Annotated in this window: 51 protein-coding genes, 1 tRNA gene and 1 pseudogene (1 of these 53 running past the window's edge); 25 read left to right on the forward strand and 28 right to left on the reverse strand. The window is 65.0% G+C overall.

Translation table 11 applies throughout. The features are described from left to right. The 4 genes from AB0L70_RS06795 to AB0L70_RS06810 form a co-directional block, all read right to left on the reverse strand. Positions 1-301: the 5' portion of a Rieske (2Fe-2S) protein gene (locus AB0L70_RS06795; protein WP_363680808.1), read on the reverse strand. 98 nt of this gene lie to the left of the window's left edge; 301 of the gene's 399 nt are visible here — the first part of the coding sequence; the start codon lies at positions 299-301; the stop codon falls past the left edge of the window. Between the two features lie 11 nt (positions 302-312). Next, positions 313-852, reverse strand: coding sequence for a DUF6529 family protein (locus AB0L70_RS06800; protein WP_363680810.1), 540 nt, complete (start codon positions 850-852; stop codon positions 313-315). Between the two features lie 10 nt (positions 853-862). Continuing rightward, the gene (locus AB0L70_RS06805; protein WP_363680812.1) at positions 863-1,525 is read right to left on the reverse strand and encodes a hypothetical protein; all 663 of its coding nucleotides are present in this window, start codon (positions 1,523-1,525) and stop codon (positions 863-865) included. A gap of 180 nt (positions 1,526-1,705) precedes the next feature. Then, entirely contained in the window at positions 1,706-2,194 is a 489-nt protein-coding gene (locus AB0L70_RS06810; protein WP_363680814.1) for a VOC family protein, read from the reverse strand. A gap of 138 nt (positions 2,195-2,332) precedes the next feature. Between AB0L70_RS06810 and AB0L70_RS06815 the strand changes: the two genes are divergently transcribed. Then, positions 2,333-2,418: transfer RNA gene (locus AB0L70_RS06815), tRNA-Leu, on the forward strand. Here the strand turns inward: AB0L70_RS06815 and AB0L70_RS06820 are convergent. After that, positions 2,400-2,735: a hypothetical protein gene (locus AB0L70_RS06820; protein ID WP_363680816.1), complete on the reverse strand. Its 336-nt coding sequence runs from the start codon at positions 2,733-2,735 to the stop codon at positions 2,400-2,402. The genes AB0L70_RS06815 and AB0L70_RS06820 overlap by 19 nt on opposite strands. 208 nt (positions 2,736-2,943) lie before the next feature. Here AB0L70_RS06820 and AB0L70_RS06825 point away from each other — a divergent pair, with 208 nt between their 5' ends. Next, positions 2,944-3,132 (forward strand): hypothetical protein, encoded by a 189-nt coding sequence (locus tag AB0L70_RS06825; protein ID WP_363680818.1) that lies wholly within the window; start codon positions 2,944-2,946, stop codon positions 3,130-3,132. 94 nt (positions 3,133-3,226) lie between these two features. Here the strand turns inward: AB0L70_RS06825 and AB0L70_RS06830 are convergent, their stop codons facing one another. The 8 genes from AB0L70_RS06830 to AB0L70_RS06865 form a co-directional block, all read right to left on the reverse strand. Next, on the reverse strand, positions 3,227-3,667 hold the full coding sequence (locus AB0L70_RS06830) for a hypothetical protein (RefSeq protein WP_363680820.1): 441 nt from the start codon (positions 3,665-3,667) through the stop codon (positions 3,227-3,229). A 22-nt stretch (positions 3,668-3,689) separates the two neighbouring features. After that, a complete protein-coding gene (locus AB0L70_RS06835; RefSeq protein ID WP_363680822.1) occupies positions 3,690-4,163 on the reverse strand; it encodes an ImmA/IrrE family metallo-endopeptidase in 474 nt (157 codons plus the stop codon). Beyond that, positions 4,064-4,627, reverse strand: coding sequence for a hypothetical protein (locus AB0L70_RS06840; RefSeq protein ID WP_363680920.1), 564 nt, complete (start codon positions 4,625-4,627; stop codon positions 4,064-4,066). The genes AB0L70_RS06835 and AB0L70_RS06840 overlap by 100 nt, the downstream gene beginning before the upstream one ends. 47 nt (positions 4,628-4,674) lie before the next feature. Then, entirely contained in the window at positions 4,675-6,015 is a 1,341-nt protein-coding gene (locus tag AB0L70_RS06845; protein WP_363680824.1) for a hypothetical protein, read from the reverse strand. Next, on the reverse strand, positions 5,999-6,337 hold the full coding sequence (locus AB0L70_RS06850) for a hypothetical protein (protein ID WP_363680826.1): 339 nt from the start codon (positions 6,335-6,337) through the stop codon (positions 5,999-6,001). The genes AB0L70_RS06845 and AB0L70_RS06850 overlap by 17 nt, the downstream gene beginning before the upstream one ends. 743 nt (positions 6,338-7,080) lie before the next feature. Then, positions 7,081-11,049: an SIR2 family protein gene (locus AB0L70_RS06855; protein ID WP_363680828.1), complete on the reverse strand. Its 3,969-nt coding sequence runs from the start codon at positions 11,047-11,049 to the stop codon at positions 7,081-7,083. 938 nt (positions 11,050-11,987) lie between these two features. Beyond that, a complete protein-coding gene (locus AB0L70_RS06860; RefSeq protein WP_363680830.1) occupies positions 11,988-12,281 on the reverse strand; it encodes a hypothetical protein in 294 nt (97 codons plus the stop codon). A 338-nt stretch (positions 12,282-12,619) separates the two neighbouring features. After that, positions 12,620-14,719, reverse strand: coding sequence for a hypothetical protein (locus AB0L70_RS06865; protein WP_363680832.1), 2,100 nt, complete (start codon positions 14,717-14,719; stop codon positions 12,620-12,622). 158 nt (positions 14,720-14,877) lie between these two features. On the opposite strand from AB0L70_RS06865, the gene AB0L70_RS06870 reads away from it, so the two are divergent. After that, positions 14,878-15,189, forward strand: coding sequence for a trypco2 family protein (locus tag AB0L70_RS06870; RefSeq protein WP_363680834.1), 312 nt, complete (start codon positions 14,878-14,880; stop codon positions 15,187-15,189). Further along, a complete protein-coding gene (locus AB0L70_RS06875; RefSeq protein ID WP_363680836.1) occupies positions 15,164-19,492 on the forward strand; it encodes a trypsin-like peptidase domain-containing protein in 4,329 nt (1,442 codons plus the stop codon). Before AB0L70_RS06870 ends, AB0L70_RS06875 begins: the two co-directional genes overlap by 26 nt. Before the next feature lie 446 nt (positions 19,493-19,938). On the opposite strand, the gene AB0L70_RS06880 is transcribed toward AB0L70_RS06875, so the two are convergent. After that, positions 19,939-20,145, reverse strand: coding sequence for a hypothetical protein (locus AB0L70_RS06880; protein ID WP_363680838.1), 207 nt, complete (start codon positions 20,143-20,145; stop codon positions 19,939-19,941). A 65-nt stretch (positions 20,146-20,210) separates the two neighbouring features. Between AB0L70_RS06880 and AB0L70_RS06885 the strand changes: the two genes are divergently transcribed. Continuing rightward, positions 20,211-20,642, forward strand: coding sequence for a PhzF family phenazine biosynthesis protein (locus AB0L70_RS06885; RefSeq protein ID WP_363680918.1), 432 nt, complete (start codon positions 20,211-20,213; stop codon positions 20,640-20,642). Here AB0L70_RS06885 and AB0L70_RS06890 read toward each other — a convergent pair. After that, positions 20,603-22,927, reverse strand: coding sequence for a CHAT domain-containing protein (locus AB0L70_RS06890; protein ID WP_363680840.1), 2,325 nt, complete (start codon positions 22,925-22,927; stop codon positions 20,603-20,605). The two genes, AB0L70_RS06885 and AB0L70_RS06890, sit on opposite strands and share 40 nt — an antisense overlap. Positions 22,928-22,948: 21 nt before the next feature. Then, on the reverse strand, positions 22,949-23,608 hold the full coding sequence (locus AB0L70_RS06895) for a hypothetical protein (RefSeq protein ID WP_363680842.1): 660 nt from the start codon (positions 23,606-23,608) through the stop codon (positions 22,949-22,951). 277 nt (positions 23,609-23,885) lie between these two features. Here AB0L70_RS06895 and AB0L70_RS06900 point away from each other — a divergent pair, with 277 nt between their 5' ends. Then, the gene (locus tag AB0L70_RS06900; RefSeq protein ID WP_363680844.1) at positions 23,886-27,209 is read left to right on the forward strand and encodes a hypothetical protein; all 3,324 of its coding nucleotides are present in this window, start codon (positions 23,886-23,888) and stop codon (positions 27,207-27,209) included. Between the two features lie 254 nt (positions 27,210-27,463). Here the strand turns inward: AB0L70_RS06900 and AB0L70_RS06905 are convergent, their stop codons facing one another. Continuing rightward, positions 27,464-27,898 (reverse strand): recombinase zinc beta ribbon domain-containing protein, encoded by a 435-nt coding sequence (locus AB0L70_RS06905; protein WP_363680846.1) that lies wholly within the window; start codon positions 27,896-27,898, stop codon positions 27,464-27,466. Between AB0L70_RS06905 and AB0L70_RS06910 the strand changes: the two genes are divergently transcribed. The 5 genes from AB0L70_RS06910 (at position 27,804) to AB0L70_RS06930 (ending at position 31,468) form a co-directional block, all read left to right on the forward strand. Beyond that, positions 27,804-28,343, forward strand: a complete 540-nt coding sequence (locus AB0L70_RS06910; RefSeq protein WP_363680848.1) for a methyltransferase domain-containing protein — start codon at positions 27,804-27,806, stop codon at positions 28,341-28,343. The two genes, AB0L70_RS06905 and AB0L70_RS06910, sit on opposite strands and share 95 nt — an antisense overlap. A 575-nt stretch (positions 28,344-28,918) precedes the next feature. After that, positions 28,919-29,875, forward strand: coding sequence for an HNH endonuclease signature motif containing protein (locus tag AB0L70_RS06915; RefSeq protein ID WP_363680850.1), 957 nt, complete (start codon positions 28,919-28,921; stop codon positions 29,873-29,875). After that, entirely contained in the window at positions 29,872-30,153 is a 282-nt protein-coding gene (locus AB0L70_RS06920; protein ID WP_363680852.1) for an Lrp/AsnC ligand binding domain-containing protein, read from the forward strand. Before AB0L70_RS06915 ends, AB0L70_RS06920 begins: the two co-directional genes overlap by 4 nt. A gap of 48 nt (positions 30,154-30,201) precedes the next feature. Continuing rightward, positions 30,202-30,576, forward strand: a complete 375-nt coding sequence (locus tag AB0L70_RS06925; protein ID WP_363680854.1) for a hypothetical protein — start codon at positions 30,202-30,204, stop codon at positions 30,574-30,576. Between the two features lie 580 nt (positions 30,577-31,156). Then, on the forward strand, positions 31,157-31,468 hold the full coding sequence (locus AB0L70_RS06930) for a hypothetical protein (RefSeq protein WP_363680856.1): 312 nt from the start codon (positions 31,157-31,159) through the stop codon (positions 31,466-31,468). 439 nt (positions 31,469-31,907) lie between these two features. Here AB0L70_RS06930 and AB0L70_RS06935 read toward each other — a convergent pair whose 3' ends face one another. The 5 genes from AB0L70_RS06935 to AB0L70_RS06955 all read right to left on the reverse strand — a co-directional run bounded on the left by AB0L70_RS06935 (position 31,908) and on the right by AB0L70_RS06955 (position 37,383). After that, positions 31,908-34,247, reverse strand: coding sequence for a CHAT domain-containing protein (locus tag AB0L70_RS06935; protein ID WP_363680858.1), 2,340 nt, complete (start codon positions 34,245-34,247; stop codon positions 31,908-31,910). Next, positions 34,244-34,621: a hypothetical protein gene (locus AB0L70_RS06940; RefSeq protein ID WP_363680860.1), complete on the reverse strand. Its 378-nt coding sequence runs from the start codon at positions 34,619-34,621 to the stop codon at positions 34,244-34,246. Before AB0L70_RS06940 ends, AB0L70_RS06935 begins: the two co-directional genes overlap by 4 nt. Positions 34,622-35,001: 380 nt before the next feature. Further along, positions 35,002-35,598, reverse strand: a complete 597-nt coding sequence (locus AB0L70_RS06945; protein WP_363680862.1) for a hypothetical protein — start codon at positions 35,596-35,598, stop codon at positions 35,002-35,004. 8 nt (positions 35,599-35,606) lie between these two features. Continuing rightward, positions 35,607-36,095, reverse strand: coding sequence for a hypothetical protein (locus tag AB0L70_RS06950; protein WP_363680864.1), 489 nt, complete (start codon positions 36,093-36,095; stop codon positions 35,607-35,609). 556 nt (positions 36,096-36,651) lie between these two features. After that, positions 36,652-37,383, reverse strand: a complete 732-nt coding sequence (locus tag AB0L70_RS06955; RefSeq protein ID WP_363680866.1) for a hypothetical protein — start codon at positions 37,381-37,383, stop codon at positions 36,652-36,654. A 263-nt stretch (positions 37,384-37,646) separates the two neighbouring features. Here AB0L70_RS06955 and AB0L70_RS06960 point away from each other — a divergent pair, with 263 nt between their 5' ends. Both AB0L70_RS06960 and AB0L70_RS06965 read left to right on the forward strand, forming a co-directional pair. After that, positions 37,647-38,486 carry a hypothetical protein gene (locus AB0L70_RS06960; RefSeq protein ID WP_363680868.1) on the forward strand — a complete coding sequence of 280 codons (840 nt, stop codon included), beginning with the start codon at positions 37,647-37,649 and terminating at the stop codon, positions 38,484-38,486. 548 nt (positions 38,487-39,034) lie between these two features. Beyond that, the gene (locus AB0L70_RS06965; RefSeq protein ID WP_363680870.1) at positions 39,035-40,096 is read left to right on the forward strand and encodes a hypothetical protein; all 1,062 of its coding nucleotides are present in this window, start codon (positions 39,035-39,037) and stop codon (positions 40,094-40,096) included. A 173-nt stretch (positions 40,097-40,269) separates the two neighbouring features. On the opposite strand, the gene AB0L70_RS06970 is transcribed toward AB0L70_RS06965, so the two are convergent. From AB0L70_RS06970 to AB0L70_RS06985, 4 genes are all read right to left on the reverse strand, one after another. Beyond that, positions 40,270-40,443 (reverse strand): hypothetical protein, encoded by a 174-nt coding sequence (locus AB0L70_RS06970; RefSeq protein ID WP_363680872.1) that lies wholly within the window; start codon positions 40,441-40,443, stop codon positions 40,270-40,272. 126 nt (positions 40,444-40,569) lie between these two features. Next, on the reverse strand, positions 40,570-40,749 hold the full coding sequence (locus AB0L70_RS06975) for a hypothetical protein (RefSeq protein WP_363680874.1): 180 nt from the start codon (positions 40,747-40,749) through the stop codon (positions 40,570-40,572). Between the two features lie 232 nt (positions 40,750-40,981). Continuing rightward, a complete protein-coding gene (locus tag AB0L70_RS06980) occupies positions 40,982-41,638 on the reverse strand; it encodes a M12 family metallo-peptidase (protein WP_363680876.1) in 657 nt (218 codons plus the stop codon). 490 nt (positions 41,639-42,128) lie between these two features. Beyond that, positions 42,129-42,278 carry a hypothetical protein gene (locus AB0L70_RS06985; RefSeq protein WP_363680878.1) on the reverse strand — a complete coding sequence of 50 codons (150 nt, stop codon included), beginning with the start codon at positions 42,276-42,278 and terminating at the stop codon, positions 42,129-42,131. A gap of 130 nt (positions 42,279-42,408) precedes the next feature. Between AB0L70_RS06985 and AB0L70_RS06990 the strand changes: the two genes are divergently transcribed. The 5 genes from AB0L70_RS06990 to AB0L70_RS07010 all read left to right on the forward strand — a co-directional run bounded on the left by AB0L70_RS06990 (position 42,409) and on the right by AB0L70_RS07010 (position 48,405). Beyond that, positions 42,409-42,738: a nuclear transport factor 2 family protein gene (locus tag AB0L70_RS06990; protein ID WP_363680880.1), complete on the forward strand. Its 330-nt coding sequence runs from the start codon at positions 42,409-42,411 to the stop codon at positions 42,736-42,738. Positions 42,739-43,007: 269 nt separating this feature from the next. After that, complete coding sequence (locus AB0L70_RS06995) at positions 43,008-44,246, forward strand: NAD(P)/FAD-dependent oxidoreductase (protein WP_363680882.1); 1,239 nt, start codon at positions 43,008-43,010, stop codon at positions 44,244-44,246. Positions 44,247-44,336: 90 nt separating this feature from the next. After that, on the forward strand, positions 44,337-46,103 hold the full coding sequence (locus AB0L70_RS07000) for a hypothetical protein (RefSeq protein ID WP_363680884.1): 1,767 nt from the start codon (positions 44,337-44,339) through the stop codon (positions 46,101-46,103). A gap of 106 nt (positions 46,104-46,209) precedes the next feature. Next, complete coding sequence (locus AB0L70_RS07005) at positions 46,210-46,875, forward strand: NAD(P)-binding domain-containing protein (RefSeq protein WP_363680886.1); 666 nt, start codon at positions 46,210-46,212, stop codon at positions 46,873-46,875. A gap of 171 nt (positions 46,876-47,046) precedes the next feature. Then, on the forward strand, positions 47,047-48,405 hold the full coding sequence (locus AB0L70_RS07010) for an amidohydrolase family protein (protein WP_363680888.1): 1,359 nt from the start codon (positions 47,047-47,049) through the stop codon (positions 48,403-48,405). Between the two features lie 139 nt (positions 48,406-48,544). Here AB0L70_RS07010 and AB0L70_RS07015 read toward each other — a convergent pair whose 3' ends face one another. Further along, positions 48,545-49,039: a hypothetical protein gene (locus AB0L70_RS07015; RefSeq protein ID WP_363680890.1), complete on the reverse strand. Its 495-nt coding sequence runs from the start codon at positions 49,037-49,039 to the stop codon at positions 48,545-48,547. A gap of 189 nt (positions 49,040-49,228) precedes the next feature. Here AB0L70_RS07015 and AB0L70_RS07020 point away from each other — a divergent pair, with 189 nt between their 5' ends. The 5 genes from AB0L70_RS07020 (at position 49,229) to AB0L70_RS07040 (ending at position 52,468) form a co-directional block, all read left to right on the forward strand. Further along, positions 49,229-50,113 (forward strand): SDR family oxidoreductase, encoded by an 885-nt coding sequence (locus AB0L70_RS07020; protein WP_363680892.1) that lies wholly within the window; start codon positions 49,229-49,231, stop codon positions 50,111-50,113. Between the two features lie 91 nt (positions 50,114-50,204). After that, entirely contained in the window at positions 50,205-50,828 is a 624-nt protein-coding gene (locus AB0L70_RS07025) for a sigma-70 family RNA polymerase sigma factor (RefSeq protein WP_363680894.1), read from the forward strand. Positions 50,829-50,936: 108 nt separating this feature from the next. After that, on the forward strand, positions 50,937-51,380 hold the full coding sequence (locus AB0L70_RS07030; RefSeq protein WP_363680896.1) for an Hsp20/alpha crystallin family protein: 444 nt from the start codon (positions 50,937-50,939) through the stop codon (positions 51,378-51,380). 42 nt (positions 51,381-51,422) lie between these two features. Continuing rightward, complete coding sequence (locus tag AB0L70_RS07035; protein ID WP_363680898.1) at positions 51,423-52,085, forward strand: hypothetical protein; 663 nt, start codon at positions 51,423-51,425, stop codon at positions 52,083-52,085. Next, positions 52,082-52,468: a hypothetical protein gene (locus AB0L70_RS07040; RefSeq protein WP_363680900.1), complete on the forward strand. Its 387-nt coding sequence runs from the start codon at positions 52,082-52,084 to the stop codon at positions 52,466-52,468. Before AB0L70_RS07035 ends, AB0L70_RS07040 begins: the two co-directional genes overlap by 4 nt. Positions 52,469-52,502: 34 nt before the next feature. Here the strand turns inward: AB0L70_RS07040 and AB0L70_RS07045 are convergent, their stop codons facing one another. Continuing rightward, a complete protein-coding gene (locus AB0L70_RS07045) occupies positions 52,503-53,069 on the reverse strand; it encodes a hemerythrin domain-containing protein (protein ID WP_363680902.1) in 567 nt (188 codons plus the stop codon). Positions 53,070-53,175: 106 nt separating this feature from the next. Here AB0L70_RS07045 and AB0L70_RS07050 point away from each other — a divergent pair, with 106 nt between their 5' ends. Continuing rightward, on the forward strand, positions 53,176-54,201 hold the full coding sequence (locus AB0L70_RS07050; protein WP_363680904.1) for a hypothetical protein: 1,026 nt from the start codon (positions 53,176-53,178) through the stop codon (positions 54,199-54,201). An 83-nt stretch (positions 54,202-54,284) separates the two neighbouring features. Further along, a pseudogene (locus AB0L70_RS07055) lies at positions 54,285-54,618 on the forward strand (hypothetical protein); the annotation flags it as partial.

Consider the following 54,618-nt stretch of genomic DNA (forward strand, 5'->3'; position numbering starts at 1 on the left):
ACTTGCTGCCGTGGCAGTCGCAGTTGATGGTGCCGTCGGCAACAGACGCGACCGGACACTGCTGATGCGTGCAGATCGAGGTGAACGCCTTGAAGGTGCCTTGGGTCGGCTGCGTGACCACGACCTGTTGCGGCGCGAAGATCTTCCCCCCGCCGACCGGGATGTCTCCGGTCTTGCCCAGTACGACGTTTGCGGGCGCCGACTGCGGTGGATCGGCCTCGGGTTCGCCGTACTGCGAGCAGCCGGTGACGGTGGCACCGAGTGCGGCGGCACCGGCGGCCAGGACGGTACGGCGGTCCATTGCGGGCCCTTTCACCGAATGACTCCGAACGTGCTGAAGAACCAGAGCGACGAGGTCAGCCACAGCCCGACCAGGCCGGTGAACAACGCTCCGCCGACCACAGGTAGCAGCCAGGACGGGGCGTCTCTCCTCGTCAGTGTGAGCATCTTCGCGACGAAGGCGCCGTAGAAGAAGCAGCCGAGGAGTGAATGGATCAGTACGCGCGGTTCGCCGTACTGGAAGCCCAAGGCGTACAGGCAATGCGCGACGACCGGCAGCGTGACGGCGACGGCCGCGCGGCCCGCCCAGCGATGAACGGGTGCCACCCAAGGCCCGGATTTGATGTGGCCGAACAGGGCCAGTGCGGAAAGGACTTGGAGGATGCCGAGCACCACGGCCAGGGTGGTCAGCCAGGCCTTGACCGCTTGGAAGCTGGAGAACCCCGCGAGGTTCAGCGCAACTCCCGTCGGATCGTGCAGGCGCGCGTACACACCGAGTACGACGGCAACCGCAGCGCCGGCCGCCAACGGGATGGTAATCCTGGTCGCTCGCTGGACCGGTGCGGTGGTCATATCCGCTCCTCTAGAACGTCTCGTCGCCGGTGATCGACTGGGCTGTCACGGACGCGCCGCCGACGGTGGCCTGACGGCTGGTCGGGTCGAGCCGGGGCGCCGCGGCGGGTGAGCCGTCGTTGTCGATGCCCACCTGACTGCCGTCGGGGAGGACGATCCAGCCGATCGTGCTCTTACTGTTCTTCGCGCGGTAGAGGCCGGCGGGCGGGCCCGCTTGCGCGATCGTGAAGCGGAGCGTCTTGCCGCTGAGCGTGAGGGTGCCGGTGACGGCGTTCTTGCTGAGGGTCGCCGTGATTCGTTCGCCGGTCTTGGAGCGGAGGTTGAGTTGACCGGCTGTGTAGGTGCCGGTCAGCCAGGCTTCGAGGCTTTGGCCGTCGCAGATGTATGCCGCGGCCTTCGCGCCCTTGACCGCTACGGCGACGGTGGCCTCGCGGTTGGCGGTTCTGCCTGCGTAGACCGCGTTCAGCTGTGCTGTTGCGGTGGGTTTGGGTGGCTCGGTGGGCTCCGGAGCTGTGGTCTCTGGTGCTGTGGGTTCCGGAGTCGGCACCGGTACGGTCTCGGGCGGGGTCTTTGACGTTTCGGCCGGTTGGGTTGCCGATGGGGCCGCGCCGGCGGTCGGGGCCGTTGGGCCGGTCTGGGTGCTGTTGACGACGAGCAGCGCTACGAGACCCACGGCCGTGACCGCGAGCGATACCAACGGACTGCGATGCCCCATCTCGTCCCCCCGGAGCGCGTTGACAAGAGGATCCCGTCAACCACTCACCCGGTCAACGTCTCAGCACCGCAACCGGTTCAAGTGCCTGGGTTGTCCGAGCCGGAGTTCGAGTCAGCTGACTCCGAGTCGAGCTCTAGGTCAGAGCACCTTGAGGCCGTACATCTCCCCCAACGGGTCGGCAATCAGCTCGATCCGGGCGCCGTCCGGGTCCGGGAAGTAGAGCGACGTACCGCTCTCCTCCAGGTACTCGACCCCGGCCGCGTCCAGGTTCGCCTTCAACCGCGCCCACCTCTCCGGCTCCACCGAGATCGCCAGGTGATGCAGTCCGCCCAGGACTTCGGCGTACGGACCGAGGTCGAGGCCCGGGAAGTCGAAGAACGCGAGCAGGTTCCCGTTCCCGATGTCGAAGAAGAAGTGGTTCGACCCCTCGTAGTCGCGATTCCCGACGATCTCCGTGAGCGGGAACTCGAGCACCCCTTGGTAGAACTTCACCGTCCGCTCGACGTCCGCACACAGCAACGCCACGTGATGCAACCCGCGCGCCGAACTGGCCGAACCTTCCTTCAGGTACGTCGTCCGAATGCGCTCCCGCTCACCCTCGATCGCGACCAGATCGATGTCCGTCATCCGCCCCACCCCTCTCGTTGAACCTGAAACTACCCCTCCCAGAACACGCCGTCACGCCTCCACCCTCCCGATGTGAACTCCACCCCTACTCTTTGCTACTGTTCTCCGGTCAGCACCGCACAGGCGGTCAGACCACTCGTCCGGGTGGCGGAATAGGCAGACGCGCTAGCTTGAGGTGCTAGTGCCCTTTACGGGGCGTGGGGGTTCAAGTCCCCCCTCGGACACAAGCCTTATCCACACGGTCACCCATCGGGTCGACCTCTACGTCGACTGTCTGGTTGGCGTGGTGATACCTCAACGACAGCCGCAGGGCTCCATAAAGCCGGTTCAGCTCCTCCGGATTGGCTGAGTTCAAAGCCGCGCCGAGGTCACCCAGTTCATCGATCCACAGCTCCAGTTGCGCCTTGGTCAGCGTCACCTGAGTCGGCAACGAAGCGAGCGCCTGCTCTGCTACCTGCTTCTCCGCGGCGGCCGCGTTGTACTGCTCTCGCAGTTCGACGGGATCCCAGCCGGCATCGAGCGCTTTCCGGACCCGGGCCATGGTGATCTTTGCCGCATGGACACGCCCGCGAAGGTCCTCGACATGTTCGATCCGAAGATCCTCAGCATCATCCTCGACCTGTGACCGACACAGCCCAGCAGGATCGCCTCCTGCACGGCTACTACCGTGAACACCTCTTCATGGGTGCGCGAGAGAAGGCGGACATCCGCGCAAGACTTCAGAGCGCCGCGGATACAGCCTCGGCAAGGTGTTCGAGGAGAAGGTCGAGACGGCGCCCGCAGCGCTGGGCGCCCTGCTCGAGGCTGCATTGGCCGATGGTGCCGGCGTCGTCCTAGCGGGGATTGAACACCTCGCCATCCACGGCAATCCTGTCGAGCTGCGTCAGTACCTCGCCGACGCGATCGCGCGCGAGGTGTTCATCGCCGAGAACTACTGATCGTCGGAGTGCTCCATCTCCACGATCCATTCAAGTACGACACTACGCCGGTAACGCATGTACCTGCCGATACGAATGCCCTGCGGGCCGTAGCTCAGAGTCCGCCATCGATAGAGCGTGCGCTTGGGGTGTTGAGGTACGCCGCGAGCTGGTCGATATCCCACAGCGGGTCAGGATCAGGCGCCACCGACATCAACACTCCAGCATGACCCCGGTCAAGAACGTCCTCGCGAGATGTGGCTTGTCGTTCGCCGTCCTCCTTGACGATGCGGCGCAGTTCGCGGACGGGCATACCAAGGATCTCGGCCGCAGCTTCCGCCGACCTGCACACCCGCACGAGTTCGGCGATCTCCGCGGCCGATGCTGCTTCGGCATTCGCTACCCGCTGCTCGTACCGCTCGATCGCGACGGCCTTGGCTTCGATGGCTCGGTCCAGAGATGCTTGTGCCCTGATCGTGCGGCCGGTGGCGGCTTCGATCCTCGCCTGTCGTTCACGTGCTCGTCGTAGTGCGGCGACCCTCTCGCTGGCTCCCATCGCTGCGTCAGCTCCTCAATAGTCACAGCGCCGGGCCGTCGAGCTCAGGCGCAAGGAAGAGCGAATCGATTGACCTCGCAGGTACAGCGGGCAACTGCGTCCGGTTCGCCTTCAGGTAGGTGTCCGTCGATCCGATGAGCGGCCTCGCCGCATTGACGACTCGAGAGCCAGTCGCCTTGATCACGCTGCCCGGGTCCTCCGGATCAACCAAGGCCGCCCATCCTGCGACGTAGTCGAAGGAAGAGGTCTCGATGCTGAGGCCGTGATGTGCCAGCACGATGTACGCGACAGATTCGGCTTCCACCTCGCGGGTCCCGCGACACATCTCGCTGCCGGCGCCGATCCCGTCCGGCGCCGAATGCAGACGCATGTGCCCGACCTCGTGAGCCAGACGCGCTATGGCGGTGAAATCGTCAAGGTGATCGGCGACAACGATGATCTTGGCGTCGTAGTCCGTGAATCCCTCGGATCCATCTCCGGTCGACCGAACGTCCACGGTGAAACCATCGCCGACGGCCTCTCGCGCCAACGCGTCCCACAAACGTTCGGGACGGTGCGACCAGGCTGCGACGGCCGCGGGAGATGGATGGGCGGGCCGACGGTGGCCGTGACGTCATAGACAGAGGCCACCTTGAAGCCGACCACATGCTGACCGAGTTGACCGTTTGCTGCGAGTGTCCGGCTGGCCGCCTGCAGTGCCGCTCCCATCGACGTCTGCGAGAAGATCGGCTGCAAGATGCGGATCGCGTTCTGCTTCCGCACTCGCCGTCCGAGCTTCTCCCACGCCTGCTCGCGAGCGACCCAGTTGGCCTGCGGCATCTGCAGATTGATGAGGACGACATTCCCAAAGCCGTAGCTTGGCAACAAGGCGGCCACATCCAGCCACCTGGCCCAGTCGGCGCCATTGCTCATACTGCGAATCTCCGCCTCAAGGGCCTGGTGCAGGTCCTCCGCACTCACACGCTCATTGCCCACAGCAACCTCCCGACGATCTCGGTGACAGCTGCTCAACGCGCGAGCTCCCCGGCATCCTGTCCTGGATCAGCAATCCAGGCACCGGCCGTGTCCACCCAACGACGGCTGCGATCGCCGCCCGACCACGACGCCGGCGTCCTCACTCGCTCGTCGAGGCTTGCTCGCGGCTGCTGTGAAGAGCCAGCCAGTCGGCGAGCAGCCTCAGAGGCCACGATCAAGTGGTCGACGCTCCAGGCCAATGCCTGAGCCAATTCGTCGAAGCAGGCGGGGATGTTGGTGCGGACCCACAGTGCTTGCAGCGGTCTTGCCCCACCGGTGGGGCGGCTCCAATAGAGCGGCTCGACCCTCGCCGCCTGATGGCGTGGCACGAACAGCCGTCCGGTACTCACAAGCGCGGCGACTGCTCGCTGCTGACTTCTGGCCACTTGATCGGCCGACGACACCAACTCATCCACCGCGTCCACAAGGCCGGCAGCAGTGCGACGGTTGGGTGCGAGTTCCGTTGGTGCCAGTAGTCGTCCATCACGTCGTACGACGCTGTCCAGCGAGCCTCGGAGTTGATCGAACGCGATCTCGCCCGGTGAGTTGCCATGCCCCGACAGATCGGACACCCTGCGCCGCCAGGACTCTGTCACTCGCATCGCGCCGTCATCTGCAGAACGCAATCCCGCGTTGACGACCTTGAGGCCGAGGTGCTGGCCGGCATCTAGGTCGGCCGCAGGAGCGGCCAGGAGATGATCGATGATGTGCGACGCGTAGCCGCCGACGGTGCGAAGCTGTGCCGTCCTCGAACGAAGGTCCCTGGTCAGTAAGGACAGCGGCGGCACAGCTTCGTGTTCCCGCACCCATCTCGCTGCGGCCTGTGCGATCAGGGAGACCTCGTCGACCGGAGCCGACGGTCCTGCCGCTCTCACCGCACCAAGAGCTCCCAAGCCAGTTCGCCGTACGTCGGACTGGACCAACAACTCCAGCTCGGCCGTGACGGCCAGCACGTCTCCGTGCTCGCGACTACCCGGGCGGATGCTGCGCAGTACCAGCCGCGCAGCTATCAGGACGATCGCCGCGATCTCCGCTCTCGCGGCGGCCAGATCCTCGCGATCGTCAAGAGCAGCCGCGGTACCTGGAGCCTGCGTAGCAAGAAGATCGGCTGCAGCTCCAAGAGCTCGCGCCAGCCGCCCCAGCGAATTGTCCGACGCGCCAGCAGACCGCGCCGGTTGACCGACCGAGGAGAGGCGACAACGCAGCCAGAGCAGATGGCTCGCCGTTGCTCCAACCACAGCTTGCCAATCGGCTAGGTCGGCATACGTCCCGCGGTCGGCGTTGACCGCCATGCGTCGAGCGACGCGGAGAAGATCCTCATACGTCGCGCGCATCTTGGACCATCCGAATATCCGCAGCAGCCGTCCGCAGAGCATCCCCAAGAGCGAGCCGCCAGCTCAGCTCCTCGATCGGCACATCGAGCACATCCACCAGGCCAACCGCCTCCTCAAGCAGCGCCACCGGGTCAGCGGCCAGATCCGTCTCAAGCGGTCCGTACGGCGTAATGTCCAGCAACTCGCACAACCGATACCTACTGAACGCCGTCATCGCCCACCGACCATCAACCGCCGCCACCTCCAACGCCTCAACGATCCCCTCAGCCCGAGTGACCAGACCAACAATCCGCCGACGCACCTCACCACTGCCGCTGTTCACGCTGTCTCCTTCCGTCGCAGTCCTGGACGCTGTGGCCCAGGACGTACGCCGTAGTTGCCAAAGGCACCAATGTCATCTGCACCACTGCCACTCAACGGATGCCAAAGACACCTTTTCAGCTTGCTTGGCGAAGCCTTGGCCGGCTCGCGATCGATCCGTCGTCGCCTACTTCGCGGTCGTCCGCGGCCTCAGTAGGCAATTGCGGTGTGGGAACCTTGATACTGGCCGGACAGTCACTCTTCCGCTCAGATCGTCCTCTGCACGACTGACAAACCTGAAGCTCCTCAGACGGCACAGCGGCTGGCGCCAGATCCCCTTGCTATGGTTGCTCAGGCCGGACGCACGTCGCAGATGGTGTAGATATCTTCCAGCCTCGCGGCGCCTCGGCACAGATCTCTGAAATATGGCGTCTGATCTGCTGATTTGCCTCATCGATGATCGACGGTGATTGCAGGTTCTCAGAGTCTCCTAGAGCTGAGACGGAGCAAGACATTGCCTACAGCAACATCCTGATCGCTGTAGGCCGCACCTTCCGCGCGTGCCTCGCGGGCGACAGGGCTGGGGATCGGTGACCTCTACAACGTCCCCCTGATGAATCTGGGTTCCCTAAACAGACCCGCTCCGACTGGATTTTCGACAGCTTCGAAGGTCTGCGTCGTCTGTTCCACGTTGCGATGCAAGCATTGTTTGCTTGTCCCATGGGAGGTGGGCCCAAGGGACAATCAATCGGATGCGACAGCTCCCTAATTGCCGACAAGAGCAACTACGAGGTCGGTCAGGGCCGGATCACCTATCCGCATGCGGCCCGCGCGCCCATCAATGAGCTGGGTGATGGCAGTGCGGCGCTGATAGAAGAGGAAGCTTGCGGAGGGGATACTCGCGTCGCCGGCGAGCTCTTCCCAGATTCTTGGCGCGTCGTTGCGCGCGCACCTGTTGAGAGCTTGTTGCAGTGGCTCCAGGTCTGAGTTCTCTAATCCTGCTGCCCAGGCGGTCCGGAGCAACGACACCAACGATTCGGTCGACTCGGCACAGCGGATGAACGAGATCCACTCCTCGTCCTGTCTCGAGGGGTAGCGCGTGATGCGGCCGGGATTCTCGCGCAGCGCGGTGATCATCCTCTCTTCGGCTGCACAATCTCCGAATCGAACCAGGAGCGGGTCAATCCAGTGTGCTTGCGATGCTGTCGACCAAGTGCGGACGAACTGCTCGCCCAGACGGTTCGCAACGAGATTCGCTCTCCTCAGCTGCAGTCCGAATGGATCGGCGGCGCTGTTCGCGGCGTCGAGGACCCGTCCACCGAAGTTAGGCGTCCAAGGCGGCGGTAGAAATTCTGCGACTCGCAGTACCTGCTGGTCCTCCGCAGTCGCCAGACGAATCCCGATGGAGTCGGCCACGCCCTCGGACCAGTGCACCAGGAGCCATTCGTGGAGGACGGAATCGGCGTAGTTCAGGAACAGCTCGAACAGCTGCTGGCAGTCATCGGCAGACAACGAGAAGTTGTGGTCAGCACCACGGCGAAGCCATCGGATAGTGTCAATTGAGACCGCTCCCGTACTGGACTCGAACGCATTTGCGACAGACCGCTCCTCGAACAGGCGCCGTATCTGGCGATACAGTTCCTCGGAACTAGCCGACTCCTCGTTCGCTGCCGCCGCCGACGACGGAGCCGTTGAAGGTAGGGACGGAACGGAGATGTCCATTGGTCGGCTCATATGCTCGGTCCGCTGCCTCACCAAGGTCAGTGCGTACTCGGCTGTCTCTAGGTCCAGCGTGTAGCCGTCCGCAACCAGCGCCGCGTCGGAATTCGCACGCTCAAGGAACTCCGCGACAGCAGTCATCTGCTGATCGTCAAGGCCGGCCACGATCCTGCTGAGTTCGATCTGTACGTCGACTGTGGAGGGGTGACACGTCCAGGCTAGGATCGCTTCTGCTGGATGCTGTAGCAGAATCAGCTGAGCATCCGACTGTGCGACGGTCTCTTCAACATGGTCAGCGATGAGGTGAACGAGCGTCACGACTTCCGATGCGGACCACGCTTGCCGTTCGGTGAAACTTCGGGCTTCGACGAGCTCGTAAAACAGGTCGGTATGAAATAGCTGCTCCGCGCGCAGCAGCTCCAGCAGTGCACTGCGATCCAGTCGGCGGACGAGGTCGGCTACGGTTCGGCGTCGCGCTCTGGGTGGCGCCTGCAAGGCGATCTGTGCCGCCACATCATCCGGAGCCAGGTCAATCGCGACGCTGAGAAGCGTCTCGACTGCGGTCTCGTCCGGATCGACCTTCGCTTGGTTGACGAGTGCCTGTACGAAAGCCTCCACGAGGGCCGTTTCCGTGGATAGATCCGTCGTGGCCTCGATCGTCCAGCCGCCTGCTGCGGCACGGCGTCGCACCACGGGGTCCTCATCCGTGACGGCGTTGGTCAGCACCAGCAGTATTTTCGCGAGAGGAAGGCGCAGATAAGGCACTAGCTCGATGGCGTTGCCGCGCGCCGTCCGTTCGCTAGCATGCAGAGCAGCCCCGACAACCTCTGCGAAGCCGTCGGGAACACCAGCCTGAAGCAGCCTGACGAGCGCGTCGGCATCGCCACTTCCGTTGCCGTTACCGATCCCTCGTTCGAGCCAGATGCGGCGCTCGAGATAGGTCTGCCACAGGGTGTCCACAGCCCATTTCCGATGAGCTTCGTCAGCGTGGCCGTCGGTCGATCGAGCCACTAACGTCACGTCGAACTCGGCCACCGCAGAACGCCAATGCTCAGGGGCCGACGGAAGAAGGAGCTCGACCACGTTGACCCACGAAGGATCGACCGACCTCACCAGGCTGCCACTCGAATCGGTCGAGTCCAACTCCACCAGAACGTAGTTGCGGAGCAGCGCCAGCCCTTCGTCGCCGCTCAGCAGCAGGGCTCGGGCCGCGCGCGCCTCCTTGATGAGGTTGGCCGGGAACTTGATCCTACCCGTGATGTCCGTCAACAGGGCACGTGCGGCCAACTCCGCGATGAACTGCTCTGTGGGATCAATGCCTTCGAGTCCCGCGTGGAGGCCACTGGCCACCAACTCCCACGCCCTAAGCTCGCTCGCGCCTGCCAACTGCAAGGCGACCGCCAGCCGGTCGAGCCACACACGCAGCGTGCCTGCATCGCTCTCGATCCGCGGATCGACTGTCCGCGCGTCGGCTAGTCCGCACACCAACTCAAGCGCCGTCCGCTCCAACTGCCGGCCAGCGTGGATGCGGTCGATGACCGCGGCCGCAAAGATTGGAACGGTGATCAGATCGGCGACGTCACTGTTTTCGGGCAGCGCGGCGTTAAGGGCGCCCACGTCGACGGAGCGATTCGCAGCGTACCGTGTCAGCCACCCTGTGCCCGGCACTGGCGTCCAACGACGGAATACTCGCTGCGCCAGTAACTCCGGTAGCGGACGGGAGCCAAGGACGTAGCGATGCTGCGGATAGCTGGTCACCACTTGCTCAAGCAGATCCAGCAGCCTCGGCCGGTTCGTCTCGGAGACCTCGTCGAGACCGTCCAGTAGAAACGTGTACGACTCGTCGCGTAGCCTCTCGCGGGTCAGGCGCAGAACACCATGTCGAGCGGCCCGTGCGGAAGCCATGCCGGCGACGAACCTTGCCCCGGCGTCGTGCCAAGGAGCTGTCACCTTGAAGCTCGTCAAGCTCTGCACCAGAGCCGGATGCTTTGACCGACGGGCGATCTGCCGAAGTTCCTCGCTCTTGCCCGCCCCTCCGCCGGCTTCGATCACCAACCGATCCTCGGTGTCATCGAGCGCAGTTGCGACAAGTTCACCTTCCTGCCACACATGCCACTGGTAGACCCCCACGCCACCCGCCGTACTGATCTGCTCCGCGTCTGCCACCGGAAGCGCCAAATAGTGCTGATCGAACTCCTCGGCACTGAGGACCTTGGCGTCATCCTCAGTCGCCACCGACGACGGCCCTGCGATCGCATAAGCGGCTCGAACAGCAGCCTGGAAGGTACTGTCCGGATCGGCAAACATGACGACCCGCACACCTGCCGCTGTCTCCAGATCGTTCTTAAGCTTCAGCGATCCGGGATCTGTCACCACCGTGCGATTGGTGACGAACAAGTGACGGTGGCCGGCTACGGACACGGCGGTGTCGAACACCCAACGCAGGTCGCGACGCAGGTGCACCTCTTCCTCGCCGAGACTGTGCCCCAGGAAGACGAACCGCCGCCGGACTCCGAGACTGCGCAGGACAAGTTGCGCTCTCTCGTCATGCAGTATCCGCTCGTACGACGCATCGGTCAGAACGATCGTCTCCGGTCGCCCGGCCATGCCATGCAGATGAAGCACCACCAGCTCTGCACCATCGGCGACGAGTGACAGGTCGAACTCGTCTAGCGTCAATGCCCGAACGGGCCGGTCGATGGCCGCGGCAGCTCTCTCGATCGCCAGATCGTAGTTCGTGGTGATGATGACACCGGATGAGACCTTCGCCAGTGCGCGCAGGGTCGGCGTGATCGTCGGCTCGCCGGTAAGGAACAGGGACGAGGCCTGTTCCTGGACCCACGGCTCACCGAACTCTCGGGCGAGCCTGTTCGCCACCCCGAACGAACCTTCGGGGCCCGTCGCCGGGATCATCCTTCCAGTCGCGGCGGCGGACGCCAGCAGATGCTGGTTCAACGCGGAGAACCCTGGCACCCCTGCAGCCATCGAGAGACCAGCGCCGATGATCGGCACCACGTCCCGATGGTATCTGCGCAACTCCGTATAGAACTCACGTTCTGTGGCAACATCTCCATCCCCGCCAGGAACCTCATCCATGTCCGATCACATTACGTTGCCGAGAGTCACACCGAACCACGTTAGCTGCGCAAGGTGATCCGAGTCGGCTGGGCCGATGCTTTGCGACTTGGGGCGCCAGGTCAGGTCTGGCGCAGCCGACTTTGGGTGGCCGACGGCCGGCGATGGCCAGCAGCTAGAGGAGTTGCCGGGGCCACTTGAGGCTGCCTATCGCGGGACCGAGTCAACGTGGCCCCCTTCTTCGTGCGTGGAGGCGGGGCCACAACGTTGTGCCGCGACGATTCTGCCCCTCGCCGAGCTCGTAGACCGACTTCACTCGTTATGGGCGGCGGCGCAGCGGGCTGGAGAGCCCGACAGTCCTCTACATCTCGCAGAGCCGTTCGAGCTACCAAGGCGCCTCCCTAGCCAGGACCACATCGCAGCAGGCTACTGCGAACCAGAAAGACGACCTTCCTAGCTGCATTCACTTGCGCCGACCGATCTGCGTGGCAACTGTGCGCCTTCTCCGCCCGTGCTACGTCGACCTCGATGCGTTCTGGCGAGAGTCGTTTCAGGATTGACTCGTGTACGTGGTCGACCATCCAATGCGCCTCGTAGCTGCGTCTGGTCGCCGGGGCGAGAGCGGCCAGTTCCGCCTCGACTTGAGGCAACTCGTGGGCGCCGACCGTCTGGCCGTCGATATTGTCCATGTGCAGCCTTAAGAGCGCGTAGCGCCAGTCACCGCGGGCAACGCCGGAGTTCCGGGCGACAACAGCACTGACCCTTGCCGGCGTCATCGAACAGCACGTTGCCCGGTGTGTAGTCGGTGTGCACAAGATCATCTCCCTGCATGCGAAAACAGCGCCAGTATCCAATTCGAGTAGCCGCCCCAGCAGCCGTCAGTCGTCACCGAGCTGACCGACGGTGAGCTCAACAGCGCCGTGCCCCAGGTCGCCATCGGGAAAGGCTCTTGGTCGCGGAACCCGTGGATGGTCACTGAGCACCCGCGTGAAGGGGTCGCTCATCGCGACGAGCGCGGCGGCCGTCGTCGGATTGAGCGAGTCGAAGTGATGGTCGGGCAACCGCTCCTGCACGACAGCGACGTAGCCGGACAGCTCCAGCACGAGTTGGTGCGCTGGAACAGGCAGACCTCGGCGACGTACGTCGTTGAGCACGCTAGCCGTCTGCCGCATGCCCGCCTCCTGCGTGCGAGTGCGCGCCGTCGCGGATTCGCGCCCGTCCGGTCTGGCGACGAATGCCGCGCTGCTGATGCCGCCAACCTGATCGGCCAGCCCGGTCAGCAACAGTCCGCTGCCCCGTGCACGCTGTCACCCCGTCGATCACCGCGGTCGGCACCCACGGATTCTCCGAGAATCGAAACTCCCTCTTCTGAGACATCTGCCAACCATTCTTGGCCGGCGTACTCGTACACTCGTCCGAGCAGGGTCGATCGACGCGCCAGATACTAATCCTTGTTCGACTGCAGTCTTGACTGCGTCAGCGGTACCGGGGGCTCTCAGCGAGGCGGCGGCTATCTGAGTCGGTCCAGAGCGGCGGCGCGAAGTCCTTGGGCGAGCGCAATCTCGTGGTCCTCGCCGCTCTCGGAAAGGATGGCGATGGCGCGGTCGGCATTCGCCAGGGCATCCCGCGCCGCCTCGACGGCTCTCCGAGGTGAGGCCTCCATGTGGACGTCAGACAAATTGATAAAGATGATCGCCAGGAGGCTGTAGCACCGGCCGGCCTCTTGATCATCGTCAGGCTCGTCCACCAGAGCGTGAGAAACGACCTCCAGTGCCTCGTCGGGTTCGCCTGCCTCTAGCAAGATCTCGGCATGGATGCGCAGGTAGAACCGGTGGTCCTGCGACGAAAACGGTAGGCCAGCCCGGATATGTCTCCACATCCGGTTCATCGTCTCTACGGCCTCGGAGTAACGTCCGAGATCGGCGAGGACCCGCGCCATCTCGAGGAACAGGCCGACCGGCGCAACCGGCAGGTCGCGATCGCTCCTGCGCCGGTCGATGGGCCGGGTTGCGAGCCGCGCGGCACGCTCCAATTCGTCCAGAGCGTCCTGTGGTCGACCCGCTTGTCGCAGCCGTGCGCCTCGGTGAACGGCCACCATTACCAGTTCGGCCTCGGATCGCTGTGCGCGGCTGTAGGCCAGGGCTGAAAGTCGTTCGGCGAACTCGACGGCGAGGTCTGGAAGTCCCAGCCGAGCGGCGATCTCAGCCGTGCACTCGATCGCGTGGGCCAATGGCTGATGCTGAACGTCGCCGATCTCCCATCCGTTGGCGTAATCCAGCAGGGACTCCGGAGCTGGGGCTGACTGCTGCGAAGCCGACGTCGTGGGTAGTGCCGAGAGGCAGGCGACTGCGTGGGGCAGCAGTGGCAGCCAATCAAGGGTTGGCACATCGCGAGCAACGTAGGCGCCAACGGCCAGCATGACCATGTTGCGAGCATGCCCTGCATGTTCGCGGCGCTTGGCGACTAGTTGTTCCCGAACCGCCTGCGGGATGGTGACGCTGTCCGGCGTCCTCCTAGCGTCACCAGCTACGCACAGGGTGCCGAGGGCCGCGCCGAGTTCGATCCTGGACTGCAGCGTAGTGGCGAGATTGGACGGTGCGCCGTCCGCGCCAGTCACGAGCAGTCCGATCGGAATCGGGCCTGGCCCAAACGCACAGAGCAACTCCAGAAGCGCCGCAGCTCGCGACGTATCCGATACGACGGGGCGCGGATCGGGCCTTTCGGCGCGGGCACGTTCCTCACCCGTCGGCGCAACGCGCGCATAGCGGCCGATTTCCGGATATCTGTGCGAGGTGGCGAGCACGTGCCAATCGCCGCCCGGGAAGTCGATACTGATGTCCGGATCCGCAAGATCGGCAAGGATGAGGAGCCATGGCCCGGCAGCTTCGCCGGACTCGTACGCGTTGAGCATTACCTGCCCCTGAGCCGGCAGAACGGAAATATCCGACGCGTTGAGAAACCACGAACCTGCGTACTCGGCGGCATGTCGGTACGCATACTCGATAGCTTCACGTGCCTTTCCCGTGCCGCTCGGTCCGCTGATCGTGAACCACTGCGTCCCAGGTTCCGCTGAGGAGAAGAGTGGCTCGAGCGATGCGAGTGCGTAGTTCTGCGCCAAGACCGCGCGACGTGGCCCGACCTGCCAGGTCGGAGAAAGGTCAGGTGGGTAGCCCGGCATGTCACGGCCGAACACGCCACGTCCGGGTTTGTCCTGTGGCACGACTCTGGAAAGGCCGAGATAGGCACGGACGTCAGTGCTACAACGAATGGCGTCCGATTCGTCGAGTTGGAGAACGTCGACGCCCGGGTCTGTGTGTGTTACCAGGACATCGTCGCCGAGGATCAATGGGAGTACGCCGTTGTCCGCGCACAGCTTGTCGTCCACCTCGGTGAGCCACCAGCCTGCCGTCTCTCGTCCGGTGAGCAGATATGCGGCTGACACGATCGGAACGTACAGATTGCCGGCGAGGCTCTCGGTACCGGTGCCTTGCCATCCGATGCGATCGGCTCGCTCCAACCACACGCGGTGGTCGGCGTCCTCGATCTGCGAAGCGACCCAGTCAGCCCACACTCGATCGATGGTGACGTAACTGATGAGGACGTCGCGCATTTGTTCCTCCCCGTTGACGGCGGAAGCGTGTCCTACGACACTGTTCGAGATCGGAGCCCGGTGCGCAATGTGTGAGTGATCGAAATTCCTACGGCCGCATGGATCGCTTGCGAGTAATGCGATATGCCCGGATCCGCCGCGCCAGACGGGGAGGGCACGTGGTGGACCAAACGCCAATCCAGCTCGACGAATGGCTTGAGTCGCTCCGCGGCGAGTTCGCAGCGGCCCTGCGGCGAGGACGGGGCCATGAGATCCGATTCGTGATTGACAAGGTAGAACTCGAGGTCGAAGTGCAGTCGCACCGCGAGGCCGGCGCCGAGGGACGGATCAGGTTCTGGGTCGTCGATGCAGCGGCCGAGGGGAAACGTGGATCGAGCCGCACCCATCGGCTCCGGATTGCCGTGACGCCGGTCATGGACGACGGAAGTTCGCTGCAGGTGCGAGATGATCTCGATGGCCCGCCGGAGTGACGATGTGATGCCCGGGTTCGACCGTCGTCAGCATGTCGAGGTAATCACCACGGGGTCGTCCGCCGGCATTGGCTACGGGACCGGCTACCTGCTGGCGCCACGGTTGGTTCTGACCGCACGGCACGTCGTCTTCGGCGCCACAGGAATCACAATACGATTCGGGCTCACCCCCGACGGCGGTACCCGGTCTGCCGCGATTGCTTGGTCGGGCGCCGAAGAGGTCGACCTCGCGCTTCTCACACTGGACGCTCCAGCGCCATACGAAGTTTTGACGCCGCGCTTCGGGGAGTTGCTGGCCTATCCAGAAGGACGCCGTGGTCAGGCCGACACGCCATACGTCAGCCTCGGTTTCCCAGCCCGGCAGCAAGGAACGTTGTCGAGCGGCAAGGTTTATCGCGATTCTGTGACGGTCGGAGGCCTGGTCAGGTCCGATTGGAACCTGCGGACAGGCCTCCTGGAGTTGGAGGTCGAAACCGTCGACGGGGGCACGGCCGAGGACTGGATGGGGATCTCTGGCGCCCCAGTGTTCCTCCACGGCTGGCTCATCGGGGTGATCGTCCGGGCGAGCCGTCACCAGGAGACCCTCACGGCTGTCCCACTGGCGGCCGTGCTGAGCGAGTATCGGGTCAACCTCGGTCATCGCTTCGCCGAGCCACCACCCGGCCGGGCGAAGGTGACCACCCTGCTGACCGGGCATGGGGTCACCCCCGACATCCTGCCGGCGCGCCGTCGTCCGTATCAGCCGACGCTCGAAGTCGCTCGCCAGCTCTGTCCGCAACTGCTAGGGCGCGACGCAGAAGTGAAGAGGCTGCACGAATGGCTCTCCTCGGCGCGTCGTTACGCGGTCTGGCGCGGGGATTCCTGGTCGGGCAAGACGTCGATCGCTGTCACGCTGGCCAGCGAGCCGCCGCCGGGGTTCGACGTGGTCTCCGCTCTCATCAGCCGGACAACGGTCAGCAGCGGAACGATCGGCGAGGTACTGATGTTGCTGGCCGATCAGCTTTCGGCTCTCCTCGGTGAGCGCCCTCCTGAACCCGGTACGGCTCAGATCGTGTTCAGCGAGTTGCTAGCTCGGGTGTTCGAGATGCAGCTCCAGCTCGAACGCAGCCTCCTGATCATCCTCGACGGCATCGACGAGTTGGAGAGCCGGGATTCGATCCGCCGGCTGCTGGCCATGCTGCCTCCCGATCCTCCGACCGGGGTGTCGATCCTCCTGCTGACGCGGCCGTCAGTCGACTTCTCCCGCTTGGCAGATCCTTCCCGTCCAGTCAACCGACCCGACCTGTGCGACTTCGTCCAGCTCGCACCGAATGTGCAGTCCGATCAGTCGAGGCAACGAGCGATAGTCGCGATCGAGGAGCTGCTCGAAACCTCGGATGCCGTCGCTCGGCCGCTGGCCGAGTGCTTGGCCGCCGTAGGACCGCTGGGCGAAAGCGAGCTTGCGGAGATTCTCGGGGTCTCCGAGGAGGACGTACGCCATGCCCGGAAAGCCGGCCCCCTCGACCGGATGGTCTGGACTCTTCCTGGAGAGAGGGCGGACCGCATCGTTCTCGGCCACGCGACGATCCGGACCACGCTCCTCGATCGGATGACGACGCCGCCGGCGACGTACCAGGAGGCAGTAGCCGAACTCGGAGACCGCAGCGCGGCCGACGGTTGGGGGGACGGGACTCCGGACTTCTTCGTCGACGGGTATCTGTCGATGCTGGCCGAAATGGGCGACCTGCGCAGACTGACCGACACCGCCACGTCTCCGCTGTGGCTCTCGCTGCACCGCCGTCGCCCCGGCGCGCAGATCAGCGCCGGCAAGGCCCTCCGGCAAGCTGTCGAGATTGCGCTGGTGAATAACGACGACCTGACAGAACTTGTCCCGTTGACTTTGCGGCTCCACGAAATCCAACCTAGTCGGCGCACCTATCCAGAAGCCCTCCCCCAGGCGTTAGCCCTGGCTGGGTATCCCGACCAGGCACGACAGCGCGCCGAACAGGTGCAAGGCGAACTTGAGCGGACCAGGGCCTTTACCCGACTGACCGTCGTCGAGCTACATCTTGACCGCTCGACACGCGCAAGCATCGCGCTCGAACTTGCCGTCGAGTCAGCACGACGAATAGACGTCGAACACATCGACCGCAGGGACGCTGCCGTACATCAAGACATGCAGCAGAGGCGCGGGATCCTGAACACCTTGAACGCCAGCAATCGGCAGTCGGGCGAACCGCCCCCGATCTCCGCGGCGGTGCGCAAGGCGGAAGCAATGGTCCGGCTCGCGCCGCTGGCGCATCGACTCGGGCGGATTGGGACCGAAGTCGCTCTCAACGCCGCGCTGTGGGAGTTGATACTCGAGTCACCTGCGAGGGATCTGCCCGTACGAATCCTCCTCGATGCCATCGAAGTCGCCGTCGGTGTACGGGACTTCGGCCATGCCCGCGCGGCGTTGGACCGGATCGCGGCGAGCCCCGTCGCCGCCGACGATCAGCGCAGGATGGACCTCCTCCGGCAGATCGTTGCCAACCCGGCAGGCCCGGGGAGGATCGATCGCGCCCTCGAACCGATGCCAGTGCCCAGCCTCAGCCTGGAGCTCGCAGAGTTTCGTCGCATGGGGCCCGACAACGTCCGGCTCCATCGGATCCACACCTGCATAGGCCGCCGAGACCTCCACGACGCCGCACGGCTCGTCGACGAATTCCGCACGGAGCCGGTGAGAATCTCCGACCTGGACGGGCCCGACGAGGACCTCGGCGGGCTGGCGCTGCTGGCCGCACATCATTTCGGATCCGAGGCGGCGTCGCTGGTTCAGGCCGTGGATCAGTATGTGGAACGGGCGGCGGCCGGCAGCACGACCACCGAATGGATGCCCGACTTTCGCGGCGACCACGTCGCCAACGACATGCTCCCGGACGCGGCCGGCAGTTATCTCGCGCAGATCGTCGAGACCATGCTTCGCCACAACGAACTCGAGACGGCACTTCGGGTTTTGCCGCTCTCGAAGCCGTCGGAGGTGATTGAGATGATCTTTGGATGCTATGCCGTCGGCGCCGCGCGTGCAGGGCGGGACGTCGAGGCGGCCAGATTGCTGCGGCGTGCGATGTACACCAAGCGGAACTGGGCAGCAATCGCGGAGGTATCCAGGATCTGGACGGAAACTCCGCGATGGCGCGAGAGTATCTCGCTCTGCCCCCGCCGGCTCGGCTGGGCCGACTTCAGGATCGAGCAAGCTGCACGGACCGCCGTCGAGGCCGGTGCCATCCAAGAAAGTCTGGCGATCCTCGCAGTGCATCAGGGTAATCGTGCTGCTGTACCGGCTGCCCTGGCCGCTGCGGGCTACCGGAATGCGGCCGCCGTGATCACAGCTCAGATCGATGAGGCAACCCCCCGGCTGCTCACACTGCTGGAGATCGTCGAGGCTACCCACGACGGTGCCCGCGAGGCCGACACGTTCCAGCGCTGGTACGGCCGAGGTCGTACCAGAGACGCACCGTCCGCGAAGGCCCTGCTGGAATCGGTGCTCCGGTCTTCCGACTCAATTCCCCCGGATGAGCGAGGAAGGGTTCTGGTCCGGTGCGCAGCGACCGCGACGCGGATCGGGCAGCCCGCGGTGGCGGATCGGGCAGTCAAGCGCGCGATCGAGCTCAGCCGTCGCTTGCGGGCGCGCGATCGGAAGGAGGTCATGCTGCTGCTTGTCACCGAGGATGTCGGCGCCGACCAGGCGTTCAAACGACACATCCTGACCCGGTTGGTTCACGGCCGACGGCACGTCACCCGACGACGGGCTCGCTTCCCGATCCTGGTCGATGCGGCGTGCGCGGCGTACCAGGCGCACGAAACGGAGCTGGCCGATGAGTTCGTCGAGGAGATCCTCCGCGTGTACAGCCACAGGCCGTGCCCAACGGAACTGGTCATCGCGGCCGGGCGGCATGGTCGGAAGGACGCCGCGAGGAGGCTACTCGCCACGATCTTGACGGACGCTGGGCCCGCCGTTGGCATGCTCCAGCGGCAGATGGAGATCTCATTCCGGCGTGACTATGCCCGGGCTGCTGCAGCAGCTGACCTGTGGGACGAGGCCGTTGGCGCTATCCGCGATCTGCCACTCGAGTCACAGGGCGCGGTGTTCGCAGGCCTCGCGGACAATGTTGCCGAAGACAATCCCGACCGCGCCCGCCAACTCGTGATTCAGGGACTGCTCACCGGCATCGGTCCGAGGATCCTGGCAGTCGCGACGCGCCTCGAGCCCCGCGTGGGCCCGATCGCGCTGGAACGCTTCATCCACGAGATCCTGACAATGGCCGAGAACAGGGTCGATTGACGAAGCGACGGCGGTCGACAGGCGTCTGGTTGGGGAGCTGGCAACGTGGGGTGACGGGTCCGAGGCGGCGACAGGGGTTTAGAGATCTGACCGGGGAGCACTCTCAAAATCGTGTAGATTTGTTATAACACGCTGGAGATCTGCGCGCGGACTGTCAGAATTGCATCTAACCTGCACCGTCTGACCTCTCAACGATGACCACTCGTAATCGCTGTTCGTTACCTGTCGCAGCGTGTTCGTGATGCCGGCTGCCATCCCGGCTCCTGCCGGCTCCACCGCCGCAAGCGCGGCCGAGGCCAGGGCGGTGGAGGTGATGCCCAGGCCGATCCCAGCCAGTATCAAGCCGGGCAGCAGTACGAGCCAGCCGGACGTGGCGGTCAGGTGAGCCATCGAGGCCAACCCGGCGGCGAGCTGCCGTTCGCCGGCCATCCCACGCTCGGATCGGCTCACCCTGGCTGGAGAACGGCGGCACGCCGCACACCACGGACGTCGTCGTACAGGAATGCGCGTCCGGCCTGGTCAAGATCCGACGCGACCAGGACACGCTGTCGTTCGGCGCTCCCCCGACGCTCCGCGACGGACCACTCGGCAACGACTATCTCGACAGCATCGTCGCGGCGTTCGGCATCAGGCGTGACCAGATCGTCGATCACCAGGGGTCGACAACGGACCCGACTGGGGCATTATCCGACTGCGCACCGCCGACGAAGTACTCGCTCTGGAGCCCGACCTCTCTCGCATCCCGACCGCGATGATCGGTGCCGTCGGCCCCTATCCCGACGGGTGCGACCATGCCTTCGAACTGCGAACCTTCGCGCCCGGCGCCAGCGGGCCCGATGACCCCATCTGCTGCAGCATGAACGCCTCGGTCGCCCAATGGCTAATCAGCACAGGCATCGCACCCGACACCTACCAAGTCTCCCAGGGCCAACGCCTCGGCCGAGCCGGCACCGTCCACATCCGCACCGACCCCAACGGGCACAATCTGGGTTGGCGGAACCACAACCACCCTGATCCAAGGGACTCTCAGGTTTCCCGCCGAAGCCTTCCCGTACCGACGAGTAGTGCGCCGAGTCGGGTGGCGACCGTAGCGGCCGTCCACGGGTGGTCTCAGGAGGGCGCGCAGAACTGGACGTTGTTCGGACCGTAGATGGCGTACATCAGGGGGAAGTAGTTACCTTCGGCTGCAGCGTCGTTGGTCGCGGATCGCAGTGCGGTGCGCAGCGAGACACGGTGATCACAGACCTCCGACAGCAGCTTTCGGCCGATGGCGTCGGCGATCGCTGCCTGGACCGGCCAGTCGGTGCCTATGAAGGCTTGGGCGCCCCATTGCTCGGTGAAGAAGTCAACGAAGGGCGCACCCGTGAGAACGTCGCCCTGGCCGGATGCGCACGCGTTCAGGATGACTACAGGATTGGCCGGTCGCACCGGCGTCCACCATCTCCGCAACTGGCTCAGTGTGATCCGTGAACGGCTTTGTTCCGTTGGTCCGAACACCAGCGAACTCATCTCGGGTTTTGCGATGTCGACTGTCGCCGGATCGACCGGAACGGCGTGGCAATACAGGTACAGCAAGTCACTCGGCTGATCGGTTTCGGCCCAGGCTCGAATCTCCTTCGGAGACCTCGAGGCGTCCTGGACGACCGAGTCAGGATCCGTGAGCGCCTGCGCCATCTCCTCGATGAAGGCAAGCTGCTGCAGACCTCTTGGAACGGTGTCGCCAACGATGGGCTTCAGTCGCCAACGGCGCCCTCGCCGTGGGAGCACTCCTGCCGGTGCCGGCACGACGTCTCGGTAGATATCGAACCGCATGCCCCAGAAGCCCTCGGGGTCGACGTCCTTCACACCGGCGTTCTTCTTCAGCGGCCGGTCGTACAAGATCCCCCACGGAAGTGAGTACCCGCTCGTCACTAACTGCATCAACGGAGGATGCGCGCGATCTCCCAGTCGGCTCAGATCGTCGGCCAATTGCTGCATCCTCTCCGGTGCCGGCCTGTCGGTCCAGGTAGTGAACACCCGCTGGTGCAGTCGGCTCCCGATCTTGGCCAGCGCGACGAGAGCGTCGTCGCCGTCCTGGCCGAGAAGGGCCAGGCCCGTCCCAGCTACGAACTTCTCGGACAGCCCACGGAGCTCCCGATAGGCCTGTCGAGCGACCGGATCCACTTTCCTCGGGAGATCCTCGCTCCACACGAATCGGTTTCTCAGCTCACCACCTGCCCAGAGCCCCGCGCTCTGCGGTGTGAGATGGAGACCGACATCCGCACCCGCAGGCTCCGCGATCGCCTCGATCGGCACACGCAATGATCCACGGCCACGGGTCCGTCGGCGTTGGCGGCGCTCCTTCGTGCCGCGCACCTCGAGGTCGATGGTCTGACGGGCGATGCTTCCACCATCGACCAAGAGGAGCGCCTCGATCCTTGCCTCACCGACGTCTCCGGCGCGGTAGCTGAGATCCAGCGGCGCGGTGCCGTCCTCGGTGCACTGGAACTCAGCCGACATGACGAACTGGTGCCAGTCCTGCCCATCACCAAGGAGATTGAAGGCGCCGTTCGTCGCATTGAACGCGTAAACGATCTTCTTTCCCTGCAACTCCTCGGCCGAGAGGCTGGCGCTCCAGCCGTCGAGCCAAGCTGCTCGTTCTAGCGCTGTCTGCAGCGGATACTCGCGACCACTGACGACAACATGCGGCTTCTGGCGCATGATCTCGGTGTGCTCCGGGAAACGGATATTCCAATGCAGCTCATCAGGCCGGAGGATCTTGGCATCTCGGCGCGCGTAAAGACCACGCTCAGCTTCCGGCCTGTTGAACACCGCGTTAGGCCTCAGAGCCGCCCCACTTAGCAGGTGGCGAATTACAGGCATTGTGGCAGCTGCGATCGGTTTTGCTCGGCCGATGCTCACCTTTGCGGCAGCCATCTTGACGACGTCGCTGAGGCTGGCGTCATCCGCTGCTGTGGCGACGTGTTCCTGGATCTGGCTCATCATCTCGTCGGCGACCTGGCCGCCGAACCGCGCCAGCCGTCGTCCCAACAGACGCTGAAATTTCTCGTCCGGCCGCTCGCCTGGTTCGAGCAGCGGCTGGAAGGACCAGTCGTCGCCCGGTTCGACGTAGGAGTCCGCGCCCGCGAGAACCGCACGGAGGCGGTCAATGCGTCCCGCACGGTCTCCCTGGACGACGATCGAAGCCGTCGTCCCGGCGCGGACGCGACCGATCAGAGCCTTGACCTCGTCCCAGTCGTCCTCTTCGTTGACCACCACCAGGTTGAAGTCGCGTACGCCGACCAGAGCCGCCGCTTCGGCGTTCGAGTTGACCAACTGAATCTCGACGTTGCCCAAGGTTCGCAGGCCGGCGAGAGCCGTCGGACTCTCATCCGTGACTGACAAGATCGTGAAAGGGCGGCCACCTAGCGCGTCCTCCAGAGCCCTGAGGTCCATCAAGACCTCCCAGCTGCCGCGTCAGCCGTACGGATCATCCGTGAAAACCTCATCAAAGTCGTCGGGTCCCAGGGTCTGCGACTTGAAGCGCCCGAACAGGGTCTTTTTCACCTTCACACAGTGGTACAGCGGAGTTCCTGGCTTGCACAGCGAACTGAAACCGGATCCCTGCCAACTCGACGCGGTCCATCCCAGTTCAGGATCCGAGATGCCAACCTTCTCCAATGCCCACGGCAACGTTGCATTGGCGTGCAGCGAGAACTTGGACGACTTCGCTGCGGACACCACGAGCGTCGCGGCCGTGGCCTCGATCACCTCGGTGACGAGAACCCACTCCTCCTGCCACTGTTCCTTCTTCGCGAGCGCCACGATCCGGCCCTGAACCTCCGGCACCTCACGGACCTTGTGTCGCCAGCCGGCCTCGTAGGACAGCGCAAAACCTCCGACTCGCGAAAAGGACAACGACACCGTCGCCTCCGCGCCAAGGCCGACGGGAGTATTCACCCCGGCACCGCCCTCGGCCGCCTTCTCTCGCACACACCCGGCGTAGTAGGTCTCGGATCCCTTGATCTTGTCCTTGTCGACCGGTATCGCATCCTTCCATCCAGGCCAGTTGAAAACGTTGCCCAGATGAACCATCACGCCCTGCTTGCTCAGCTCGAAGTAGTCGCCGACCTTCACCGGAACCACAAGGGGATATGCACCCCGAAATCCCGTCGTGCTCTTCACGAGCTCGTTGTACTGCTTCGCCGACATCAAATCCCCCCATCCCGAGCCCGCGTGAATGCGCCACCGCAATCCACGAACTCCCCTGCCGCTAGTGTGCCGCAACCACAACCGCAGCGGAACCTTCCACGCGACCGGCGCAGGGGCGTATCAATCGTCTCCGCTCGCGGCTCTTATAGGCGAGAAGGATCACCACGGCGGGCATGGGTGCTGACGGATGGGGGTGCGGCAGATGGGGAGTCTCCTCGAGCCACCGACCGACGGGCTCAAGAAGGGCACGAAGGTCTCCTTTCATTACCGGTGGCGGGTGGTAGCGCTCGTCCTGGGTGTCTGCGTCGTCGCGGCGCTCGCAGTACTGCTCCGCGGCCGTCTCGGAGACGACGGCGTTCCGCAAGCGGTCTGGGTCGCACTGCTCGTGCTTGCCGTCATACTGGGCCTGGCTGCGTTGGTCGGGACCGCTCGCACCCAGGGCTACAAGTTCCCGGCATGGGCGGCGCGAATCTCGTCGCGATTGCCGAGCTGGCTGGTCGAGCTGCGCTGGCCCGCGCTGGCCTTGATCGCGCTGGTGACCGCGCACTTCGGCGACGCCGCAAGTCTCAAGGGCCAGGCGAGGTCGATCGTCGAACTTGAGCTTGCCGGTAGCAACAAAGCGTGGATCGCGTGCGATTGCGACGACGCCTTGTCGGCAGCCGTCCGCCAAGACTTCTGGTTCATCGCCTCTTACGTGATCCTGCTCAGTCTGTTGTCGTTCTGGGCAGGCGCCTACTTCCGGCTGCCCACGCTGCGCCGAGCCCGGCCCTCTGTCGTCAGCGCGGTCGCCGTCGCCGGCCTCCTCGACGTGATCGAGAACATCCTCATGCTGACTGCGGGACCGACGAACCGGGCGTGGCAGTTCGTCGCGGTCTGCGCGTGGGCCAAGTTCGCCTTGTTGCTCGTCGCCATCGTCTACACCATTGCCGGCGCGTTCGCCTGGTGGTCAACGCCGCGCTGGGTGCGGATCGCCGCGTGGGCGCTGCCCAAGTATGCCCGTGAAACGGGAGATGCGACTGCGGTCTCGCCATCAGCGAAGGTTGGGCCCGCCGCGGGAGGCACGCAGACGGAGCGCGCCGAGCCCTCGGCAGGCCCCGGACGGCACGGCATTGCTCTGTCCGGCGGAGGTATCCGGGCGTCGTCGATCAGTCTCGGCGCGCTCCAGGTGCTCGACGACACCGATCTCGGCTGGCCGACGGCGCGCGCCGTCACCGCGGTGTCGGGCGGGGCAAACATGGCGGCTGGCTGGAGCATCTCGCGATCGAGCTACCAGACGGGTGACGGAGGGAACGGCGCCCGGGTGCAGCCTGATGCGCTGGCTCCAACTCCCTGGGTGTTACAGGCCGACGGATTACCGACTCCTGAGGAGCGCCATCTGGCCGACAATCTTGGTTACCTCGCGTCGAACCAGCCGCGGGGATCCGACACGGACCCGGCCGCTACAGATGCCACCCGGAACGCCGGTCCCAAGGGCCAGCAGAGTTCTCGCAAAGCGTCGTACCAGCCTGCGGTCTTCGCGACGGTCATCGCCGGGCTGACCGTCAATGCTGTGGTGCTGGCGAGCTTGCTCTGGGCAATCACCCGACCCGTCGGCTGGGCGCTGCGCAGCCTCTCGGACCAGGACGGTACCCTCCAAAGGGGCGCGATGCACCAGCTCGTGAAGCAACACTCGCTCGCGCTGCCAGGGATCATTTTCCTCGTCGCCGGATTCGCCGCCCTGATGTTGTGGGTGCTGGCCGGCCGGCTTCTCCTGCGACCCGCTCAGGACCAGCCATGGGCGCGCTTCGCGCTGCAGACGCTGAAGCGAGCGGCGTACGGCGGCCTGGCTGTGGGCGCGCTGCTCGCTGTCGTCCTGTGGGGCCTGGTTGAACTGGTCGGCGCGGTCGCGTATCTGTCCCTGCCGACGCTGATCGCCAGTGCAGCTGCCAGCGCCGGTGTCATCGGCTCGGTCGTCCGCATTCTCCGGAAGCCGGCGGCGCGCTTCGCGCCGATGCTGGGCGGTTTTGCGTTCGCCGTAGTCGCGCTGGGTCTGGCAGCCCTGGCGATCTGGACCGCGGCCAAGTACGGAGCGACTTGGTCCTCCAAAGAGGTGTTCAGCTGGCAGTCCGGCTGGAACTGGGTTGCCGCACTGGTCCTTGTCGCTGTTGCGCTCCTGGGACCCAGCCCGGAAAGTTGGTCACTGGCGCCCTTCTACAAGAGCAAACTGCGCCTGGCCTATGCCACCTACCGAACCTCCAACGACGGCGTGCACACCTACCTGAACGACAACGTCGCAGGTACGAAGAAGATGTCGGAGCGCGAACCCGGCCTGTTCGCCTTCAACCGCGAGGACGCGGCGGTGCGCACGCCCCTCGTGGTCTGTACGACGAGCACCGTCACCTCGCGTGCCGTTCGGACCCACTACGGCACTCCGGCTCTCAGCGTGACCTTCGACCCCGACCGGACGATCCTGCATCTGCCCCAGGACCGATACGGCGGGATGCTCCAGTTCGCCGCGTCAACACGGGTGGTCGACCTGCTCGGCAACAAACTCCGCAAGCGGATCACCACCATGCTGGCGGTCGCCATCTCCAGCGCCGCGGTCTCTCCAGCGATGGGGCGGTACCGGATCGGGCCGACCAGCATGCTGCTGACGTTCTTCAACATCCGGCTCGGTGTCTGGATCCCCAACCCGCGCTTCATCACCCAACTCGAGGCCGCACACCTGGAGAACCAGCCCGATCTGTCGTACGCACGGACCGGGCTCGGCTATCTATTCAAGGAGTTCTTCGGGATCCACGACCTCGACGATCCGTACCTCTACTTGACCGACGGCGGCCACTGGGAGAACACCGGACTCGTCGAGCTGCTCCGGATCGAGGAGATCACCGAGATCATCTGCGTCGACGCCGACTCCGGGCCGGGCGATGCGACCAGCTCGCTCGGCAAGGCGATCGCGATCGCTCCCAGCGAGTGCAACATCCGGATCGACATCAGTCTCGACCCCCTTCGGGCAGCTCCCAGCGGCTCGCGGGTACCGGCGTACGCGCCGCGAACCGTCAACATCGGGTTCTTCACCCACGGCGCCGGACTCTTCACCGCCAACACTCGGGTCGGAGTCATCTGGTACGCCAAACCAGGTCTGGCAAGGGAGATGCCCGCGTCGCTGCTCGCATTCCACGAGCGGTACCCGACGTACCCCAGGGAGTCGACGCTGAACCAGTTCTTCGACACGGCGAGCTTCACGGCGTACCGCGACCTCGGCCGTTACAACGCAGACCAGATCCTGCTCGCGCGCCGAAAACTCACCGAGGCCCTGACCGAACTCCTCGCCATCGCCGACCCCGCCCGGTTCGACGAGAAACTGTCAGCGATGGCCTGCGATCAGAACACCCATTGGGCCGTCATCGAACTCTCTCGCGCCGCCCGCAGCGCAGTACATCCCGAGTCCACCGCCAGCGCGGAGCGGATCAGAGCCTACTGCCAAGCAGTAAGCAATTCCCTGGTCCCACCGCCGCCACCCGACGACGAGGGTCCTGCTGAGTAGCAGGACAGAACGGATCTGCAGCAGTACGTCAACCGCACCTGGAAGAACCTCGCGAACGCATCGCGCGGATGTCCTTAGGACTCAGACGCTCGGCAGGCTCCAGCGCATCAAGTCCCGCCAGAGCCGCCTTCTTCTCGGCCACGGCTGCGCTGTATTGGCTAGTGAGCGTCTCGGGATCCCAACCAGCCTCCAGCGCCCGCTGGAGTTGAGTCACATTCGCTTCCGCTGCAGCGATCCGTTCCCGGAAGACTCTCTCAGTCGACTCCATTGGACTGCAACAGTCTCATCAAGATCGTCAGGCTGAAGAGGCCGGCTATCCACCCATTCACGCCGCCGGAGAGCTGATCCTCTCGGACGTGAACGGTCGGCGGATGGCACAATGCCGCGCTCGATCCCGGGATCAGAGTCCTCGCCGCACACCTGTAGAACACGGCATGCTTGCGTCGCGCGCCCTCCATCTTCCGCCCACACGTTGCACAGCAAATCGCTCCTCGAAAGAGGTATGACGCCTTCTGCCCGACCCGGGTCCGCGGCTGGGACGCCCGGGCCGCCATGTCCGCGCCTCGACGAGCACGGATCTCCAACTGAACCCGCGTGGGCGCACTGCACACCGATGGTGCTGACCCATCGGATCGTCCGGCAGGTCTCCCGACGTCGTCCTCGACCCTGCCCGGCCTGATCGTGCGCATGCTCCACCTCCTCGACCCGGACGAGCAGGACCAGGTGCTGGACGCCGGCACCGGCTCCGGCTACTCCGCCGCTCTCCTCGCACATCGCCTCGACGACAAGCAGGTGACCAGCATTGACGTAGATCCCTACCTCGTCGACGCCGTCCGCGAATGCCTCGCCGACTTCGGCCGAACACCGCGCCTCGAGGTCGCAGACGCCACCGGCGCGCTGCCGGATATGAGCTACGACCGGATCGTTGCGACCGTCTCCGTCCGTCCCATCCCGCCGGCATGGCTCGAGGCTCTCCGCCCCGGCGGGAGGCTCGTCACCACAATCATCGGCACCTCACTCCTCATCGCCGCCGAGAAACACGTCCGACGGAATCGTCCGCGGCCGCGTCCAGCCCGATCCGGCCACCTTCATGCGCACCCGCCGCGACACCGACTACCCAGCTCGGCTCGATGATGTCTACGCACCGCCCGGGACCAGCCAGGCGACGAGACCCACCAACTAGCGGGGCCTATTGCCGGACCTGTGGGACGACTGGCAGCTTGCGATGCCTGTACGAGCTCGATAGTTCCGACATCGAGAACCGATCCGCCACCCGCGAGGACGGCAGCCAACTCCTGTGGCTCCTAGCAGCCGACGGACCCTGGGTACGCGCCGACAGCGGAAGCAAGACCGTTCATCAGAGTGGCCCACGGCGACTGTGGGAGAACCTGGAGCGCGTCCAAGCCAGGTGGACCGCCGGCCATTTCCCCCTCCACACGATGACGAGCTCGGCGACTCCGGGGACCTCGTCGGCGAGCCGCGGTTCGGTTGCAGACGGGTTTCGTATACGAAATTCCACGATCGTCGTGACGGCCTGCCGAGCGAGCGATGCGTTCTGGCATACCCCAGCGCTGATGCCGACCCGACTGGAGCCAACTGTTGCGAATCGCGTACAACTCAAGGCGCTGAGTTGCCGCAAGTCCTGGGCAGCCGGTCCAATTGGGTCAACATCTGGCCCGACGAGTAGGTCTGACCGCCGGAGTGAGTGCATGCCCAAGGACTTCAAAGATCTGATTGAGCTTCAGCATTACGACACGTACCACTACGCCCGCATCGTGGACGCTATCTCGCGTGAACCCATTGCCTATATCAACTCTCTGGCCGAGATCTTGCCGGGCGACAACGTCGAATACTTTTGCGAACCGTTCCGCAAGTTTAGTGCGCTACATAAATTCACGTCCATTATCATTAGTCGTGTTTTCAACGGCCATCTACTCAGCCCGCTAACACTCACGCCAAGTCGTTCACAGGTCTTCGAAGGCGCACCACTCTACGATCATGAAATGCATGTACTTCCTGTAGAAAATGCCTTTGAAGCGCTGAAGTTCCCGTACACGACCTTTGTGGAATTTCGATCCACCCAAGGATGGCCCGCGTTGCGGCCAGGGTTCCAACGCCACCTCCATCACTCGAGACAGTCTGCTTGCGACGGATGCCCAGAGTACGAGAACCTCCCCAATGAGTACGACGAATACTTCGATGACCTACTGCTGACCGGTGCGCTCGAAGAGCTGTGCGATCGTCTCGCTGAGGAAGTCTTCTATGTTCTGTTCGCGAACCGTTCGTTTCTATTCGATTTCAACCAGATGATGGCTGGATACGTTCTCAACCATCATTCATTCAGTGGACCCGAAGAGGTCGACCCGGAAAGCATCTTCACCTGCCGGGAAGAAGGGAATTCCCGCCTGAAACGAACCGGTATCCCTGAGTGGGTCAAGAGAACAGTGGAGTTCCGAGAGCGGGGTCGATGCGCGACCTGCCAGTCAGAATTGGGAAACCTACGCACGCCGATCAGGAGGGCAGAATACGATCACATGGTCCCCCTCGCCGAAGGTGGCCTCAATGACGTCACCAACATCCAACTCCTGTGCCACGTGTGCAACAGCGAGAAGAGTTCTCAGGTCCTCTCTCCTCGTCTGCTGTATGAGCGGTGGTATCCAGCTTGATTCCGCCACTGCGAGTCCTGGCCGGCGTCCGGCTCGTACGGCACGCCCGCGCCGACTTGGCCGCGTTCGAACGCGCGATCGTGCGGCTGCCCGAGGTCACGTACTGCCACCACGTCACCGGCAACTACGACTACGTGCTGCAGATCGAGGTCGCCGACCTCCCGGCGTACGAGGAATTCCACGCCAACCAGCTCGCCGCCCTCCCCGCCGTCGCGACCGTCACCAGCTACGTCACGATGAAGATCCTCACCGCCGAAGGCAGCACATCGAGGCTCTGACGCGTCAATTGAGCGGAGGCCGACAAGTCGTCGGCCGGATTGGGCTCCATGGCCGACGCCGGATTACCCGCGCCGTACCGGTTGGGGTATCTGCCGACGGGACTCGTCCTGGCATCTGTGGCGAGAACCGCCGGCACCTCCGGAGCCAACCGGCGCACAGCGGCCACCGATCACTTCGCCGTTTACCGAACCGAGCGGGACCAGTCAGCCCTGACCATCGCATTCGAGTCGCCCGGACACCGGCCAGGCACCGAGCCGGATGCCCAGGTCAACGGACTGCCCGTCTGGTACGCCGACACCGAGCGACAGCTTTCGGTCATCATCGCCGGTGACGAGTTCCTCCTCGTCATCACAGCGAATGCATGCGGTCCCAGCGCGGAAGAGATACGGAGCATCGCCGATGGACTCGAGTTTCCCGGCTGAGCAACGCTGTCCCGTCTCTACACAACGTCCCTCCCGACGAACCCCTGGTCTGACGGTGGATCCCTAAAGAGCGAGAAGCAAGATGCGGGTGGAATGCGATGCCTAGCACATAAGAGGAATGGCGGACTGACAGACGAGCTCAACCAACTAATCACTCGATTGATGGTATGGGCGCGTCACGTCTGGCGAGCTCGGGTCGCATTGTGGTCCGAGCGATGAGCGGAGGCGGCTCCATCGTCTGAGTCGGTGGCCCAGGCGGCAGACGAGTTCTGCGAACTGCTGAATCGAACACCGTTGCCGCGCGCAAGCATGGACTGACGGCTCGACTGAAGAGAGCAGGTCAGCGCCTCGTCAAACGTGGAGTCACGTACCCGGAATACGAGGGCGCCGCGAACACATCCTACGAGCGCTTGACAGCCTGGATACGTCGCGCCGCCGAGTCGAGTGACGGCCGTGAATCCTGAGATCCGTTGAGTTCCCCAGCGACGGACAGGATCCGGCTGGCCCACGACAACTCCTCGCCGCAGAAACGCTGTCAGTACGACGACAGGTCGCGAAGTGGCTCTCCATCATCGCCCGCGTGCTGGCGCTTGACCTCATCAGCACGACGGCCGCGGATGAGGTCTCGCTGAGAGGACACGACGGCCTGGATCGGATTCTTCACCAGATCGCACCCGGCCAGGCATACATCCGGCCCATAGACCCAGGCTCGCAGATCCTGAAGGACCTGCGATGGCTCATGGACAACGCGACCACAGTCAACGACATCGAGCTCCGCGCCCACCTCATGGACCTCGAAGCTGCACTCCGGCTGGACCCGTCCGATCTACCCAACACCCTCCGAAGACTCGAGGGCCTCGTCCAAGAGGACCCGACTCGGCTCAACTCTTGACCAAGCCACCTGCACTCCCCTCAGCAGACCAACCAACGCGGGCCTTTCCGTGGGATATCTCGCCCTTCCAACTTCAGCAGTCAATGACCACTCGTCACTGGTCGCAGGAGATCAGATGACAGCCACATCCGACCGACCGACACGGTGAACTCAGGTGATGGCCGCCGAGCACCCTCAATGGCCGCAGCTGAGGAATCCGATTCGGGAGCAGAGATGCGGTGGTTGTCGACAGTGAAGTCGCGGCGGCGCACGCGAAGTCGCCCTCGATCGGCAGCAGCAGCAGGAGATCACCGATGACGAGAAGCGCCCGATCGCCGATTGGTCGAGCGAGTCGGCCGGCTCGCGGCGATCTGTGGATCAACGCCGCGATCGCGTCTGAGCTTGACCGCCGATTACCTACAGAATCTGGCGAGCCCGGCCTTTTCGGCGATCTGTTCCGTCAGTAGACGCCGCAACAGCAGTACGCCGCCCAGGTGAGCGGGAACGGAGCATCGGTATCGGGAAGGCCGAAGATGCCCGCTGTGCTTTCGCGCCATTCGGCCAGGAACTCCAGTTGAAGATTCCTGAGCGCAAGCGCAACGCTCGGAGCCGTCCGCATCGCCTCCACGAGGCGTTGATCGAACTTCTCCGTGAACGGCGTGTCCCAAACACTCCAGTTGGTGGCCACAACCTGCCGACCGCCTGCCCACAGGAGGCTGGCTGCAAGCCCGAGCCACTCCCCCGAGCCTGCCCCTCCAGACCCCGACGACGCACATGCTGCGAGGACCGCTCGATCCGGAACTGGCAGGGCCGGCTGACCTTGATCCGTGGCCGCGAAGAAGTTTCGCGCGTAGAGAATGCCGTCGGATAGCGCCAGGCCGTCCTCGATGTCGCCGCCGAGGCCTTCCTGTACCGCATGACCCGAGTAGTAGAACACCGCCGGTACCGAAGGCCGCCCGGCAGCGAGCATCACCGATACACCACTCACGGATGCGGCAGGTCCAGAAAGGGTATGTGCCGCGCCTTCGGGAACGGTGCGGCTGAACGTCAGGTCGCTCCTCGGATCAAGACAGGCGACGACAGATCGTGCTTCCGAGTAGTGCAGCGGATGCTGAGCAACATGCTCTACAAGGACCGCGGGTGGCGCGTACCGAACAACGGCCGCTTCGAGAAGCCTCGCGCGGCGGCCCGGCGCGCTCGGGGCGCGCAGACCGAGCATGGCCGCGGGAATCATCGCGAACAGGTTGCCCGCCATGACCACGGACAAGGGGCCTACCGTGCTCCCGAGTCGCTCGGCGAGGCGCATTTGCAATGTCTCCGGCACGAAGAGGTCGCCGAGCGCCATCGATAGCGCTTCCTCGGACTCGTAGCTGCGACACCACGCACCGATCAAGATCTCGAGCAGATCCGCGTCCGAGTTGTGGTGTGACGATTCCAGAGCCTGCGCCCACACGGCGTGGGACGGTGAGTCTACCGAGACGTCGACAGTTCCGGATTCCCATACCTGTTCGCTGCGCAGTGCCCAGTAGACGACGCCGCTGTTGACCCACACTCCCCACCAGCACGCCCCGGGTCCACCGACCTGATCGATGGCAGACTCCAGTGCGACGGGAGGTCCTGCTGACGATGGCGTGTAGTACGTCGCCAGCCGCGAGCGACCATTCACTGTGACCGGCCGAACTCGATCCAACGCGCTTCTGACCGCAGACCCCGCGTAGCCGGCAAGCGATGCACCCAAGTACTCGGAATGCCCGTCAACCAGCGGCAGCACCTGCAATCGCGCGGCCTCGATGAGCTCCGCGACGAGGTCATTGTGGCCGCCGCGGATTGCCAAGGACAACGCGAGCTCGCGCGCAAGTCCGGCTTCCCGACTGGTCTGCGTGCGCAACATAGATGAACGGGTCGCCAAGGCTAGTTCGTCGTGTCGGGCTACAGCGAGGAGAGCTTCGTCGAGTGCCGCCTCATCCTTCCGCGCTGCTGCGAGAGCAAACGCCATAATGGAGTGCGCTCGAGCAATCCCCTGCAACCCGCCTTCGCCTTCCGCAGCCTCCACGGTCTGGCGGGCAGCTAGTTCTGCCCAGCGTGGCATCGGCACCGACTGCCAGTACATGTCGGTGAATGCACCCAGCACGTGTAGGCGCTCGGCGAGATGCAGTGATCTCACGCTGGATTCGTACGTGAAGTGGAGCAGATCGTGCAGCTCCTGAGGGTCGATCGCCGGCGTCTCAAGGTTCAGCAGCTCGACCGTCAGTCCGACACTCAGCTCGAATCGCACCCCCATGTCACGGGCATGCAGTCGCAGGTCTTGCCGCAGGCGGTCGATGTCATCCTGCAGCTCAGCCCCAGACCGTTCGCTTCCCAGCGAAAGGCCGCCGATGAACCGTTCGAGGTCGGCGACGTAGGTCCCGCCGTACGGTCGGAGGAGCTCCAAAGCCCGATGAGCGTAGTCCAGCGCAGGAGCCTTGAAGTTGTTGTCGTTCATTACCACCGACAAGTCGGCGAGACATCTGCCGAGAGCACGCTTTGACGATTCGTCCGCACTCAGTAGCTCCTCGGCCTTCGCGTAGAAGCCGAGGCCCTCCTCGAGGTTTCCGGTCGCCAGTTTGATCTCAGCCGCCAACTGGTACGACGTACCGAGATCACGCCGGAGGCGCGGAGAATCGGGGAGCGTCCCCAGCTGCTCCTGACCACGCACCAGGCGTTCCCAGCATTGGTCGTACCGGTTGCGGTCGCGATCCTTGACCGCGTTGTAGAACAGCCAGTACGCCCGGAGGCGTCGAGAGGTCTCGCCGAAGCTCATGAGTGCGGTTCCTCGTCCGGCTGAGCAAATTGCGCCGCTAGTTCCTTCGTTGCAGCTGCGATCGCTGCCTCAGATCCGCCCTTGATGGTGATCTGAATCTTCGTCGAATCCGGCCTCGTGACCTCGATTGTGACTCCTCGCCGACCGTCGGCCGGCTCCTCGGGTTCGCCCTGTCGCCTCAGGCGACGGACAAGCTCACCGAGCGAATCGACCGACGTGATGATCGCGACCGTGTTCGCGACTGCCCCCAGCGCGGTCACTATCAGCATTGCAGCTTCTGGACCATTACGCGTTCCTGGTGAACGTACGGCCAGCTTGGCCGCAATCAATTCCTCGGCCGCGAACTCAGGCACCTGCAACAGGACAACAGCCATCAACCCACCCCACAGAGCCCATCGGTACAACTGGCCAGGCCGTTACAACTCATTGGCCGCGCCTTACTACTTCCAGAGCTGCAACGATGGGGCGCGAGACGATCCCTCGTCCCGCGGCTTCGGCGAGGTTGCAGGCGTGCATGCGATGGCCCCCCTCCGACGGAGCCCGCGAACTGCACGAGCACAGAACCTTGATTGGTCGCCGAATATCCGCGCTCCGGTCCGGAGTGCCAGTTGCTGCCTCAGCACAAACTCACCCGTCCAGCCCGTGTAAGCAGACAATATCTGGCAATCATCCATCCCCCACAACGGTTGGCGCGACGATGGACATAGTCCGCGAGGCGTGTCACGAACTATGCACTGCTCCCCCGTGACGCGGCCTAGGTCCTGACGCTGATAAGGAGATGGTTGGGCAGAGCCAACCACCAGGTAGCTGCTGCGCGGGGGTCGAGCGTGGTGCGCGGGTCGGAGCGGAGCTGTTCGAGTGCTTCACGACGGCCGATGGTCGCGGCGCTGTAGATCAGACTGCGTAGGATCTCGACATCGTCCTCGCGGTCGGGGTTCGCGGTCAGGATGCTCAGCCGTTGGTTGATCGCACCATGCCACCACTCGGTCGGGGTGCCGGTGCCGAGGTGAGCGAGTGCGGACGCGGCAACGCGCTTGGTTTCGGTTGGTATGCCACCGGCTAACACGATCCGCTCGGCCAGGCGGAGCTCTGGTTCGCCCCCGATGAAGCCGAGGGCCATGAGAATCGTCGTGCTCCAGCGCGTCGAACCGGTCAAGGTGTTGGGCAGCACGAGCTCCGCACGTAGAGCGGCCGCCAGCGACGTTCGGCAGGGAGTGGCCGAGATTGTGAAGGCGGCGGCCAGCTGACTGTCCTGGAGAGGATGGAACAGGAGGCAGTGGACGAGTTCGGTCAGTTCCTCGGCGTCGCCGACGTCGGGGTCGGTGAGCTGAGTGAGCGTTCGGAGGACCACCCGATCGGTTACTTCCGCTGCGGATCTTCAGGTGGAGGAAGTGGATCCGGCAGCAGCGGTTTGTGTGTGCCATCAGAGAGTCTGCGCAGGATCCGGGTCGACCGAGAGTCCAGCTCGTCACCGGATCCGGACAGTGGCCGGAGCGCGTCCATCGCTCGTACTCGCTGTGCTGCCTGCAGTCGCCCACGCCATACCGCTTCTGCGAGGCCGGTGATCGCCCCGTCGAGTGCACGATCGTTGGTGGGGTTGTGGACTTGACCGACCATGGCCCTGATCGAGTCGTGGTGATCGCTGCTGCCCAGCGCGGCAACCGTCGACGCCATCGCCTGATGGTGGCGAAGAGCCGCAGCCGACGCGCAGGCGTCGATCGTCGGGGCACCGCCGGCTGGATGGTTGACCAGTCTGGCGAACGCCTCGTAGCGCTGAGCCCAGGCGATGCCATCGGCGGCCAGCAGCTCGAGCAGTAGGCGCTGGGCCGTCGCTTCCCACATCGTCATCGGCGGCATGGTTGCGGGCCAACGCATCAAGATATGGGTCAGCTCATCCCACTCGCTTCCAGACACGACGGCGTCGGTCGTTGTCCGATCAAGCAGTTCGCCGACGCGGCGGCTGTCGTCCGGTAACTGCTGCAGATCGCTTCCGGAGACCAGCGCGCGGGGTTGAGGCGTAAGGCTCCCGATAAAGTCCGACACTGTGGTCAGGCGACCGGTCTGCAGCCCCAGCAGTTGCTCGTACCGTACGAGCGCCTCCCGTGGAACCGGCAGGTGCCCGGTCTCCCATCGCTGAATCGTCGAGACGTGAACAGGACTGGTGTGCTCACCGTCCGGCCACGCCCGGGCAAGCGACGTCCGGCTCCTGAATCGTCGATCGGGGTCCAGTCGGCGGCAGGTGCGGAGCGTCCATGCCAGCCAGTGCCGAATCCGCATACCTCAACGACAGCAGCTCCCGATGCTGACCGCAACGCGACAGCCGCCCCCGGCGCGCCCGATCAGTCACGGTTACATGGCCTGGACGACGTTGTCATCTGTCATGTCGCCGCAATGGCGCCGGCTGTCAGAAGCGGTCGAGCTCGTACAGTTTCCGGCCGGACGAGTCGAAAACCGTAACGTGGTCGGTCGTGTCGAAGCGGAGTTGGTAGGTGGCGCTGTTCATGCTCTGGGTCACCCGGAGGGTGTAGAGACCGTTGCTGTCCGGCTTCTCCGAGAGGGCGCAGGTCATCGGCCCGCCGATGTCGAGCGGCTTGCCCTGGTTGTAGAAGACGCCGTCGCACTGTCCGTCAGAGCTGAAGGACTTGGCGCCGGTGCCGTCGGAAGCCGTCCAGTTTCCTACTACCGTGCTCGCGTCGGCCTTGGGAGGGCCACCGAGGGTTGACCAGAGTCCCCAGGCCGCGAGCACAAGGGCCACCACCGCCAGCACCGCGTAGAAGGGGTTTTGCCGGATCTTGTTGATGATCTTCTGACTCTGGTCGACCTTGACGCCGCCATGGATCGTGTTCGCGTTGCCCATGGAGACACCGATGTTCCGCGATGCAGGAGCAGAGTGCTCGAGCGACGGCATCGCGGCCTGGAGCGCGGCTCTAAACTGCGGGTCGGCCGCCGCCGCGGTCGCAAGACTCTGCGCTGCGGCGGCGCGAATCTCGCTCGTCGCCGCGCCGGTTGTGCGCGCCTCAGCAGTGAGCCGCTGGATCGCCGGATCGAGACCCAACTTGGGCTCCACCACGTTCCAGATCCGTTCGCCGGCCGCGTCCAGCGCGTTGTCGGTCAAACCGTCGACGATCTTCAGCACTCGGCGGGCTTTACCGGCTGCCCAAGCGACGACGAAGCCAACCACTACGTCAATTCCAACTCCATTTCAGCGCGTCAAGAGTGGGCGAAGCAGTCAGCGACAACTCTCCCCCGGGTCACCGTAGGGGTCTCGGTCGCTCGGAGACCGGGAGTTGTGCGCGGCCGACCCGGTTGCGCACAACCGGTATCAGTCCGGAGCGAAGGCAGGTCTTGAGTGGTGAGGTCATGCCCGCTCGACCCGATCACCGACCGGAAGGTTCCCGCATGATTCGCAAGACCATGACCGCCGTTGGCCTGGGGGCGTTGTGCGCGCTCCTGGCTGCCTGCGGCTCCCGCTCGGACGACCAGTCGGCGACTCCCGGAGGGGTCCCGGGCACATACAGCGCGCCTACCGTGTCCACGCCGACGCCGGCCACCGCCACGCCTTCGTCGCTATCCTGCCCGGGTGCCACGCAGGATGCCGACGGCAAGTTCGTGTGCCCGACCGAGACGACCGCGGCCGAACAGCCCTACGGAACCGCGACGGTCACGCTGACCAGCAAACAGGGCTACAAGGCCCGGATCGACGTGAAGGTGAGCGCGCCGGAGAAGGTCACGGACCTGGTGAGCATCGGGGACTCCGCGAACCCCTGTAACAACATCATCGGGGAGACCAACTCACACAGCGTGGGCTACACCGTCCACGTCGAGACCATCACCACCGACATCACCGGCAACGGCTTCGACTGGGACATCGATGTCCCCTTCACGAACCCCGGAGTCAACGCGATCGCCTACGACCCGCTGCACAGCGCGGTCGAGCAACCTATCCGGGGACGCGTGTTGTGCTCGTCCAACGCACTGAACGGCGTCCCGGCGAAATTCGGACCGAACGACTGGACCCTGGCCGTGTGGGACACAGCGACGCCCACGCACAAGGTCGACGCGGCGGCGGTCCGGAACGCGGCGCTGTGGATGGCTCAGATCGGCATCCAGGGCGCCGACTGTGTCCCAGAGCTTCAAGGCGGCGGTAGCCACAAGACCAGCCTGAGCCCGAAGGCCCGTTGGAACCTGATGAACGCCTGCAAATTCGGCCTTGTCGGGGTCGAACCGAACCTGGACTGAACGCGGCGATTCCGACCGACACTCGTAGCCCGCCGTACTGTCGCTCGCAGGCCGAAGTTAAAGGGCCTGGCCGGCCGACGGGATTGTGCAGATGAAGGGTCTGACAAATTGGCCGGAGTGCCGCATCTCGCAGCCGATGGATTGACAGCCTAAGCTCTGTCCTAACGGGCCTGTCTGAGCCAGCGCCACGCGTCGAGTTGGCTACCTGGTCAGCCTGACCTGCCTCGACGGGAGGTCGGTTCATTGACAGCGCCATGGCATACGAGCGTCTTGCGCCAGCTGACAGACGGGCGCGCCCTCCGTCTCCAACGCGTCCGCCAGAAGGTTAGGCCCGCACTACCTTAAGAGAGCGAGGATGCAGGCCGACTTGGCGAACTGCGTCCCGAGAGAGGCCTCAGCCACGCGCCTGCGGGACGGCGGTGCCGCGACTCTAGGTGCCCTCGCCGATGCAACTACGACAACACCCACCCTGATCCACCACTTCAAACCCTCAATAAGTCGACGGGTCCGTGACGGAACTGTCGGCGACCAGGCGCACAATCGAACTCATGAGCTTCACAGGTGGGTCATGGTCGGACAAGTTCGGATTGCGCATGCCACCTGGAGCGCGCGTAGCCGGGCGCCAGGGCGAAACCTTCAGTCTCAGCGTCGAAATCCCCACCGACAATGACGGCTTTCTCGGACAGCAGTGCCCCAGTTGCCGTGCGCTGTTCCGGCTCGATGCCGACGACTACGAAGCGCTCCCCGATGACATCGAGCTCTGGTGCGCTTACTGCGGAGGCCGCGGTGACACCGGCGACTTCCTCACCGAGCAGCAGATGGATCGGATACAGAGCGCCGTGGGCGACCTAGGCGAGCAGATCATCGGTAACGCCCTCGACGAGATATTCGGTGGGATCGCCCGGAAGTCACGCTCGCGTCCTCGACCTGGATTCGGGATCGAGGTCACCTACAAGTCCACGCCGTTCTCGCCTAAGGCACTGCCAGGTATCGACGAAGAGGCCCTGGTCCGGGTCCGCAACTGCATTCGGTGCTCTCTTCGCTATGCCGTCTTCGGCGAGCATCGCTTCTGCCCCTCCTGCGGTCCGCTGCCCTCCTCTGTCGTGGCATTCGACGCCCTCGCCGCCGAGACAGCACGTCTCGACGCATTTGCTGCGCTCCCTCTGGCCGTCGCCGCCGTTCTCCGAGAACAAGGTGTGTTCGACCGCCTCTGGGTCGACACCTTGGAGAACCTCGTCGGCATAGTCGAAGTCCTCGCCGGCAACCTCTTCAAGGATGCGGTGCCGGAGGCCGCGCTGAAACTTGGGAAGAAGGGAAACATCTTCCAACGCCTCGACGACATGGCAACGCTTTTCGTGTCAGAAGGCTACGAGGACCTACGTGCGGCGGTTGGCGATCTGGCTTGGAGCAGACTCGTCGATGTCTGGGCCATTCGGCATCTCTTCACCCACAACGACGGCATCGTCGACGCCAAATACGTCGCCAAGGTTCCACACTCGACGGCCCAGCTCGGACAGCGCCTGACAGTGACAGAGGCCCTCTGCCGACAGGCTATCGCCGACACTGGGGTTCTCTGCCGTGCCCTCTCGTCACTGACGGACAACCCCTAGAACCGCGTGAACCTTAGTGGCCGCCGGGACGCTCGGAGGTGACGCAGACAGTACGCGGACCAGTGCTCCAGTCGGCCAAGTGATCGGTTGCCGACCGCGGTCACGGCTCTTGCCGGTCTGCTCGCGATGCTCAGCATCGTCATTGCGCCGCTCCCGCCGCCTCGTCTCCGGCTTCAGGCGTCGCGGGAGTAGACCGCGCGATCAGGTCGTCGGCGCCGATCACTCGCAGCACCGGCATGACTTCCCCGGGTCGGCCCTGTGCAGCAGCGCGTCGAGGTGATCTGGACCGCGGTGACCGTCGTCTCGACGGCCAGCAACTCGATCAGCGCGCGCCGATCGAAGAACATCGCCGCCCCAAGGAATGTCCAACGCGCTCACGCCGCGCTCGGGTCACTTCCGGCAGCACACCAGCCCATATGGGTCGGACACGCAGCCAACGGTGAGGGCCACGGGCGACATCTGAGAATTGGCAGCTACGGAGTGCGCCCAAGCGAATCGAAGTCAAGTTCGAGGCGTGTGGTTAAGGTGCGTGTCCCGCCTCGGACACGCACCTTATCCACACGGTCGGCCATCGGGTCGACCTCAACGTCGAGAATCTGCTCGACGTGGTGGTACGTCAGCGACAGCCGCAGCGATGCATACAACTCGCTCATCACCTCCGGCCGAAAAGGGCGAGAGGATCATCCGGCGTGTGGTGGTCCAGTCGAGGGAGCTGGATCGCCGGCCAGTTCCTTTACTGGACCAGGCAGACTGGAGCCGAAGTGGAATGAGTGCTGGGCTCTCGCTCTGCGGTGGTCCACCCAGCCCGGAGGACGGCGAGGGACCTGGCTTCCGTACCCATACCGGGTGGCCGAGCGCTGCCTCCGGCATGGGACGGTGCCGCGATCAGTCCGGATTGTTGGCGTAGATGAGTCCGAGCTGGCTGCGGTCGGAGGTGTCTGTCGTGTGCCCGTCTCTCATCATCGAGGTGGAGTACGGCTGGCTGTGCGACAGTCCGAAGGTGTGCCCGACCTCGTGAGCGAACGTGTCCGTCCACTCCGCCCCATTACGGCACGACGAGTAGTACCGGGTTGAGCCGTCCGCCAGCTTCGTGTCCGGCTGCAGGTTGACGATGACCGCCGCCTGCACGATGTACCCGTTGTCGTAAGTCGTCGGAGAACCCGCACACATGTTGTCGTCGGCCTGGTAGGCGGTGATCGGCACGTATTGGGACCGTGCGAAACCAGCGGCTGCACACTGCCCCAGTGCGGATCGGACGGCGACCTGGATTCCGTTCACCTGGTACATGGCAGCGACCGCGGCGAGTGGTGCGTTCGGGATGTTCGACTCCAGGCACACGGACTTTTGCGCGAACTGGTAACCCTGGTACCACTCGCCCGACGGCTCTGCCGCCTGCGCCGGCACAGCGCCGAACATGGTTGCGCCGAGCGCGATGACCGCAGCGACAACGGGCATTGCGGCTTTCTTGATGAAGCCGGACGCCGGTGCGGCGGCTGGGCGACGCCGCAGAGGGCGCGCGGGCAGGGCAAAGTGATCGGACATACGAAGCTCCCCGATGGTCGGTCGGGTGCCGGTTTCGCCTTTAACTCCCCGCCAGGCCGTGTACGGCGACCAATCCCGGCGGATCAACGTTCACCCCAACGGTCACATTATGTGTCCGTTAGACCCACTATGACCCAAAATGGTCACAATGGGTAGTACTTGAGCGTTTGATCTTTTTGAGTCGACCCCGGCCGGCGCGCGCCGAGCTGGTGCGAATCGGGCACCGGCTGATCGCGGCACACACCCCAAAATGGTGACGGCTCGCGCCCGACAACCCCGACAAGGTCGTCGAGCACCACCCAGGCTCGGCAAGCGGGCACGCGCCTGAGCCCCGGCTCGCGTCGCGAACACCGTCCACAACGCAGACCCAACGGGTAGCACTCTGATTGCAGCCGAGCCGGCGGATCGTCCCACTGCCAACCGTCGCGACTCGCCAAGCGGCCAGTCAACGCGGCGCTACCGACGAGGCATTGCCTGGTTGACATCGATTTCACGACGGCCCGAAGCGTTCACGGAAGCACGCGAGCGACAGCATCGCGTCGGAGCCGCGCAGGCCGAAGTCGATGACGACGAAGTTCGATTTGTCGTAGACGAGTTGAACAGCGTTGGCGAGCATCGCCTTGAGGCGCGCGCGGGGCACCCGCGCATGTGTGCCTGCATGGGCGCGGCGAACTTGGCGATGAGCTCCGCGACGGGGTCCTCGTCGTTCATGGCTGACGGTACTGCGATCTCCAGTCGGTGGAGATACTGGCGCCATGGACAATACCCAGATGGCGACGGCATTCTCTTCGCATCGGTTCGAGGAGACGTTCGATCGGATCGCGCCGAACGCCCGTTGGACAGCAGTAGGTCAGGGTGTTTTCGACGGTCGCGAGGCAATTATCGCGGCGTGCCGCAGCACGGCGGAGATGCTCTCCGGTACCTCTACCGAGTTCACCCGGTTTCTGGTCGTGGCAGGTACTGACGCGGTCGCGATCGACGTCATCGCCCACTACGACGGCGCCGGCGACGACAAGTCCGTCGTCTCGTCCTGTGACATCTACGAGTTCAACGACGACCTGATCGTGGCCATAACGTCGTACGCCGCCGAGATCTCCTAGCCAGCCGGTCTTTCTCGCCCGTCGCACCGAGCTGGCCGGAGCAATGCCCGCCGACGAGAGCAACGGACGATCGCAGCATCGGCGTCGGTCGGGCACCAGCCAGATCCGCGGAACTCGCCGCGGGCAGCTTTATTGGCCGATGTGCGCTTGGTGATCGCGTCGGAGTTGTTGCCGCAGTCGATTCGTTCATAGGTGGGTACTGGTGACTTCTGTGATGTGAAGCCGATCGGGGCCGGCGGCGGCTGGATCGGCGCGACGGGGAGGACATGATGGAAGAAGCTGACGTGATCGTGGTCGGGGCCGGGCTGGCGGGTCTGTCCGCGACGATTCACCTGCAAGCTGCCGGGCTCCACGTCGTACTGCTCGAGCAGAGCGATGAGGTCGGCGGGCGGGTCCGGACCGACGAGGTCGACGGCTTTCTCCTCGACCGTGGATTCCAGGTGCTGCTGCCCGCGTATCCGGAGCTGCGTCGGCTGCTGGATCTCGATCGGCTCGACCTTCGGAGCTTCGCCACCGGGGTACTTGCCCAAGGCCCCGATCAGCGGTGGGACCTCGGCCTGCCGGGTCGTCAGGCCGGCGGACTGCGCTCCGCGATCCGGTTCGCCGCGGGACGTCCGCTGGACGCACTCGGCGTGGGAGCGTTCTCGTTGCGGGACGTACTCGGTCCCGCCGGCCGCCTCCGGCAGGCCCCCACAACCAGCACCAAGCGGGAACTGGCCCGCTGGCGAATCTCCGACCGAACCGTCGAGGAGATCTTCCGTCCGTTCCTGGCCGGTGTCTTTCTGGATCCGGAGCTCGACACCAGCTCGCGGATGTTCCATCTGGTCTGGCGGTGCTTCCTTCGCGGTGGTGCCGCCGTACCGGCGAACGGGATGCGGCAGTTGCCGCGGGAACTGGCCGGCCTCGTCGCCGACGGAGCGCTCCGGCCGGCGACGAGCGTTCAGTCGGTGAGCAAGGGTGGCGTGAAGACGGCCGACGGCACGGTCGCGGCACGAGCTGTCGTCATCGCCACCGACGGCACCGCGGCTTCGAGTCTCCTCCCCCACATCGTTGAGCCATCGTGGCGATCGGTCACGACCTGGTACTTCGCCGCCCCCGAGTCCCCGCTCGCGCGACCCGTTCTGCTGCTCGACGGCGCGTCCGGACTGCTGCTCAACACCGTCGTCATGAGCGACGTCGCCCCGTCGTACGCCCCAGCGGGCCGCTCGCTGATCAGCGCGTCCGTTCCGGATTGCGAGCACACCGCTGACGACGTACGGCGTCGTCTGGAACAGCTCTACGAGACATCGACGAGCGACTGGGAACTTATCGCGGAGTACCGGATCCCGCACGCCCTGCCGCGGATGAGCAGCGACCACCTGTTCACAACCCCCGCCAAGGTAGGACCTGGACTGTATCTGTGCGGTGACTATCGCGACACCAGTTCGATCCAAGGCGCGCTGGTCTCCGGCCGCCGAGTGGCCCAGACGGTCGCCCGCGACCTCCGGCGAGGTGAGCGCGATGGCTGACGGAGGCGTCGGGTGACTGTCGTGTAACGCCATCGACGGCTACTCGTTGTAGCTCGGTCCGAGTAACAGGGGCCGACAGGAAGTTGATTCATGCGCCGCGGTCGTGCCGAGCGTCTGGTTGCCCAGTGGTACGACGCGTTGGTGAATGTCGCCTTTCTGGCCACGCCGGTCGTGCTCGGGCGGCATCGCCGGGTGCTGATGGCGCACGCTGTCGTCCAGGATCTCGAGGGCGATTCGCCCGCCGCGCTGTTCAGTGCGGCAATCAAGGAAGCGCTGGTGGCTCGGGACGCGCCACGATGGATGCGGATCCGCGGACTGCGGTTCTTCCCGGTCAGCGACTCGGTGCAGCCGCTGCAGGCCGAGGTCGAGCTGTACCGGTTCGAGCCCGAGGTGCGCGCCGCGTGGATGCTGCTGCACCGGTCCGGCCTGGACGACGCCGAGCTGATCGACGTACTGCGGGGCGCCGCTGTCGGAGCCCCGGACGATGTCCTGGCCGTCGCCCGGAGGATCCCGGTGCCGGCCGACCAGATCTTCGACCCCTGTGCGGTGAAGCTGGCTCCGGAGTGGAACCGTCGCCAGCAGCCGCGGCTTGTCGTACCGGCGGTGCTAATAGTGCTTGCTCTGATCACAGCCGTTCTGGTCTGGCAGCTCGGTCGTGACGGCAGCACCAAGCATCAGGCGACGAGTACGGATGTCTCCGACGAGGTCACGTTCACCGCGGCGGCCGCGCCGGACCTGTGGCGCCGTACCTCCAAGCTGGACTTCAGTGCGTGGCCGGCCCGCGGCGACCTCCTGCAGGATCGAGGGCTGCAGCGGCGGATGTGGCGCTACTGGCAGAACCAGGCGGGCATTGCTGCCTCGACGGGTACGTCGATGGTCCCACCAACGACCCCGCCATCAATCCTGTACGCCGGTACCGTCGACGGCTCCGAGATCGTGGTCACGTACGACGGTCAGCGGATCGGGCGCTACACCGAGGCCAACGGTCGTGCCGGCTTGCGGCTGGATCGAGTCGACTCGGCCGATCTGATGACCTCCGCAGCGCTCGTCGTCAGCCGCGGTCCACAAGGCCGGCGCTACCTGCTGGCGCCGTGGATCGCGAGCTCGGCGGTGCGCGATCTCGTCGTACCCGATGGGGTTTCTCGTGCGCTCACCACTGTCAACGGACTGACCGCCCCGGTTGCCGCCGGCGCGGCCGGGTGCCGCAGCCGCATCGTGATCGAGCTTCGCAGCTCGCCCGCAGTCGCCGAGAAGCATGCGTTCGTACTGGCTGATCTGGACGACCTGATGCCGACGCACCTGACCTACATGCCGGCTCCGCACGGCGAGCCGATCGCCCGGCCGCCTCGTGAAGTGCTGACCGCGGAGGCCCGCAACTCGTGGGCCCTGCACGCCTGCGGTCTAGATGCCTGGCGCAACCAATCGGCCAGGCTGATCAACAACTGGACCTTCGCCGAGCAGTCGCTCCCCACCGGCGGCACCGCACGTTGGGTCTGCCTTCGCCTCGACCCCTGGGCCGGCGGCGGTCAGGCCACGATCCGGCTCGAGACGCCGAACCGCGCGGCTCAGCCTGTCGCCGCGGCAACAAACACCAGTGCTTGCAGCCGCTTCTCGCAGAACGTCGTGGCCGCCACCCTCTGGCGATCCCCGACTCAGGCCCCATACCTCCTGGCCGCGGGCAGTCGGCGCATCTCCCACATCACCATCCGGGAGAGTCGCGGCACCCGCACGTACGGCGCCCAGGTAGCGGTCGCGTTCACCCACGGGGCCGGAGTGGCGAGTGTCGTCGGCAAGGAGACGACCGGAAAGGACGTCCCCGGCATGATCAACCGGTCACTGACCCGATCCGCCCGCTGACCAAGGCCGAGGACGAGACCGGCGCATGAGACGATGCCTCGCAGTCCGGCCCCTGGGCGCGTCCGCGGAAGCGGACTAGGCCCGGGCGAATGTGTGAGGAGTGCAGATGACGACAGTTGGCGTGCTGGGCACGGGACAAGTGGGCTTGACATTGGCCGGGCGGCTCGCCGCCTTGGGCTACACGGTCACCGTGGGCGCAAGAACATCGGACTCGGCCAGTCTGCATCCCGCCGCGGAACTACCGGGCGTCCGAACCGGCTCCTTCGCGGACGCCGCGCGCGCCGCCGACCTGATCATCAACGCCACGAACGGAATGCACTCGCAGGCCGCCCTCGGCTTGGCCGGCGAAGAAGCACTCGCAGACAAGACCATCCTTGATGTCTCCAACGCCCTCGAGCCAGTCGAAGGCGGCTTCCCCCGGCCGATCGCCACCACGGACGACTCCGTGGGCCAACGCCTACAAGCGGCCTTCCCCCGATCGCGGGTCGTCAAATCCCTGTGCACGATGAACTGCAAGGTGATGGCCGACCCATCCCTCGTACCTGGCGACCACGTCGTGTTCCTCAGCGGCGACGACCAGACCGCCAAGTCAGAAGTCCAGGACCTCCTGGCCGCCATGGGCTGGCGCCCAGTACAAATGATCGACCTGGGCGGCATCGACACCGCAGCCGGACAAGAACTCCTGATGTCCATCTGGATGCGCGTCACCATCGCCCGCGGCCCCGACGCCCCACGCTTCAACTGGGCCATCAACGCCCCCGACCGCCCCTGACAACCGAGCGAGCTCGCACCAAGGCGTTAGAGGCGCCAGATCAGGAGATCGGCGCTCCTCGCGAATTCTGTTCCGATGCCCAATGGCATCGTGCCGCAAGTCATCGACTACGGCGTACGAACGGCTGCGTCCCGACGCCGTGACCCACGAAGCAGAGGAGACGTAGAGGACATGCCGGAGATACTTGCGCTGGAGCACGCCACTCTCATCGACGGGACCGGGGGTGATCCGGTGCCTGACGCAACGGTTCTCGTGGTCGATGGCCTGATCAGTGCCGCCGGGCCGGGGTCGTCGGTGCAGGTGCCGGCCACTGCCCAGGTGCGCGACTATTTAGGCAGCTATCTCATCCCTGGTCTCATGGATGCGAACGTCCATCTCGTCTCGGCTCGTACCCCGGACACGCTGCTGGAGTTCGAAGGCCGTTACGAGGAACTGGCGTTCGAGGCCGCCGAAATGGCCCTGAAGTACGGTCTGACAACGGTGTTCGACACCTGGGGTCCGGCCGCGTCGTTGGTCGCGGCGCGAGAGGCGATCGACAGCGGTCGGCGGGTCGGGGCCCGGTTCTTCTGCGCCGGCAACATCCTCGGCCTCAACGGCCCGATGTCCGAGGACTTCTTCAAGACCGGTCTCACCTTCGAGCCCGCGACCAAGCAGCGCATCAACGATCTCTGGGAGGTCGGTTGCGGCACCGACCTGATTTCGCTGACCGTCGACGAGATCGGTGCGGCGGTTGTCGCCTACCTACGCGCGACCGGCGTCGACTTCGTCAAGTACGCCGCCTCCGACCACCGGACGGAGGGCTTTCTGCTCTTCTCCGAGAGTGCCCAGCGGAGGATCGTCGAGTCCGCGCATGCCGAAGGCCGGTTGGTCCAGGCACACACGACCTCGATCGAGTCCCTGCGCATGGAGGTCGAGGCCGGCGCCGATCTGCTCCAGCACCCCGACATCACCGGCGGGCATCCGATCCCTGAACCGCTCATGCACGAGATTGTCGCCAGGCAGTTGCCCTGCATGGCGATGTTCCTCACCGAGCGGCACCTGGCCTGGCTCGCCGACGCGAAGCCCGACATGGGAGCCCGACGAGCCGTCAGCGACCAGAACGACCGCGCGTTCATCGCCAACGGCGCCCGGATCCTGCTCACGACCGACGCGTTCGCCTACGGGCAACGCGTGAAGAATCACCCGGGCTTCCGTCCCGGCGTCCTTGAAGATTCCGTGCCCGACATGCCCACTCAGATCGGATCTGCTCACTTCCTGTGGATCCAGGCCGCTTGGGAGCGCGGTATGGATCCGATGGAGATCTTGCGCTCCGCGACCGCTTATGTTGCACAGGCATACGGCAAGGGCGACCACTACGGCACCGTGACTCCCGGCAAGGCCGCCGACCTCGTCGTACTCGACGGTGATCCTCTGGCGGCTCCAGAGAACTACCGCAAGATCCGCGACGTCATCAAGGACGGCACCATCATCGACCGCGCCACCCTCGCCACCAACCGCCTCCTCGCCGACGACCCCGGCGAACCTGAGTAGTCCGACGAACGCCGAACGGCCCCTCGCCGCCGGCTCACCGAGAACGAGCGGCCAGGCCCGGATCGTCCACCCGAGCAAGCTTCGTCAACGCTCGTTTGGCCAGTTCCGTGAGCCGTGCGTGGACCTCGTCGCTGATCAATCAGGTGCCCGTCAGCTGCCAGGTGTATGCGCCTTTACCATCATTGGCGACGTCGTAGACGATCTTCCCGTCCACGCTGACACCGGACGTGTTCGCGGCGTCCCAACTGCAGCTGTGGAGCAAGGAGCCGCCGTCGGATCCGTTGATGTCCGGGTAGGCCGTGTTGGAGCACTTGTTGACGTCGTTCTTCTGCACCCAGACCACGGAGTAGAAGTAATTGAACCGATTCCCGAAGGCCGTGCCACCAACCGACGAACCCCAGTTTACGATGGACACCCCCTGGTAGAACCCGGTCTCGTCGTACAGGCACAGGTTGACCACCAGGTTCACGTCCGGCTTCCCCGGCAGCGCGATCGTCTTGCTGTTCGACACCGAATCGGATTCGTTGCCATGGCATCCCTCCATCGCCTGGGCAGGCGTAGCCAGCACCAGCGAGGCGCTCGTCACCACGACCAATGCCGCGCAGGCGGCTGACAAACGGCGGATCGTACTCATACCTCACCTTTCCTCAGGCCGGAATCACCCGGCGGGAGGAATTTATGGGGTGCGCACCGGCCATCGAATCCGTCGGACGACCAGTTATCAGGCAGAGCAGCGGGATCAGTCCGAAGGCGCTCGAGCGCGATCGCCAGACTGGTCGTTTGGCGGATGAGGGTGGGTGTTGGGCGTGCTTAGCATCTGCGCATGGGCGAATCCTGCGGGCTCAAGCATGCGGTTGTGACTGGTACGTCGACCGGAATCGGGCGCGCGACCGCGCTCCGGCTCGTCGGTGACGGCTACCACGTGTTCGCGACCGTCCGTCGTCCACAGGACGGTGAGGCCCTCCTACGAGCTGCCGCGCCGGGGCGGCTCGACGCGCTGATCATGGACGTTCTCGCCGAGGGCGAGGTGGACGCGATGGCACGGGAGGTTGCGGCCCACGTCGGCGCCGACGGCCTCGACGTACTCGTCAACAACGCCGGGATCGGCCTGTTCGAGCCGCTCGAACTGGTTGCGACCGACACCTTTCGCCGATCACTCGACGTCAATGTCACCGGGCCCGTAATCGTCACCCGGGCGCTCCTGCCGTTGCTCCGGCGCGCTGGCGGCAGGATCGTCATGATCGGTTCGATCGGCGGCCGGATCACCATTCCCTTCGCGGGCCCGGTCGCCGCCGCCAAGCGGGCGCTGCTGTCGCTGACCGAGGCCTTTCGCCTCGAACTCGCGCCGTGGGACATCAAGGTCGTGCTGATCGAGCCGGCCAGCATCCACACCGAGGCCGTCGGCAAGCTCGAGACCGACGCTGCCAAGTCCCTCGAGGCGTTCGGCCCGGGCGGCCGCGCGCTGTACGGCGAGGCGTTCCTGAAGGTGACGAGTCGAGGCCTCGATCAGGAACGAGGCGGCAGCCCTCCCGATCTGGTCGCGGCGGCCGTCGCCCGCGCGATCACCACCCCAAGACCGCGGGCGCGCTACTTGGTCGGCAAGGACTCACGCCGGCTCGCCCTGATCGCCAAGCTGCCACCGGCCGTCCTCGACCGGGTGCGACGCCGGATCTTCGGCCTGCCCGCGCGAGGCTCGATGACCCACTGACCCGCCCGGGTCCTGGCTCTTCATTGCCCAAGGCAATCTGCGGTCTCGATACATCAACAGCCACCAACAACGGAGCCAGGAGGTCAGGCCGGTGTCCATCGAACAGGTCAGCGCGGTTCGCCTGATCGGTGCCGAGAGTGCCACGCTGCAGGACGAGATCGTCCCCATCCGATGGGACGAGATCTACTGTGAGCATTCGATCATGGTGCGCCGTCTCGCCTATCGGCTGACAGGAAATCGTCACGACGCGGAGGACCTGACGCAGGACGTGTTTCTGCGGGTCTTCCGTTATCTCCACACCTACACGCCCGGCAACTTCGAGGGCTGGCTGTACCGCATCACCCTGAACCTGTTTCGCGACCGGCTCCGATCGATGTATCGGACCAGATTCGAAGCATTGCCCGCGGAGACCTGGGACAAGCTGGCAAGCCCCGACCCGTCGCCGGCCGAGATCTTCGACAACCGCACCCTCGACGACGACCTGCGGACAGCGCTCAACGCCCTCCCGCCACACCTGCGTGACCCCGTCGTTCTGCGCGATATCAAAGACCTGACCTACCTGCAGATCGCCGCGATCCTGAACATCAAGCTCGGTACCGTGCAAAGCCGAATCCATCGCGGCCGAGCCGGCCTACGCAGCGTCTTGGGCGCCACTCCCCTCGAAGCTCAACTGGACGGCCCGCGCGAAGAGCCTCATCTGGCGGATTCACCCTGACCAGGATGTCATCGGATGGACGACATAGGAGTTGTCATCCATTCGATGACATGTTAGAAAAGTACTGCGTGTTGACACCCGATGATGTCGATTCTCAGGAGGTGGAGCATGTTGATGCGCACTGACCCGTTCCGGGAGTTCGACCGGCTGGCCCAGTTGATGAGCGGCAACGCGACGCCGGGGACCTGGTCGAAGCCGAACCCGATGCCGATGGACGCCTACCGCTCCGGTGACGAGTACGTGGTCGCGTTCGACCTTCCCGGTGTATCGGCCGAGGCGATCGATCTCGACGTCGAGCGGAACGTGTTGACGGTGAAAGCCGAACGCCGCCCAGCGCCGGTCGGCGACGGGGTGGAGATGCAGGTCGCGGAACGACCGCTCGGGGTGTTCTCACGGCAGTTGTTCCTCGGAGACATGCTCGACGCGGAACGGATCGAAGCGGCGTACGACAACGGCGTACTGACGTTGAGGATCCCCGTGGCCCAGCAGGCCAAGCCTCGCAAGATCTCGATCAACCCGACCGGTTCCGAGGCGAAACAGCTCGACACCTGACCGTCGCCGTACTGCCTGCGGCCACCACCGATGCGAGGTGCCATGACCGGAACCGATCCCGCCCATCAGGCCGATGAGGCCGGGGCGGCGCTCGCCTTCGTCACCGACGTATTGACCCGGTTGGACGAGCCGGAATCAGGTGGTGTCCTGGAAGCGCTGACCCGGTTGCGGATGCTGCGGGACCGGTTGAACCAGTGGGAGCCCCAGCTGATCGACGCCGCACGCGCCGAAGGCGTCAGCTGGGTGCAACTGGCACCCGCACTCGGGGTGGCCAGCAGGCAGGCGGCCGAGCGCAGATACCTGCGGATCAAGCCCAACGGCGCCGACCCCTCCATGAACGGCGAGCAACGGGTCGAGGCCGCGCGGGCCAAGCGCGCCAGCGACCGCGCGGTCACGACCTGGGCGCACGACAACGCCGCCGACCTGCGCCTGCTGGCCGGTCAAGTCGTCGCCGCCGGCGGGTCGGACCGGGCCGCGCAGGTCAGCGTCGGCCGGGTGCATGACGCGTTGAGCAGCAACGACTCCGCGGCCCTGCTCGAACCACTCGCCGATGCCGGGCCACAACTCAGCCACGACCATCCTGGCCTGGCTGAACGCATCTCCGCGGTCGGTGACCAGACCGACGCAGTACGCCAAGCCCGGCAGCAGCGGCCGCCCGGGGGTGGGACGTCAAGAACTCGAGAAATTCAGGAGGGAACGCAATGAAGCTGTTGTTCGAACTCCGGCCGGTCGACCACCTCGACGCGAGCGTCGACTACTACCGCAGCATCGGCCTGGAAGCAGTGGCATGGCCGGACGATGACACGGCGCTCCTGGCCCCGGTGGGCGGCGAGGCGACCATCGTGCTGGTCCGGGATCCGGCCGAAGGAGCACTCGGGTCCGGTGGCGTGTACGACGTCGGTGACGTCGACGCGTTCTTCGAGGCCCACGGCGACCTGGACTGGCTGGTCGCGCCGGCACCCAGCCCGCTCGGCCGGTACGCCGTCTTCGCCGACCGCACCGGAGCCTGTATCCGGCTCCTCAACCCCGCACCCCACCTCAGCGGTTCAGCCGGTCACCCGTCCGACCTGTACGCCGTCGCCAGCTGAATCAAGCCGCTAACGCTTGATCTGACCTGCTACCTCAGGTGGAGCGGTCGGCGAGTCGGTCACGGAGCCGGTCGACCAGCCCCACACCGGGTCCGACCAGCTTGTGGAACAACTCACTGTTCGGGGCCGACGGATGTGGCCGGGTCGGTGCGACCTTCTTCGCCAACTCGACTCTCTCGGCCAGGCTGGTCAGCTCGTGTTGCGGCAGGTGCGCGCGAAGCTGCGGGAACTGGTCGCTCTCCTCGTCGCGCACGTGATCGGCCAGCACGTTCTGGATCTGGGAGATCAGATCGAGGAACTCCGCTTGTCCGGCCTCGGCGCCCTCGAGCTGCTTCATCAGAGTCTCCAGCTCCTTGTGCTCCTCGACGTCGTGCTTCACCGCGCTGTCACCGTCGGGCAGATGCTCGCGCATCGCGGGATAGACGAACATCTCCTCGGCGACCGCATGCCGGACCAGCTCAGCGATCAACTGGTCAGCCAGATCACGCTGACGGTCGCTGCTCCGGCCGGCGAGGATCTCGGTGATCAGTCCCTCGACCTCGCGGTGGTCGGCGGTCAGGACGTCGACGACATCGCGGCCATCGGTATCTGTGGCATTCACGACAGGTTCTCCTCACAGGGGATCAAATGCCTGCCGGTACCCGGCAGCAATCGGCCGGCGGGCCTTGCGGTACCGCGGAGCCCGCATCAGGTGCATGCTCTGGAGCGTGGAGTCCATCGACAGTGCCGCTGACAAGACCGAACTGTCAGAGATCAGCGGTACTGAGCGCGCCGTCTACGGGTCAGTGACGTCGCTCGAGGTGCAGGTGTTTCTCGACGAGTGGGTGACGGACCTGCTAGGTAGCTCCATCGCGCGGGTTCGCTTTCGCGCGGGGCGGATCGACGTTGTCTGGGCCGTCGAACTCGCGGACGGTCGTGCCGTCGTGATCAAGACACATCGGCCACCGGTTGACCTCGACGCCATCCGGCTCGTCAACGACGCGCAGCGTCTGCTGGTGAAAGCGAACTTCCCTTGCACCGTTCCGCTGGCGGGACCCGACGAGATCGAGGGCCGCGTCCTGACGGCTGAGACGCTGGCCGACGGCAAGACGCCCAACGGTCGTGATCCAGCCGGCCGGATGATGCTGGCCGACGGACTGGCCCAACACATCGAGATCCTGCGTCGCCGGCCTGACCTGGTGCGAAAGGCGGGTCCCGGGCCGTCGTGGTGCCAGTACCAGGCAGGGCCCTGGCCCGTCCCCCACGATCCCATCGTCGACTTCCGGACAACGCAGAGTGGTTCCGAGTGGCTCGACACCTTCGCACAACGGGCGGCGTACCAGATCCTGGCTCATCGCGACGCCGGCAACGTCGTCGTGGGTCACGCCGACTGGTACGCCGGTAACACGACGACGATCGGGAATGTGCTGACCGGGACGTTCGACTGGGAGCTCGTCGCTGACACCGAGGCCGTCATCGCGGGTTTCGCCGCGGCCTCCTATGCCGCCAGCTCAACGGGCGGCGGCGGCTTGTCGACTCCCGAGGAGGTGGCGATGTTCATGCGCGACTACGACACCGCTCGCGCCAAGCCGCTCACCGATCAGGAGCAGCGAACCGCCGCCGGCGCGGCCGCCTGGATCCTGTCCTTCAACGCCCGTTGGCAGATCGGCCTCACCGCGCACGGCCTCTGCGACGAAGCAACCGTCGCACTGGTCAGAACCCGCGGAGACGACTACTTGACCCTCACCTGGTGACGGCCCGCTCGTGAACCCAACCGCCGGCGCGGCCGTCATCGCGCTGGATGGATCAGAAAAGGGATAGGGGGTACTGGCATCCAATGGATGTAGCGCCATTTCTCGAAACGATGCAGAGGCTGTCGAAGTCTCTGACGCCTGGCGACCTCGATCACACGCTTAGCCGTATCACCCAGGCCGCGGTCGAAGTCCTGCCGAGTGTCGACTTCGCCAGCATTACCGTCCTGCACGCCGACGGCCGCCTGGAGACCTCTGCGCCCACCGACAAGCTGCTGTGGAACCTCGACGCTGCCCAGTACGAGTTGCGGGAGGGACCCTGCTACGCCCCTGGATCGCTGACCCACATCCAGATCGGAACATTGACGATGCCTTCATGGGTGGCACTTTGGACATACGGCGACAATCCCAGCTGCGGAG

Source organism: Kribbella sp. NPDC051952, from assembly GCF_040680855.1.
In the GTDB taxonomy this organism is placed as follows: Bacteria; Actinomycetota; Actinomycetes; order Propionibacteriales; family Kribbellaceae; genus Kribbella.

Excerpts from the sequence above, each read along its gene's own strand:
- AB0L70_RS06800 (WP_363680810.1), bottom strand. The coding sequence starts at position 852 with ATGACCACCGCACCGGTCCAGCGAGCGACCAGGATTACCATCCCGTTG.
- AB0L70_RS06810 (WP_363680814.1), bottom strand. The coding sequence starts at position 2,194 with ATGACGGACATCGATCTGGTCGCGATCGAGGGTGAGCGGGAGCGCATT.
- AB0L70_RS06820 (WP_363680816.1), bottom strand. The coding sequence starts at position 2,735 with ATGGCCCGGGTCCGGAAAGCGCTCGATGCCGGCTGGGATCCCGTCGAA.
- AB0L70_RS06830 (WP_363680820.1), bottom strand. The coding sequence starts at position 3,667 with ATGGGAGCCAGCGAGAGGGTCGCCGCACTACGACGAGCACGTGAACGA.
- AB0L70_RS06845 (WP_363680824.1), bottom strand. The coding sequence starts at position 6,015 with ATGCGCGCGACGTATGAGGATCTTCTCCGCGTCGCTCGACGCATGGCG.
- AB0L70_RS06860 (WP_363680830.1), bottom strand. The coding sequence starts at position 12,281 with ATGCGGCAGACGGCTAGCGTGCTCAACGACGTACGTCGCCGAGGTCTG.
- AB0L70_RS06865 (WP_363680832.1), bottom strand. The coding sequence starts at position 14,719 with ATGCGCGACGTCCTCATCAGTTACGTCACCATCGATCGAGTGTGGGCT.
- AB0L70_RS06875 (WP_363680836.1), top strand. The coding sequence starts at position 15,164 with ATGATCTCGATGGCCCGCCGGAGTGACGATGTGATGCCCGGGTTCGAC.
- AB0L70_RS06890 (WP_363680840.1), bottom strand. The coding sequence starts at position 22,927 with ATGGACCTCAGGGCTCTGGAGGACGCGCTAGGTGGCCGCCCTTTCACG.
- AB0L70_RS06900 (WP_363680844.1), top strand. The coding sequence starts at position 23,886 with ATGGGGAGTCTCCTCGAGCCACCGACCGACGGGCTCAAGAAGGGCACG.
- AB0L70_RS06905 (WP_363680846.1), bottom strand. The coding sequence starts at position 27,898 with ATGCGCACGATCAGGCCGGGCAGGGTCGAGGACGACGTCGGGAGACCT.
- AB0L70_RS06915 (WP_363680850.1), top strand. The coding sequence starts at position 28,919 with ATGCCCAAGGACTTCAAAGATCTGATTGAGCTTCAGCATTACGACACG.
- AB0L70_RS06925 (WP_363680854.1), top strand. The coding sequence starts at position 30,202 with ATGGCCGACGCCGGATTACCCGCGCCGTACCGGTTGGGGTATCTGCCG.
- AB0L70_RS06935 (WP_363680858.1), bottom strand. The coding sequence starts at position 34,247 with ATGAGCTTCGGCGAGACCTCTCGACGCCTCCGGGCGTACTGGCTGTTC.
- AB0L70_RS06940 (WP_363680860.1), bottom strand. The coding sequence starts at position 34,621 with ATGGCTGTTGTCCTGTTGCAGGTGCCTGAGTTCGCGGCCGAGGAATTG.
- AB0L70_RS06950 (WP_363680864.1), bottom strand. The coding sequence starts at position 36,095 with ATGACGATGTGGGAAGCGACGGCCCAGCGCCTACTGCTCGAGCTGCTG.
- AB0L70_RS06960 (WP_363680868.1), top strand. The coding sequence starts at position 37,647 with ATGATTCGCAAGACCATGACCGCCGTTGGCCTGGGGGCGTTGTGCGCG.
- AB0L70_RS06965 (WP_363680870.1), top strand. The coding sequence starts at position 39,035 with ATGAGCTTCACAGGTGGGTCATGGTCGGACAAGTTCGGATTGCGCATG.
- AB0L70_RS06970 (WP_363680872.1), bottom strand. The coding sequence starts at position 40,443 with ATGTTCTTCGATCGGCGCGCGCTGATCGAGTTGCTGGCCGTCGAGACG.
- AB0L70_RS06975 (WP_363680874.1), bottom strand. The coding sequence starts at position 40,749 with ATGAGCGAGTTGTATGCATCGCTGCGGCTGTCGCTGACGTACCACCAC.
- AB0L70_RS06980 (WP_363680876.1), bottom strand. The coding sequence starts at position 41,638 with ATGTCCGATCACTTTGCCCTGCCCGCGCGCCCTCTGCGGCGTCGCCCA.
- AB0L70_RS06990 (WP_363680880.1), top strand. The coding sequence starts at position 42,409 with ATGGCGACGGCATTCTCTTCGCATCGGTTCGAGGAGACGTTCGATCGG.
- AB0L70_RS06995 (WP_363680882.1), top strand. The coding sequence starts at position 43,008 with ATGGAAGAAGCTGACGTGATCGTGGTCGGGGCCGGGCTGGCGGGTCTG.
- AB0L70_RS07000 (WP_363680884.1), top strand. The coding sequence starts at position 44,337 with ATGCGCCGCGGTCGTGCCGAGCGTCTGGTTGCCCAGTGGTACGACGCG.
- AB0L70_RS07005 (WP_363680886.1), top strand. The coding sequence starts at position 46,210 with ATGACGACAGTTGGCGTGCTGGGCACGGGACAAGTGGGCTTGACATTG.
- AB0L70_RS07010 (WP_363680888.1), top strand. The coding sequence starts at position 47,047 with ATGCCGGAGATACTTGCGCTGGAGCACGCCACTCTCATCGACGGGACC.
- AB0L70_RS07015 (WP_363680890.1), bottom strand. The coding sequence starts at position 49,039 with ATGAGTACGATCCGCCGTTTGTCAGCCGCCTGCGCGGCATTGGTCGTG.
- AB0L70_RS07020 (WP_363680892.1), top strand. The coding sequence starts at position 49,229 with ATGGGCGAATCCTGCGGGCTCAAGCATGCGGTTGTGACTGGTACGTCG.
- AB0L70_RS07030 (WP_363680896.1), top strand. The coding sequence starts at position 50,937 with ATGTTGATGCGCACTGACCCGTTCCGGGAGTTCGACCGGCTGGCCCAG.
- AB0L70_RS07035 (WP_363680898.1), top strand. The coding sequence starts at position 51,423 with ATGACCGGAACCGATCCCGCCCATCAGGCCGATGAGGCCGGGGCGGCG.
- AB0L70_RS07040 (WP_363680900.1), top strand. The coding sequence starts at position 52,082 with ATGAAGCTGTTGTTCGAACTCCGGCCGGTCGACCACCTCGACGCGAGC.